Here is a 57,194-nt window from a genome sequence, read left to right as displayed (position 1 = left end):
GCGCCGGCGCAAGCCAGCGCGCACCCGCCGCCAACGCCGCGCGGCGAACGATGTCGTCCAGCGCACGGCGCGGCAAGACGGCCAGCGTGGCCGGCACGTCGACCCTGCCGCCGCGCGGACCGAAGCAGCCGACATGGCTTGCACCGGCGGCCTGCGCCTTCACTTCGTCGAGCACGCCGAGCCGCGCGAGTGCCCGGTGTGCATCGGGAATCAGCGCGTCGCCGCAGACCTTGTCGCGCGGGAAGTCGTGACGGTCGCACAGCACGACATCGAAGCCGGCGCGCGCCAGCATCTGCGCGCAGGCGCTGCCGGCTGGCCCGGCGCCGACCACGAGCACATCGCACGAGACAGGGACAGAATGCGGCGTTGTCATCGCATGCGGTAGATGGGACGTTCATTCTGGCAGCCCTGAACCTTGCCCGCCCGGAGTTCAATGATGCAAAGCGCAACGCGTCGCCGGTGGAAACGCTGGGTGGGCGCGGCCCTCGTGGCGGCCGCGCTGATCGCTGCAATGTTCGTGCCCCTGGATGCCGGCGTCACGCGGATCGTCTCCGTGGTCGACATCGCCCGGCCGCCGCAGGATGTCTATGCGTACGTCACGACGCCGGCCAACTGGCCGCGCTGGCACCCGTCCTCGCTCGCGGTCAGCGGCGATGCGGACCATTCGCTGAATGTCGGCGAGACGGTCGTCGAGGATTTCCATGTCGCGGGGCGACGCGGGCGCGCGACCTGGCGCGTCACGCTGCGCGAACCCGCCCAGCGCTGGCGCATCGCCGGCCAGATCAACGGCCAGGACGCCGGCATCGTGACCTATGCGGTCGCACCCATCGAGGGCGGTACGCATTTCCAGCGCGAGCTCGAGTACGGCGCGCACAGCCTGCTGTTCGCGTTCCTCAATGCGGTGACCTTGCGCCGGCAGATCGAAGAGGAATCCGCGCAGGCGATGCGGCAACTCAAGGCAAATCTCGAAAGCGGGCGTTGACGCCCGACGGCCCCGTTCGAACGAGGCGACAGATACCGGCCGAAGGGCTTGCGGCCGCCGGTCTCGGGGCTGTCGATGCGAAGGTGATTGCGGATCAGCAGGGGACCGCGGTCTTTTACGAACGGGTGGGGTTGATCAAGCAGCACCTTGATGTGCGTGGAACGTTTTGCTGACCCTGATCGTTCGCGGCACGGACAACCTTCAGGAGGTCTACGCTGAAATCATGCGGCTTGCCGGGCCGGACACGCAATCGCGTCCGGTCAGCCTGGAAAACCTGCGGGTCAGCTGGACGCCGACAGGCTTCATGCTGGAGGCTCGGGCACGGCGACGTGGCGGGTCGCTGGTGGCGTGTGTCGCACGCGTTCTCGCAGAGACGCTGGTGGCCCGGATCGCCCTGGCGCGCAGCAAGCCCAGCGGCAACTTCGATCCGAAGCGCTATCGAAGCGAGATGACGACCAACACCGACTTCTGCAAGCATGACGACACGTTCTGCTTCGTCATCGACTGCCCGATATCCGCAGTTGACGCGATCAAGCGCTATCTGGCCGAGACCGCGCCTTCACGAGGATTGCGCTACGGGATTCACGTCTCGGATACCGCGCTGATGACCTGCCTGGTCACGTCCCCGTCCGACAGCCTCCACGTGCATTTCGTGGATGGCGGCGGGGGCGGCTATACCAGTGCATCGAGGGGCCTGAAGGGGCTGAGTCGCCCCTGACCCCATCGGCATAGATGTCGGGTTCATCAGGAATCAACGAATCGTTCGTTCCCGAAATGAGGCGTGCCCGACACAATCGCGCCCTATGAATTTCCAACAACTTCGCTCGGTGCGAGAGGCCGTGCGAAGCGGCTTCAACCTGACCGAAGCCGCGCAGGCGGTGGCGTCAACTCGCGCCGGCGTATTCCGCGCGCAGCACCTTGGCCGCCTCGACCATGGCCCGAAGCTTGCCGATCGCGGTTTCGCGCGCGAGGTACTTCATGCCGCAGTCGGGCGCGAGGATGACGTTGGATGGTGCGACGTAGGGCAGTGCCCGCTTGATCCGTTCGACGATCGTCTCGACGGATTCCACCTCGGGGTCCGCGAGGTCGATGCAGCCGACCATCACCTTCTTTCCACTGAGCGCGCTCAGCGCCGAGCAGTCCAGATGCGACTGGGCCGTTTCCACGGAGACTTGCGCGCAGGTGCATTGCGCGAGTTCGGGCAGGAACGAATAGCCTGTCGGCCGCTCGTGAATGATGGCCGCGTAGCCAAAGCAGATGTGAACGGCGGTCGTGCCCTTGATGCCCTCCAGTGCGCGATTCAACGCCTTGAGCCCGTAGAGCCGTGCCTTCTCGGGCCGCGCCTGCATGTACGGTTCATCGATCTGCACGACGTCGGCGCCAGCGGCGAAGAGATCGCGGATCTCCTGGTTCACCGCGTCGGCATAGTCCATCGCGGCCTCTTCCTCGGTCTTGTAGAAATCGTTCTGCGCCTGCTGCAGCATCGTGAACGGGCCGGGCACCGTGATCTTCACCTGGCGATGGGTGTTGGCTCGCAGGAACTTCAGGTCCTCGACTTCGACCGCATGCAACCGCCGGATCCTGCCGACGATGCGCGGCACCGGGTTCGGATGGCCGGAACGATCCAGCGCGGTGCCGGGGTTGTCGAGATCCACGCCGTCGAGCGCCGTGGCAAACCGGTTCGAGTAGCTCTCCCGGCGGATCTCGCCGTCCGTCACGATGTCCAGCCCGGCGTCCTCCTGCGCGCGAATCGCGATCAGGGTCGCATCTTCCTGCGCTGCGTTGAGGTATTGCGGCGGAATGCGCCAAAGCTCGTGTGCCCGCACACGCGGCGGAAAGCGTCCCGCCAGCCTGGCCCGGTCGATGAGCCAGTCGGGCTGCGGAAAGCTTCCGACGATCGTCGTGGGGAACAGCATGTCGATTCCTTCTCTCGGCGTGTGCCTGGATCTTCCCTGCGCCTGCCGGACTCAGTCAAATTGCACCGTGGTGCTGCTCCGGCTGGCGATCGGCCCGGTACAACCGACGAAGACCGGATAGTTCGCGCCCGACTCGATCCTCGCGGGCGCCTTGAAATCGCACTCGACAAAGCTCAGCAGGTTGTCGGCCCGGGCCATCTGGAAGTCCAGGCTCGCCCGCGTGTTGTCGAACACGCAGCGATACGTCAACACCTTGTCCATGTAGGCGAGCGACTTGTGATCGCCCTCGCGCCGGATCGCGTCCTGGACCCAGCCCGCGGGCCCATCGAACGTGCAGTGGTCGATCAACCCCTGGTCGAACGCATACGCCTGCTTGTCGAGCAAGATTCCCGCCTCGCGCTGGTCCTGGAAGAGCACATTGGCCCAGGTAAATCCGGAGAGCTGAAGATCCGGCTGGTTGTGATAGACGCCGACCCGGCCGCCGACCAGCGCGAGATCGAGCATGTCGAAAGGGATCGTCAGCCGCTCGGCGATGGCGGCGCTGAAGTCGACCTGCAAGACCGGCCGCGACGGATCAAGCTGCACGATCGCATGGCCATTGCCGACGATGATCACAGGCCGCCGCACACGCAACGGCGTGCGCAGGCTTACGTCGCGATCGAGCTGGATCACCCGCGGGCCGTCGTCCAGCATGCGCTGCAGGGCGCCGTCGTCCTCCCTCGCCTGGCTGATGTCGACGCGCGGCAAGCGCACCAAAGGCCGGCGGCGCTGCCACCGGGGCCAATCCGGGGGCTTCTCGCGAAGGAACGGCCGCCCGTTGTCGAAGATGTTTTCCCGGCCGGTCTGCAGTCCCGAGCGCCAGTAGTAGGTCCTGGCCGCGTCGCTGTCGATTCCCTGCGCCTCGTGCGCGAACCCGCCGACGCCGGCAAGGAGCACATCGCCGCTCTTGCGGATCTTGATGACCGGCGCCTCGACCTTGCGCTTCTTGTAGCTCTCTTCGTCCAGGCCGAAGACGCTGAAGTTCTTCTGTCCTTCGATCCACAACGCGCCGTTGCGGGGTTCGAGCGCATTCAATGCCGCGATCGCATTGCCCTCGCCCTGCCCGGTCAGGATCAATGCCGGCAGGTCGTTGTTCCAGCCGCCGTCATGCGTTTGCGGGCGCACCCAGCGCACGTTCCGGGTCTTCGTGTTGCGGAAGTCCTGCTGCGATTCAAACAACGACACGAGGTCGATATCGTTCAATTCGGCGCCGCTGGCATGGACCATCGCGCGCAAGTCGCGAAACACGCCCGGCCCGGTCGGCTGGCCGGCCTCGATGCGCAGCCCCTCCGTGACCTGAACGCCGCGAATCTCGAAGTCCCTCGCGCCCTTTTGCAACGTGACGCGCGCAAGCTTCGTGTGGCCGCCAGGCAAGCCCACCAGCGTGTGGCCGCTGCGGATGATGACGTTGCCGTAGTTGCCGGCACCGAGCCGCACGGACTTGTTCTGATCCAGCATTCGCTGCAGGTCCACACCAGGCGGGTCGACGCGCACCGCATCGGGCGGGAAGTAGCGAGCGCCGGGCGCAGCGGGCCCCGCGGCTGCCGCCCGTGAATGCGCGGCCGCTGCCAGCGCAGCACCCAGGGCGATGCGGCAGAACTCTCGCCTGCCGTGCGTCGGTGTCGTCATGGACGAAGTTCCTCTTTTTTTTTCCGGCTAGAACGGTACGTCGCCTTCGACGGTGGTGCGATACAGCTTGCGGCGCAATTCGTCCGGCGTGCCGGCAGCCAGGTGCATGACGGACCGGTTGTCCCAGAACACGAGGTCGTGCGGCTTCCATCGATGCCGGTAGACGAATTCCGGCTTCACGCTGTGCGCGAACAGTTCGGCCAGCAAGGCGTCGCCCTCGTCCTTGGGCATGCCGACGATGCCGGTCGTGAAATGCTCGCTGACGAACAGCGCCTTGCGCCCGGTTTCGGGATGCGTGCGCACCACGGGCTGCACGGCCGGCGCAACCGCGTCGATCTGCTGCTGCGACAGCTTGGGTCGCCAAGGGTTCTTCGAGCGCAGCTCTTCGTACTTGGCAAGGTAGCTGTGCTCGGCCTTCAGCGGCAGCAGGCGCTGCTGCATCGCCGGGCTCAGCGCATCCCACGCGCGGTGCTGGTCGGCGAAGAGCGTGTCGCCGCCTTCGCTCGGCAACTCCTGCGCGTGCAGCAGCGAACCCAGGCTCGGCTTCGGCTTGTACGAGATGTCGGAATGCCAGTACGCGCCCGCATCGCCGAGTCCGATGGGCGCGCCGTTCTCCTTGATGTTCGAGACGATCAGGATCTCGGGGTGGCCCTTCAGGTGGTACTGGTGCAGCACATGGATCTCGAGCGGGCCGAAGCGGCGGCTGAAGGCGATGTGCGCGTCGGGTGACACGTCCTGGTCGCGGAACACCACGACATGGTGGTCGAGGTGCGCGCGATGGATGCGGGCGAAATCGGTGTCGTTGATGGGCTTCGATATGTCGAGGCCGATGATTTCGGCGCCCAGAGGCGCGTCGAAAGGGCGCACTTCGAAGTGCTGGGCGGCAATCGTGGCGACAGTCATGCGGCAAAGTCTACGGCGGCGGCACGCAAGCTGCCGGGCCGCGCGGAAAATCGCCTACGCGATGGCGGTGAGAAAGCTCGCGATCAGCGCTGCGGCAGCCACGACCAGGATGCTGACCGCCAGGTCGCGCAGCGCAGTGCCGAACGAATGGCTGTCTTGCGGATCGGCGGCGAAGTCTTCAGTGCGTACGGGCGAAAGCATGGGCAGATTCTGCGGACCGCGGCAACGGACGCAAACGAACAAATCGTCAGTTGCTTATGCCGGGAATCAACCGTGGCAATCGCCGCAGGACTTTCGCAAACCCTTTTTCGCAAGCTGCTCCGTACAAGCTCCACGGTCAATGTCGACCGGCATGCGAGGAGCTTTCATGTCCCATCATCCTGTCGCCGCCCCGCCGTCCCGCGCGGGCAGCTTGAACCGTCGGTTGTTGCTCGGCCTGCCCGCGGCGGGTCTGCTGGGCGCATGCGCCATGCCGGCCTGGCCACGCCCGCAGGTCTCTACAGGCTCGCTCCGCGTCGACGTGCAGGATCGCGACAGCGGCGAGACGCTGCCCGTCTACACCGGCGGCGACGGCCAGATGTACGTCGCCGGCCGGCCCGGAGCGCGCTACGGCGTCACGCTGCACAACCTGCGCAGCGAGCGCATCCTGGTCGTGATGTCGGTGGACGGCATCAACGTGCTGAACGGCAAGACCGCGGGATGGGATCAGGACGGCTATGTGCTGGGTGCACGCGCCTCCGACCAGATTGCGGGCTGGCGCAAGAGCGATCGCGAGGTCGCGGCATTCGAGTTCACCGCCCCCGGCGACTCGTATGCATCGCGCACCGGGCGCCCGCTCGACCTGGGCGTGATCGGCTTCGCGGTGTTCAGCGAGCGACGGCCCGAGCCGCGACCGGTGCCAAGGCCACCGATGATTCCGGCTCCGATGCAAAAGGACGGCAGCGCCGCAAGCGAGGCCGCGCCGGCCGCAAAGGCCGAAGCGCCCGCTGCATCGCAGCCATCGGGCGCCGGCGCCGCCAACGACGCTGCAGCGCCCTCATCGCTGGCCCGCCGCGAGCGCTCGGCCATCGAGGAGCAGAAGCTGGGCACCGGCCATGGCCAGCGCGAGGAATCCATCGTCACGCACACGCGTTTCGTGCGCGCGCGCAGCACGCCCGACGAGGTGATCGCACTGCGCTACGACAGCCGCGCCAACCTGATCCGCATGGGCATCATTCCCGGCCCGGACGACCGCTACGCACGCCCGCGACCTTTCCCGCAAGCGCCGCAGGTCGGCTACGTGCCGGACCCGCCAATGCGCTAGGGTGAAACACCCTCGAAGCGCCTGCCGCGGGTGCCCACGAACAGACCTCGCAGACCTCGCAGACCTCGCAGACTCGCAGACTCGCAGTACTCGCAGACCTCGCAGTACTCGCACCGGTTTCATGCGCCGCGCAATTCGCTCCAGCGTCGGCACTGACATCGCGCTCAGCGTCGCGCCGAGCGGTAGAGGCCTTCCACTTTTGGAACATTGGCTTCGAGGATCTTGATGCGGTCGGTGCCGCTCGGGTGTGTCGACAGGAAGCTCAGGCCGCCCGACTTGCTGGCCTGCGCCATCTTCGTCCACAACGTGATCGACGCATTCGGGTCGTAGCCCGCACGCGCCGCGAGTTCAAGCCCCACCAGGTCGGCATCGGTCTCGTCGCTGCGGCTGAACTTGAGGGTGATGAGTTGCGTCGCGCCGCGCGCCGCCAAGTCGCCCATCTGGCCCCAGCCCAGCAATTGCGCGCCGATCGACAGCGCCGCGCCGGTGCCGGCGTTCTTGGCCATCCGCGCACGCGCATGCTCGCGCAGGGCATGCGCCATTTCGTGGCCCATGACCATCGCGATCTCGTCGTCGGTGAGCTTCAACTGGTCGAGGATGCCCGTGAAGAAGGCAATCTTGCCGCCGGGCATGCAAAAGGCGTTGATCTGCTTGCTGCCGATGAGGTTGACCTCCCACTTCCACTGTTTGGCGCGCGGGTTCCACTGGCCGACAAACGGAATAAGCCGCGCGGCAATGGCCCGCAGGCGTTGCAGTTGCGGGTTGCCGTCGCCGGCCAGCGCGCCCTTGGCACGGGCTTGCACCAGCAACTGGCTGTATTGCTGCGTGCCTGCCTGCTCGATCTGGTCCGCCGGCACGAGATTCCGCGCCACCGAAGGCTCGCCGACATCGACCTGTGCGAGCGCCGGCCCCGCGACCGAAGCACCCGCCGCGAGCAGGAAAGCGCGGCGCGCGAACAAGGAACCGGCGGACTGGAAATTGCAGCATGAACACATGCGGGAATAATAGCCAGCACCCGCTGCCTGCCATTCATGTCCCCACCTTCCGCCGACCAAGCCCTTCCCGCTCCCGAAGAACGCAAGCTCCCCTGGCGCGAATCGCTCGAGGTCTATCTCGAGCCGGCCACGCTGCGCATGCTGGCGCTGGGCTTTTCCGCCGGACTGCCGCTGCTGCTGGTGCTCGGCACGCTGAGCTTCCGGCTGCGCGAGGCGGGCATCGATCGCGCCACCATCGGTTTCCTGAGCTGGGTCGGGCTGGCCTATGCCTTCAAGTGGGTTTGGGCGCCGCTGGTCGACCGGCTGCCGCTGCCACCGCTGACCACGCTGCTCGGAAGACGCCGCGGCTGGCTTCTGTTCGCGCAGGGGCTGGTGATCACAGGGCTGGCGGGCATGGCGCTGAGCGACCCGCGCGACGGATTGCATCCGCTCGTGTGGTGCGCCTTGCTGGCGGCGTTCGGCTCGGCCACGCAGGACATCGCCCTCGACGCCTTTCGCATCGAATCGGCCGAGACGCGCAAGCAGGCCGCCCTCGCGGCGGCCTATCAAACCGGCTATCGCCTCGCGATGATCTGGGCTGGTGCGGGCGTGCTGTGGGTGGCGGCCTGGGCCGAGGCGAGCGACGCTGGCGGCTACCAGAACGCAGCGTGGCGCACGGCCTACCTGGTGATGGCCGCATCGATGTCCGTCGGCGTGCTCACGGTGCTGCTGTCCCCCGAGCCCGTGCGCCGTCCGCTGGCCGCGCCGAAGAACGCCATGGCGTGGCTGGAAAGCGTGCTGATCGAGCCGTTCGCCGACTTCATCCGACGCTACAAATGGCAGGCCGCGCTGATCTTGTCGCTGATCGCCATCTACCGTATCAGCGACGTGGTGATGGGCATCATGGCGAATCCGTTCTATGTCGACATGGGCTTCACCAAGGACGAGGTGGCCACGGTCAGCAAGATCTTCGGCGTGATCATGACGCTGGTCGGCGCCTTCGTCGGCGGCATCCTGTCGATGCGTTTCGGCGTGATGCGCGTGCTGATGCTCGGCGCCGTGCTCAGCGCGGCCAGCAACCTGCTCTTCGCCTGGCTGGCCACGCGCGGGCACGACCTCACCGCGCTGGTGGCGGTGGTGTCTGCCGACAACCTCGCGGGCGGCATCGCGTCGGCCGCGTTCATCGCCTATCTGTCGAGCCTGACCAACATCAACTACTCGGCCACGCAGTACGCGCTGTTCAGCTCGATGATGTTGCTGTTGCCCAAGTTCATCGCCGGGTATTCGGGCGTGTTCGTGGACCGCTACGGCTACATCAACTTCTTCACCGCCACCGCGCTGCTCGGCGTGCCGGTGCTGGTGCTGGTGGCGCTGGCTGCCAGGGCCGGGAATACGTCCGGCGACGCGTAGTCGGCTCGTCCAGTCGAGGCGCACTGCCAGGCAAAGGTGTCGCAAAACTCTCACGCGGGAATGGTTTGTGAACTGGTAGGCTTTCGGGTTCCCTCCCTTCGGCTTTCCCCTCTCTCCCAACGTCGTGCCTACCAGGATTCCGCCCCTTCGCATCAGCGCATTCACCGCCACGTCGGCGCTCGGCGTCGGCAAGGCGCCAACGCTCGCCGCACTCGAACAAGAGCGCAGCGGCCTGCGCGCCAATGACTTCGGCGATGCCCCGCTGCCCACGTGGATCGGCCGCGTCGAAGGCGTCGAGGACATCCGGCTACCCGAGCCGCTCGCAACCTGGGACTGCCGCAACAACCGGCTGGCCTGGCTCGGCCTGCATGCCGATGGCTTCATGGAAGCCGTGGCGGCGGCCCGCGCGCGTCATGGCGCGGCGCGCATCGCGCTGATCCTCGGCACCTCGACCTCCAGCATCGGCGAAACCGAATTCGCCTACACGCAACTGACCGCGGACGGCAAGTTCACGCCCGAACAAAGACGCCCCGCCCTGCACACGCCGCATTCGCTGGCGATGTTCGTGCAACACGTGCTGCAACTCGAAGGACCGTGCGAAACCATCTCGACCGCATGCTCCTCCAGCGCCAAGGTGTTCGCCTCGGCGGAGCGGCTGATTCGCCTGGGCCTGGTCGATGCGGCCGTGGTCGGCGGTGTCGACACGCTCTGCGGCAGCGTGCTGTACGGTTTCAACTCGCTCGAACTCGTGTCGCCTCAGCCGTGCCGCCCGTTCGATGCCAGACGCAACGGCATCAGCCTGGGCGAAGGCGCAGGCTTCGCGCTGCTGGAGCGCGGGCCGGGCGCGCTCGAATTGCGCGGGTATGGCGAATCGAGCGATGCGCATCACATGTCGACCCCGCATCCCGAAGGCCTCGGCGCCGAACACGCGCTGGATGACGCACTGGCACGCGCCGGCCTCGGCACCGACGCGATCGACTACATCAACATGCACGGCACGGCCAGCATGAAGAACGACGAGGTGGAAGGCGGGCTGGTGTCGCGGCGCTTTCCGGCGACCACGCATGCCAGCTCGACCAAGGGCTTCACCGGTCACACGCTCGGCGCGGCCGGCATCGTGGAAGCCGTGATCAGCCTGCTGGCCATCCAGACCGGCCTGAAGCCCGGCACCGCCAACTGCGTGGAACTCGGCGCGGGCTTCGGCCCGCAGATCAAGCGCAGCCCGGCGCGCGGCGAGGTGCGATATGCGCTCTCCAATTCGTTCGGCTTCGGCGGCAACAACTGCGCGCTGATCTTCGGCAAGGGAGCATCGGCGTGAGCGGCCAGGTGATGCCCCCGACCCTCTATATCGAAGGCCCGGCGTTCTGGGCGCCCACCCTGCCCGGCTGGGAGCTGGCCCGTGCCGCCTTTCGCGGCGAGGGCGAGCTGGCCGAACCGCCCGCCAAGCGGCCCTCGCCGCAACTGCTGGCACCGGCCGAACGCCGCCGCGCGCCTGACACCGTGGCGCTCGCGCTCGAAGTGGCGAGCGCGGCAGTCGCCGCCTCCGGCCGCAACGCAAAGGACCTGCCCTGCGTGTTCGCTTCCGCGCACGGCGACCTCGGCATCAACGACTACATGTGCAGCACGCTCGCCAGCGATCCGTCGCTGCTGTCGCCGACCAAGTTCCACAACTCGGTGCACAACGCAGCGGTCGGCTACTGGAGCATCGGCACGGGCTGCATGGCGGCCAGCAATTCGGTCAGCGCGTTCGAAACCAGCTTCGCCGCCGCCCTGCTGGAGGCTGCGACGCAATGCGCCGCGGACCAGCAAGCCATCCTGCTGGTCGGATACGACGTGCCGGCCGTCGGCCCGCTGGCCTCGGTGACCACCAGCCGCGGCCTGATGGCGGCGGCATTCGTGGTGTCGCCGGTGCGCACCGAGCGCGCGGTGGCGTCGTTCGACTGGGCGCTGGAGTCCGGCCCCTCGCAGGCGCCCGTGCTGCATTCGCTGGCTGCCAACGCCCTGAACACCAACTCCATCGCGGACGCGTTGCCGGTGTTCGAGGCGCTGGCCTGCGGCAACGGCCTGCCGTTGAAAATGCCACTGGCGCCAACGATGTCTCTGCGCCTTTTGCTCCACTCGCTGCCAGACTGAGACCCCATGACCGGAGCCGCCCCCCCAGTACACGACGTCGTGATCATGGGTGGCGGTCTGGCCGGCCTCACGCTGGCCTTGCAGCTCAAGAACCGCTTCGAGGACATCGACGTGCTGGTGCTGGAGCGGCGCGGCCATCCGGTTCCGCTCGCGGCGCACAAGGTGGGCGAATCGTCGGTCGAGATCGGCGCGCACTACTTCGACACGGTGCTGGGCCTCAAGTCCCACATGCAGCAGGTGCAGTTGCGCAAGTTCGGTTTCCGATTCTTCTTCAGCGAGGGCCGCCGCGACATCGACTGTGTGACCGAGATCGGCGCCAGCCGCTATCTCTCGGTGCCGAGCTACCAGATCGACCGCGGCATCTTCGAGAACTACCTGGGCGAAGAGGCCGCGCGGCGCGGCGTGCGCTTTATCGACAGCGCGATGGTCGGCGGCGTCGACCTGAGCGACAGCGCCGATGCGCCGCATCGCCTGCGCTGGACCGTCGATGGCGTGACCTACGTCGCGCGCACGCGCTGGCTGGTCGACGCCTGCGGGCGTGCCGGCCTGCTCAAGCGCAAGCTCGGCCTGGCCCGGCCCAACGCGCACGACGCCAACGCCGTGTGGTTCCGCATCGGCGAGCGCATCGTCATCGACGACTGGAGCGACGACCCCGAGTGGCGCGCGCGCTGCGACCCGCAAGCGCGGTGGCTGTCGACCAACCACCTGGTGGGCGCGGGCTATTGGGTCTGGCTGATTCCGCTGGCCTCCGGCTCGCACTCGGTCGGCATCGTGGCCGACCCGAAGCTGCATCCGCTCGACACGATGAACACCTTCGACAAGGCGATGGACTGGTTCAGGACCTGGCAGCCGCGCCTGTACGACGCGCTCGACGGCAAGCGCGACAAGCTGCAGGACTTCATGTTCCTGCGCAAGTTCTCGTACGGCTGCAAGCAGGTGTTTTCCGCGCGGCGCTGGGCGCTGACCGGCGAGGCCGGCCTGTTTCTCGACCCGTTCTACTCGCCGGGCAGCGACTTCATCGCGATCAGCAACACCTACATCGCCGACCTCATCGCGCGCGACCGCGCCGGCCTGGGACTGGAGGCGCGGGCGCAGGTCTACGACCAGATCTACCACTCGTTCTACGAAAGCACGCTGGCGCTCTACCAGGACCAGTACCCGCTGTTCGGCGACCCCGAGGTGTTGCCGGTCAAGGTGATCTGGGACTACACCTACTACTGGGGCGTGCTGTCGCAGATGTTCTTCCAGCAGAAGCTGACGCACCTCGCCCTGCTCGGCGAGCTTCGGGAAGACCTGGTGCACTGCCAGCGGCTCAACGTCGCCATGCAGGCCTTCATGCGGAGCTGGTCGGCCGTGAGCGAGAAGCGCAACCCGGCCGTGATGCTCGACCAGGCCGCCCTGCCCTGGTTTGCCGGACTCAACCGCAGCCTGAACGACAAGCTCGACGACGACGGCTTCCGCCAGCGCGTGCGCGCCTCGGCGGCGCTGCTGGACGAGTTGGCACGCGAGATCGTCGAGCGCGCCAACCGTGCGCATCCCGGCCTCGGCAGCGGCACGCTCGGCGCCTTGCTGGACCAAAGAATGGCCGGCCTGGCGGCGCGAGAACCCCGGGAGGCGCAGCCCGCCATGCTGTTCCTCCAGGCATCGGCGATAGGTTAGTCTCGCTTTCCGTTTACGCAACTTTACGCGGCGTTCAACCCGGCTTGGCGGGCCGGGACGACGATCCTTCAATGAGCAATCCGCAACTCCTGATGATCGAAGACGACGCGCGGCTGGCGCAGATGGTGAGCGAATACCTCACCCAGTCCGGCTTCGGCGTCGAACATGCGCTGGATGGCAACACCGGCATGGACCTGCTGCAAGAGCATGCGCCCGATCTCGTCATCCTGGACCTGATGCTGCCCGACGTCGACGGCCTCGAGGTGTGCCGCCGCATCCGCGCCTTGCCTGGTCCGCTGTCGAAGGTGGCCGTGCTGATGCTCACCGCCAAGGGCGACCCGATGGACCGCATCGTCGGCCTTGAAATCGGTGCCGACGACTACCTGCCCAAGCCCTTCGAGCCGCGCGAGCTGCTCGCCCGCATCCGTGCCGTGCTGCGCCGCCGCAGCGAGCCCAGCGCCGCCCTTGGGGCCGCCATGCTGATGCGCTTCGGCACGCTCGAGATCGATCGCAACGCGCGCACCGTCACCGTCGGCGGCGCGCTGGCCGATCTCACCTCCTATCAATTCGACCTGCTGGCCGCGATGGCCGAGCGCGCCGGCCGCGTGCTGACGCGGGACCAGATCATGGAAGCCGTGCGCGGCCGCGAACTCGAAGCTTTCGACCGTTCCATCGACGTGCACATGGGCCGCATCCGCGCGGCCATCGAAGCCGATGCGAAGAACCCGAAGCGCATCCTCACCGTGCGCGGCGTCGGCTACGTCTTCGCCAAGCAGCAGGACTAGATGCTGAACCTCTACTCCCGCCACCTGTACGTCCGCATCTGGCTGGCGGTGGTTGCGGGCGTGGTCGTCCTGACGCTGACCGCCGGCTGGGTGGTGCGCTGGGCGACCGACAACGAGCGCGACCGCATCTCGGTGCTTCCGCGCACGGTGATCGTGCGCGACGCCGAAGATCGCATCATCGGCACTGGCCAGGCCACGCGCGTGCGCGGCCAGGGCTTTGAATTCGACCTGACCTTGAGCGATGGCCGCGCGCTAACGCTGCAGATGCCGCCGCGCGACCAGGCTCTTGGCCCGGCTGGCCGACCACCGCCACCGCCCTGGCGCACGCCGTTCGGCTTCACCTGGATGATCGTGGTGGTGGGGCTCGCGGTGGCCCTGGGCGTCTACCCGATCGTGCGGCGCCTGACGCAACGGCTCGAAGCGCTGCAGCGCGGCGTGCAGCGCTGGGGCGAAGGCGACCTGTCGGCGCGCGTGCCGGAGCAGGGGCAGGACGAGGTGGCCGATTTGTCGAAGCGCTTCAACGCAGCCGCCGCGCGCATCGAGACGCTGGTGAGCTCGCACAAGTCATTGCTGGCCAATGCCTCGCACGAGTTGCGCTCGCCGCTCACGCGCATTCGCATGGGGCTCGAATTGATCGGCAATGACAGGGGGCCGGCACTTGGCGCGCCCACGGCCGCAGCCAAGGCCGAGATCTCGCGCAACATCGGCGAACTCGACCAGCTCATCGACGAGATCCTGCTCGCCAGCCGGCTCGATGCGCACGAGGCGGACATAGGCACGATCGAGACGGTCGACCTCACCGGCCTGGCCGCCGAGGAATGCGCGCGTGTCGGCGCCGAACTCGACCTGGCCGACGGCACCTCGAGCAACAGCCTCAACGTGCCCGGCGTGCCGCGCCTGCTGCGCCGCGCCGTGCGCAACCTGCTGGAGAACGCGCGCCGATATGGCGCCGGCGAGATCAGCGTCGAACTGAAGACCGATCCGCGCAACGCCGAGGTCCGCGTCAGCGACCGCGGCCCGGGCGTGCCGGCGGCCCTGCGCGAGCGCATCTTCGAGCCCTTCTACCGGTTGCCCGGCGCGAGCGAGCGCGAGGGCGGCGTCGGGCTCGGCCTCGCGCTGGTGAAGTCGATCGCGGAGCGGCACGGCGGCAGCGTGCGTTGCGAATCGCGCACCGGCGGCGGCGCCAGCTTCGTGATCGCACTGCCGCGCTGAGCCGCGCAAGTCGCGCCTAGCGGCAAGCGGCCGCGCACCTAAAATCGCGCCCCATGCTCAGAACAAGACTCGTCCGCTACACAGCGGCCTTCTGGGGTTTTGTGGTCTACATGCCGGTCGGCATGAACTACGGCGCCGCGCTTTTCCTCCTCATCGCCATGCTCGTCGCCGGCGGCTGGCACGAGCGCGGGGCCAGGATGCGTGCCAGTCCGATGTGGTGGCCGATCGTCATCTACCTGGCATGGACGCTGGTCGTGCTCGCCATCGGCCAACACTATCCCGAGACGGCGGAGAACCTGTTCCACGGCATCCGCATTGCCTCCACGATGCTCCTGGCGACGGCGCTTTCGCGCGAGGAGGCGGTGTGGGCGCTGCGCGGATTCCTGGTCGTGTCGGTAATCAACTTCTTGCTGATCGCGCTCCATGAGGCCGGCGTCCTGCCCGATACCCAGATCTGGCATGCCGTCACCATCATGAAGGGCAACAAGTCGATCAACAATGCGCTGCTGTTCACGGTGCTGGGCACCTCGGCCGCCGTGCTGGGACTCGCGCACCTGAGCGACACGCGGCGGTGGCACTGGGCCGGGCCTGCGTTCGTTTTCACGGTGCTGATGGCACTCCTCGTCACGCTGATCCTGCCTTCGCGCACCTCGCTCGTCGCGATGCTGGTGTGCATGGTCGCCGCCTGCGTGCACCAATGGCGCAGTCATCCGCGCGTGCTGGCTGCCGCGCTGGTGGCCGTATTCGCGGTGTCGGGCCTGCTGGTCTGGCAGGCGCCGGCCTCGATGAAGCAGAAATTCGAACTCGGGCTGCAGGAACTCGAGCAGGCGGAGGCCGGTGAAGTCTCCGAGGCCAGCATGATCACGCGCTACCTGATGTACCGCGAGACCACCGCGATGATGATGGAAAAGCCGCTCACCGGCCTGGGCATCGGTGCCTGGACGAGCGAGTGGAAGAAGCGCGGCCCGAAGGTGCTCGACTACAAGAACATGCCGCACAACGACTACCTGTGGATGGGCTCGCAGGGCGGCATCCCGGGGCTGTTGTCGCTGCTCTTCATCATGGTCGCCGGCGTGTGGGTCGGCTGGCGGCGTGCCGACCTGACCGGGCGCCTGGGCTTCGTCACGATGCTGACGATGCTGATCGCCGCAAGCCTCAATTCCGCGATGCGCGACGCGCAGATCGGCCTGAGCCTGCTGTGGATCTCGTTCCTCTACCTGCGGCTGGTCGAGGAAAGCTGCAGCCCCTGGCGCGAGGTGCTGCCGCAGCGCCTGTCAGGCGTCTTCCTCAGTGCCGATGGCCGGCCGACTCACCCGCTTTGAGGCGGTAGACGGTGCCGCAATAGGGACACTTGGCCTCGCCGGTGCGGGCCACGTCGAGGTAGACCTTCGGGTGGTTGTTCCACAGCGGCATGTCAGCCTTGGGGTTGGGGCAGTACACGCCGCCCTGTTGGTTCAGTTCCTTGCCGAGTAGTTCGACGACAGCATCGGTGGCCATAGCGGTTCAGACCTTGGTGAGCCAGTGGGCGTATTTGGGATTGCGGCCGTTCACGATTTCGAAGAACGCATTCTGGATCTTCTCGGTGACGGGGCCGCGCGAGCCGGCGCCGATCTCGACGCGGTCGAGTTCGCGGATCGGCGTGACCTCGGCGGCGGTGCCGGTGAAGAACGCCTCGTCGGCGATGTAGATCTCGTCGCGCGTGATGCGCTTCTGGATCACCTCGATGCCGAGGTCCTTGGCGATGTGCAGGATGGTGTTGCGCGTGATGCCGTTGAGCGCGCCGGCCGACAGGTCGGGCGTGTAGACCACGCCGTCCTTGACCACGAAGATGTTCTCGCCCGCCCCCTCGGAGACGAAGCCGCTCGCATCGAGCAGCAGCGCCTCTTCGTAGCCATCGTCCAGCGCCTCCATGTTGGCGAGGATCGAGTTGCTGTAGTTGCTGACCGCCTTGGCCTGCGTCATCGTGATGTTGACGTGGTGGCGCGTGTAGCTCGAGGTCTTGACGCGAATGCCGCGCTTCATGCCTTCCTCGCCGAGGTACGCACCCCAGGCCCAGGCGGCGACCATCAAGTGGATCTGGTTGCCCTTGGGGCTGACGCCGAGCTTCTGCGAGCCGATCCAGGTGAGCGGGCGCAGGTAGCAGCTTTCGAGCTTGTTCTCGCGCACCACGGTCTTTTGCGCCTCGTTGACCTCGTCCTTCGTGAACGGGATCTTCATGCGCAGGATCTTGGCGCTGTTGAAGAGGCGGTCGGTGTGCTCCTCGAGCCGGAAGATCGCTGTGCCGTTGACCGTGTCGTAGGCGCGCACGCCCTCGAATGCGCCGCAGCCGTAGTGCAGCGTGTGGGTCAGCACGTGGATCTTGGCATCGCGCCAGTCGACCAGCTGGCCGTCCATCCAGATCTTGCCGTCACGGTCGGCCATCGAAGGCGCGGGGGGAACGAGGGCGCTCATTTGTTGTGTCCTTGGGAGGGGGTCGGGGAGCCGGCGATTTTAGGCGACGCCGGCCCTTTGCCGCGGTCGCGTGCCATCCGGGGAAATTCGTCGTGTGGCACCGGGCAGTGGCCGGTTCGGCTTCATCGCGCGGGCGGCGACAATGCGCGGCTTTCGTCAAAACGCTTCTGCACAACGCTTCAGGAAAGAGTGCCAGTGTCCTTCTTCAAGAACGTCATCGTCTACCGCATCGAATCTTCATGGTCTGCCACGCTGGAGCAGGCCGAACAGGCGCTCGACGCCCACCGTTTCATCCCCTGCGGCGCCACGCAGGAAAAGTCCGCCGGCTGGATCGAGCCGCGCGGCCAGGCGAATGGCGCGCTGGTCGAATCGATCGGCGGCCAGTGGCTGCTTGAATTCATGATCGAGGCCAAGGCGGTTCCGGCCTCGGTCGTCCGCCGCAAGGTCGACGAGCGCTGCGCGCAGATCGAGGCCACCACCGGCCGCAAGCCCGGCAAGAAGGAAAAGCGGGACCTCAAGGAAGATATCGCGCATGAACTGCTGCCGATGGCCTTCACGCGCCAGGCCAAGGTCACGGTCTGGATCGACCCGGCCGAGCGTCGGTTGGTGGTCAACAGCTCCAATGTGACACGCGCCGACGAGGTCGTGACCGCGCTGGTGACGGCCCTCCAAGGCTTCGGCGTGGCGCAGTTGTCGACCACGATCGAGCCGGCCGCGGCGATGTCGAATTGGCTGTCGACGCAGGAGCCGCCCGCCGGATTCACCATCGACCGCGAGTGCGAACTCAAGGCCAGCGACGAATCGAAGTCGGTGGTGCGCTATGCCAAGCACCCGCTCGACATCGAGGAGGTGCGCCAGCACATCGCCGACGGCAAGCGCCCGACGCGCCTGGCCATGACCTGGGACGACCGCGTGTCCTTCGAGCTGACCGAAGGCATGCAGTTGCGCAAGATCGTGTTCCTCGAAGGCACGGAAGGCACCAGCGCGATCAAGGACGGCAAGGAAGACAACTTCGACGCCGACGCGGCGATTGCCACCGGCGAACTCGGCCAACTGGTGCCCGACCTGCTGGAAGCGCTCGGCGGCGAGATGGCGCTGGGTGTTGCGGCGCCAGTCGAGAAGGTCCAGGCGCCCGTCGATGCGGAGACTGAAGACGCGCCGTTTTGAAGTTAAACGACCCTGAAGCGCATGCGGCGCCTCCCCCTCCAGGGCCTCCAGGGGGCGCACCCGGCGGCCCGGCAAAGCCGGTTCCGTGGGTGCCCACGAACAGACTTCGCCGTGCTCGTCCTGGTTTCATGCGTCCCGGTCACGCGATGGCGTGGCGGCAACCTGATAGGAGACTCAAGTCGCGGGCGGCTGCGCCGGCGGCTTGGCTTGCTCAGCCGCCGGGTCGGGACGCGTCAAGGACCATTTGCGCAGCTTGCCGTCCAGGAATTCGAGGTCGACCCACGAGCCGCCGCCGTCGGTCCAGCGATAGAGCTCCGGCTGCGTGTCTTTCGGCGTGCGCAGTTCGCCGAGCGAGCGCGTGAGCGCCATCACATGCATCAGCGCGACGCCGGGCTTGAGCTTGGCATTGAGCATCACCGCGCTGTCGACATAGCCGATCGGCCGGTTGGCCGCGCGCCGCAGTACCGCCATCGCGCGATTGAAGTGCAGCAGCAGGAACATCACGATCGCGCCCGACACCACGGCCACGCCCGGCCAGCCGTATTCGGCCCATGCAAATGCGAGCAATAAGACACCGAAAACCGGCACCAGGTATTTGCGGAAATTCATCAACGGATTGTCGCCGGTAGTCAACCCGTGCTACTGCGCGGTGCAGGTGGCGAAACTTCGCACGGAAGGCGGCAGCGTTCACCCGGCAAGCCGGTTCCCAGCGAGGCCTGTCCGGACTTGGTCCGGGCGTTTTCCTGAAGACCTGTCGCTACTGAAGCTGACGAACGACGTCCATCGCTTCCTCGATGCGTTCCACCGGGTGGATCGTGAGGCCTTCGATTTCCTTCGCGCCCCTCTTGGGCGCGTTGGCTTTGGGAACGACTGCGATGCTGAAGCCGAGCTTGGCGGCTTCGCGCAGGCGCTCCTGGCCGCGCGGCGCGGGGCGCACCTCGCCGGCCAGCCCCACTTCGCCGAACGCGATGAAGCCCTTGGGCAGCGGCTTGCCGCGCAGGCTCGACGTGATGGCCAGCATCACCGCCAGGTCGGCCGCCGGCTCGCTGATACGCACGCCGCCCACTGCATTCACGAACACGTCCTGGTCCATGCAGGCCACGCCCGCGTGGCGGTGCAGCACGGCCAGCAGCATGGCCAGGCGGTCGCGGTCGAGGCCCACGCTCAGGCGCCTCGGGCTCGGGCCGCCGTTGTCGACCAGCGCCTGGATTTCCACCAGCATCGGCCGCGTGCCTTCCAGAGTGACCAGCACCACGCTGCCCGGTACCGGCTCGGCGTGTTGGCTCAGGAAAATGGCGCTCGGGTTGGTCACACCCTTCAGGCCGCGCTCGGTCATCGCGAACACGCCGATCTCGTTGACTGCGCCGAAGCGGTTCTTGATGGCGCGCACAAGGCGGAAGCTCGAATGCGTGTCGCCTTCGAAGTACAGCACCGTGTCGACCATGTGTTCCAGCACGCGCGGGCCGGCCAATGCACCCTCCTTCGTGACGTGGCCGACCAGCACCACGGCGGTGCCGCTGGTCTTGGCGAAGCGCGTCAGGTGCGCGGCACATTCGCGCACCTGCGCGACGGAGCCTGGCGCTGAGCTGAGCTGGTCCGAATAGACGGTCTGGATCGAGTCGATCACCGCGATCGCCGGGCGATTCGCATCCAGCGTCGCGATGATCTTCTCGAGTTGGATTTCGGCCAGCACCTGCACCTGCGAATGCTCCAGCCCGAGCCGTCGTGAGCGCAGCGCGACCTGGGCGCCGCTTTCCTCGCCGGTCACGTAGAGCGCATTTTGCCCCGCACGCTGCAGCGCATCGACGGCCTGCAGCAGCAGCGTCGACTTGCCGATGCCGGGGTCCCCGCCGATCAGCGTGACGCCGCCGGCCACGATGCCGCCGCCGAGCACCCGGTCGAGCTCGTCGATGCCGGTCGGCGTGCGCGCCACATCATTGGCCTCGATCTCCGACAGCGTCGCGAGTTCGGAGGTGCCGCCCAGGGCCGTATACGGCGCGCTGAAGCGGTTGTTGCCCGCGCCGCCCCCTTGCGCTGCAACCTGCTCGACCAATGTGTTCCATGCACCGCAGCTCGGGCACTTGCCCAGCCACTTGAAGCTGACGCCGCCGCATTCGCTGCAGACGTAGTTTGTTTTTTCCTTTGCCATCGACCGAGTGTAGGGAGCGCCCGGCTGCTTCTGCGCCGAGATCTGCGGGTAAACCCGTGCGCATGTCATCGTCGCGCCACTTGCATTTTATTTAACATGTTAAATAATGGCGCCTCCCATGAACACACCATTCGTCCACCGCAACCTCCCGCGCCTGCTGCTGCAGGCACGCGAATCCGTGATGGCCCACACGCGCCCGAGCCTGCGCGAGCACGACCTGTCAGACCAGCAATGGCGCGTGCTGCGGGTGCTGGGCGAGCATGGCGCGGTCGAAACCGGCCGTGTGGCGCGCGAGGCCTTCATCCTCGGCCCGAGCCTCACCGGCATGCTCGCGCGCATGGAGCGCGACGGCCTGGTCCGGCGCAGCCGCGATCCGGAAGACCAGCGCCGCACGGTCATCGAGGCCACGGCGCAGGGCAAGAAACTGGCGCGACGCCTGTCGAGCACCATCGAGGCCCACTACGCATGGCTCGAGCAGTCGCTGGGCAAGGCCAAGCTCGAGCAGTTGTATGCCCTGCTCGACGAGCTGATCACGTTGGAGCAGCCTTCGTGAGCGTCGCCCCGTCCACCCGAAGGCGCTCGCACCGCAGTGCGACGCACGGAAGTTGCCCGATGAGCGCCGCGCCGGGCCGCCCCAAGCAAGCTCGCACCGCAGTGCGCAGCGCGGAGGTTATTGAATGAGCACCATGCCGCACTACCTTCCCACCGGCACCGTGTACGGCACGCTGCTCAACTTCCGCGCCGAGGTCGAGGCGCTCGCGCCGCAGATGACGCAACCGCCCTACAAGGCGCCTGCGAAGGCACCGGTGCTTTACGTGAAGACCGCGAACACCTGGAGCCCGCATGGCAGCGCCATCGCCGTGCCCGCGCAGGTGCCGGAAGTGGAGGTTGGCGCAAGCATCGGCATGGTGATCGGCGACGAAGGCGTCGCGGGCTTCGTGCTGATGAACGACCTGTCGATTCCGCATGCCAGCTTCTTCCGTCCACCGGTGAAGTACAAGTGCGTCGACGGCTTCCTCGGCATCGGCCCGATGCTGCGCGATGCGCAGGAAGCGGTCGACCCCGCAAGCTTCCGCATCGAAGTGCGCATCGACGGCGAGCTTCGGCAATCAATCGACTTCTCTCACCTCGTGCGCCCGGCGCAGCAATTGCTCGCCGATGTCGCCGAGTTCATGACGCTCGCGCGTGGCGACGTGCTGATGCTCGGTTGCGACGCCGGCCGACCGCTGGCCCGTGCGGGCCATCACATCGAGATTTCCGCACCGGGCTTCGAGACATTGAGCAACACGCTGAGACAGGAAGCGGCATGAAGCACGCACGCGTCATCTACGAGGGCCGCGAACACACCGGCACCGCCCACGAATTCGGCGGACTGCCCGACGCGGCCGTGCGACTCGACGACGGCCGAGTGGTGTTCCAGGACCTGCTCACCTGGCTGCCCCCGCTGGCACCCACACCGCGCCCGCGCACCATCCTCGCGCTCGGCCTCAACTATGCCGACCATGCGAAGGAACTCGAATTCAAGGCGCCCGAAGAGCCGCTGGTTTTCGTCAAGGGCGAGGGCACGCTGACAGGCCACCGCCAGGCCACGCGGCGCCCGCGCGGCGTGCAGTTCATGCACTACGAATGCGAACTCGTGATCGTCGTGGGGCGCACCGCCAAGAAGGTGCGGCGCGACGACGCCTACGACTTCATCGGCGGCTACACGGTCGCCAACGACTACGCGATCCGCGACTACCTGGAGAACTGGTACCGCCCCAACCTGCGCGTGAAGAACCGCGACACCTGCACGCCGATCGGCCCCTGGCTCGTCGATGCGAAGGACGTGGCCGACCCGATGGCGCTCGCGCTGCGGACCACGGTCAACGGCAAGGTCACGCAGTCGGGCAACACGCGCGACATGATCTTCGACGCGCCCTTTCTCATCGAATATTTCAGCAGCTTCATGACGCTGTCGCCGGGCGACCTGATCCTCACGGGCACGCCCGACGGCGTGGTCGATTGCCAGCCGGGCGACGTGGTCGTGACGGAGATCGAGGGCATCGGCGCGCTGGTCAACACCATCGCGGCAGCCTGAGCCGGCGCGCCCTTGCGGCGCATTTTTTCCAGCCCTACCCACAACCGCATCAGCGGAGACGACACGACATGATCACCGGCAAGAAGTTCATCCAGTTCACCGCGGCCGCATTGGCATTGCTGGCCGCATCGACCACCGCGCTCGCGGAGACCGCCTACCCCACCAAGCCCGTGCGCTGGGTGGTCGGCTATCCGGCCGGCGGCGGCACCGACTTTCTTGCACGCACCGTGGGCGCACAGGTGTCGCAGCAATGGAGCCAGCCCGTGGTGGTCGACAACAGGCCCGGCGCGGGCGCGATCATCGCGTCGGAAAACGTGGCGCGTTCGGCCGGCGATGGCTACACGGTGTTCTCGGCCGACAACGGCGTGCTGGTCTACAACCCCGCGCTCTACAAGAAGCTGCCCTACGACGCGGAGAAAGACTTCGCGCTGATCGGCATGATGGGCCGTTCGCCGCTCATCATCACGGCCGCGCCCAACGCCGGCATCGCCGACGCCCAGGCGCTGATCGCCGCGCTCAAGGCGTCGCCCGGCAAATACACCATCGCGACGCCGGGCACCGGCAGCCCGCACCACCTCGCGCTCGAACTGTTCCAGCGCGAGGCCGGCGTGTCGATGCTGCACGTACCCTACAAGGGCGGCGCGCCCGCGCTGCAGGACCTGATGGGCGGCCAGGTCACGCTGATGATGCTCGATCTGCCCAGCGGCGTGAGCGCCGTCAAGGCCGGCAAGGTGGTGCCGCTGCTCGCCATGTCGGCCGAGCGCGTGCCGCAATTGCCCAACACCCCCACCGCCAAGGAACTCGGCTTCGCCAACGTCGAGGCCTACACCTGGCAGGGCCTCGTCGCGCCCGCGGCCACGCCGAAAGAAATGCAGGCCAAGCTGGGCAGCGAGCTGCAGAAGGCCATGGCCGATGCCGGCGTGCGCCAGAAGCTCTACGACGCGGGCTGGGAAGCACGCCCCGCCGACGCCGCCGAAATGACGCGCTACACCGACGCGGAGCGCAAGAAATGGCACGCCTTGATCAAGGCACGCGACATCAAACTCGATTGAACCGGACTCTTTCCATGCAACAGATCAACCATCTCATCGGCGGCAAGTCCGTCACGGGCAGGGACTACTTCGAAACGGTCAACCCCGCCACGCAGGAGGTGCTGGCCGAGGTGGCCTCGGGCGGCGAAGCCGAAGTCAACGCCGCCGTGGCCGCAGCCAAGGAAGCCTTTCCGAAGTGGGCCGGCATGCCGGCACCGCAACGCGCGAAGCTGATCCGCAAGCTCGGCGACCTGATCGCGGCCCACGTGCCCGCCATCGCGCAGACCGAGACCAACGATTGCGGACAGGTCATCGCGCAGACCGGCAAGCAGCTCGTGCCGCGCGCGGCCGACAACTTCTACTACTTCGCCGAGATGTGCACGCGCGTCGATGGCCACACCTATCCGACCGAAACGCATCTGAACTACACGCTATTCCACCCGGTCGGCGTGTGCGCGCTGATCTCGCCGTGGAACGTGCCGTTCATGACAGCCACGTGGAAGGTCGCGCCCTGCCTCGCGTTCGGCAACACCGCGGTGCTGAAGATGAGCGAGCTGTCGCCGCTGACGGCGGCGCGGCTCGGCGAACTGGCGCTCGAAGCCGGCATTCCGGCCGGCGTGCTGAACCTCGTGCACGGCTACGGCAAGGAGGCGGGCGAGCCGCTGGTCTCACACGCCGACGTGCGCGCGATTTCGTTCACCGGATCGACGGCCACGGGCAACCGCATCGTGCAGAGCGCAGGCCTCAAGAAGTTCAGCATGGAGCTCGGCGGCAAAAGCCCCTTCGTGATCTTCGACGACGCGAACCTCGACCGCGCGCTCGATGCCGCGATCTTCATGATCTTCAGCAACAACGGCGAACGCTGCACGGCCGGCTCGCGCATCCTGGTGCAGCGCTCGATCTATGCGGACTTTGCGGCGAAGTTCGCAGCGCGCGCCAAGCGCATCGTCGTCGGCGATCCGCTCGACGAGAAAACCATCGTCGGCCCGATGATTTCGCAGGCACACCTGGCCAAGGTGCGCAGCTACATCGAGCTGGGTCCGAAGGAAGGCGCGACGCTGCTGTGCGGCGGCCTAGGCGCGCCCGACCTTCCGGAACGCGTGCGAAAGGGCAACTACGTGCTGCCCACCGTCTTCGCCGATGTCGACAACCGCATGAAGATCGCGCAGGACGAAATCTTCGGACCCGTCGCTTGCCTGATTCCGTTCGACGACGAGGCCGATGCGATCCGCCTGGCCAACGACATTCCCTACGGCCTCAGCAGCTATGTCTGGACCGAGAACATCGGTCGCGCGCACCGCGTGGCGGCCGCGGTCGAGGCCGGCATGTGCTTCGTCAACAGCCAGAACGTGCGCGACCTGCGCCAGCCCTTCGGTGGCACCAAGGCCTCGGGCACGGGGCGCGAAGGCGGCACCTGGAGCTACGAGGTGTTCTGCGAGCCGAAGAACGTCGCCGTGTCGATGGGCTCGCACCACATTCCCCACTGGGGAACGGCATGAAGTCGTTCCGCTTCGAGGCGCACCGGGCGCCCTCCACCCCGATCCTCCCCTCGAGGGAAGAGCCGCGAAACCGGGAGAACGTTCATGGGTAGGCTAGCACTCGCCGCCAAGATCACGCACGTGCCGTCGATGTACCTGTCGGAATTCCCCGGCCCGAACTTCGGCTGCCGCGATGCCGCGATCAACGGCCACAAGGAAATCGACCGCCGCTGCCGCGCGCTCGGCGTGGACACCATCGTGGTGTTCGACGTGCACTGGCAGGTCAACAGCGAATACCACATCAACTGCGGCCCGGCGTTCAGCGGCACCTACACCAGCAATGAGCTGCCGCACTTCATCAAGAACATGCCCTATGCCTATCCGGGCAACCCGGTGCTGGGCCACCTGATCGGCGACATGGCCAACGAGATGGGCGTGAAGAGCCGCGCCCACAGCGACACCACGCTGGGACTCGAATACGGCACGCTCGTGCCCATGCGCTACATGAACGCCGACCAACACTACAAGGTGATCAGCATCAGCGGCTGGTGCGACTGGCACGACCTGCGCGAGTCGGGCCGCTTCGGCCTGGCGGTGCGCCGCGCGATCGAGGAGCGCTACGACGGCACCGTGGCCGTGTTCGCGAGCGGATCGCTGTCGCACCACTTCGCAGACAACGGCCGCGCGCCCGAGTTCATGCACAAGGTTTACGATCCCTTCCTCGAGCAGGTCGACCGTCGCGTGGTCGAGCTGTGGAAGGCCGGCGACTGGAAGACCTTCATCGGCATGCTGCCGATGTATGCCGACAAGTGCTGGGGCGAAGGCGACATGCACGACACCGCGATGCTGCTGGGCCTGCTGGGCTGGGACCGCTACGAGGCGCCGGTGGACATCGTCACCCCGTACTTCGGCAGTTCCGGCACGGGCCAGATCAACGCCGTCTTTCCGGTCACGCCGCTGCCTGCCGATGCCATTGCCTGAGGAGTCCCCATGCCGCACCTCGTCATCCTCTACACACCGAACATCGAAGCGCAGACCGACATGCCGGCGCTGTGCCGCACGCTGGCCGACACCATGCTCGCGCAGCGCGACGAGGCCGGCAAGCAAGTGTTTCCGACCGGCGGAACGCGCGTGCTGGCCTACCCGGCCGCGCACTATGCCGTGGCCGACGGGCGCGACGACTATGCCTTCGTGTACTTGAACCTGCGCATGGCTGGCGGCCGGACCGGCGCGGTGAAGAAGGCCACCGGCGATGCGCTGCTGGCCAGTGTCAAGTCGCACTTCGATCCGATCTTCTCCAAGCGCCATCTCGGAATCACGCTGCAGATCGACGAAGGCGCCGGCCAGGTCTACGACGGCAAGCACAGCAACCTGCATCCCCTGTTCAACAAGTAGCGCCCATGCTCGACGACAACGTGATCCGGCAACTCGCGCACGAACTGCACCAGAGCGAAAAGTCGCGCGTGCAGGTCGAGCATTTCTCGAAGCGCTTCCCGCAGATGACCGTCGAGGACGGTTACGCCATCTCGCGCGAATGGATGAAGACCAAGCTGGCGGAAGGGCGCACGGTGAAAGGCCACAAGATCGGCCTGACCTCGCGCGCAATGCAGCAGGCCAGCCAGATCACCGAGCCCGACTACGGCACGCTGCTCGACGACATGTTCTTCGAGCAGGGCGGCGACATCCCGTTCACGCGCTTCATCGCGCCGCGCATCGAGGTCGAGCTCGCGTTCGTGCTCGGCAGGAAGCTCGAAGGCCCCAACGTCACGATCTTCGACGTGCTTGCCGCGACCGACTACGTGGTGCCGGCCATCGAGATCATCGACGCGCGCATCGAGCAGTTCGACCGCCACACCCGGCAGATGCGCAAGGTGTTCGACACCATCGCCGACAACGCGGCCAACGCCGGCATCGTGACCGGCGGCCGGCCGGTCAAGCCGGATGCGGTCGACCTGCGCTGGGTGAGCGCGCTGCTGTTCAAGAACGGCGTGATCGAGGAATCGGGCGTGGCCGCCGCCGTGCTCAACCATCCGGCGGCCGGCGTCGCCTGGCTGGCCAACAAGCTGGCGCCCTGGGGCGAAAGCCTGCAAGCCGGCGAGGTAGTGCTGGGGGGCTCGTTCACGCGGCCCACGACCGGCGCACCGGGCGATACATTCCATGCCGACTACGGGCCGCTCGGCTCCATTTCATTCAGATTCGCCTGAAGGAAGGACTTTTTCATGCAGACACCTCTCAACCCATTCAAGCAAGCCCTGATCGAGAAGCGCGCGCAGATCGGCCTGTGGCTCGGACTCGCCGATGGCTACAGCGCGGAGATCTGCGCGGGCGCCGGCTTCGACTGGCTGTTGATCGACGGCGAGCATTCGCCCAACGGCCTGCAGAGCATCCTGCAGCAGGCGCAGGCCATCGCGGCCTATCCGGGCGCCCATGCCATCGCGCGCGTGCCGCTCGGCCACGGGGACGCAGGCACCGCGATGATCAAGCAATACCTCGACCTCGGTTTGCAGACACTCCTGGTGCCGATGGTCGACACGCCCGCGCAGGCCAGCGCCATCGTTCGCGCGATGCGCTACCCGCCGCACGGCATCCGCGGCATGGGTGGCGCACGGGCCTCGCAATGGGGCCGCTATGGCAACTATGCGAAAGAGGCGAACGACCGGGTCTGCCTGCTGGTGCAGGCCGAGTCGCGCGAGGCGCTCGACAACCTCGATGCCATCGCGGCAATCGATGGCGTGGACGGCGTCTTCATCGGACCGGCCGACCTGTCGGCTTCGCTCGGGCATCTGGGCAACGCGGGCCATCCGGAGGTTCAGGCGGCCATCGAGGACGCGATCCGGCGCATCATTCGCGCAGGCAAGGCAGCCGGCATCCTGACGCCGGACGAAGCGCTTTCGAAGCGCTACCTGGAACTCGGCGCGACCTTCGTCGCCGTCGGGCTCGACACCAACCTGCTGGTGCGGCACACCACCGCATTGGCGGCACGCTTCAAGGCCGGCGTCACCTCGGCGCCGGCCAGCAAGACCTACTGACTCGCGCAGGGCGCTGGAGGACTGACCATGAACACCCGTCTCGACGCACCGGATGCCTCGTTGATGCATCCCGACGAGCGCGCCGCGCGCTTGCAACTGGCCGCCTGCTACCGCGTCTTCGCGATGCTGGGCTGGACCGAGATGATCTACAACCACATCACGGTGCGCCTGCCCGAGAGCGTGACGGGAGGCGAGAAGCAGTTCCTCATCAATCCCTTCGGCCTGCACTACACCGAAGTCACGGCGAGCAACCTGCTGAAGATCGACCTGCAGGGCAAGGTGCTCTGCGGCGGCACGTACCCGGTCAACCCGGCCGGCTTCACCGTGCACGCGACCATCCACGACCACATGCCCGAGGCGCACTGCGTGATGCACACGCACACCACCGCCGGGGTGGCGGTCGCCTGCCTGCAAGGCGGCTTGCAGCAGACCAACTTCTACACCGCGCAGCTGTACGACATGGTCGCGTACCACGACTTCGAGGGCATCACGATCCATGCCGACGAAGGGCCGCGACTGCTCAAGAGCATCGGCAACCGCCCGGCCGTGATCCTGCGCAACCATGGCTTGCTGGCCTGGGGCCGGACCCTGCCGCAGACCTTCGCGATTCTCTGGACCTTGCAGCGCGCCTGTGAAATACAGATGGCGACGTTCTCCATGGGCGCGGCCATTCCGGTGAGCGAAGATATTGCGCGCCGCTGCACGCGCGACGCGCTGCAGTTCAACCCCGACCACGGCGCCGGCCGCGACATGTTCGACGCGCTGGTGCGGCAGGTCGATCGCATCGACGACAGCTACAGGAAATGAAACACCCCCGAAGCGCCTGCGGCGCCTCCCCCTCGAGGGGCCTCGAGGGGGCGCACCCGGCGGCCCGGCAAAGCCGGTTCCGCGGGTGCCCACGAACAGACTTCGCTGTGCTCGTCCTGGGTTCATGCGTCGCGGATCACGCGATAGCGTGATGGAGCACTGACATGAAGATCTGCATCTACGGTGCCGGCGCCATCGGCGGCTGGATCGGCGCGGCGCTGTCGCAGGCCGGCGAGCGCATCAACGTGGTGGCGCGCGGCGCGACGCTCGAAGCATTGCAGCGCGACGGCCTGTCGCTGATGCGCGGCGACGTGCGCACGCGCGTACCAGTGAACGCCGTCGCCGACCCGGCCGATCTGGGCGAGCAGGACCTCGTCGTCGTGGCGGTGAAGGCACCTTCGCTGGCCGGCGTGGCCACGCACATCGCGCCGCTGCTGGGGCCCGACACCATCGTGCTGGTCGCGATGAACGGCGTGCCATGGTGGTTCCTGCAAGGCGGCTTCGGCGGCGCGCTGGCCGGCACGCGGCTCGCGGCGGTCGACCCGGACGGCGCCATCGCCGCCGCGATACCCGAGCGGCATGTGATCGGCGGCGTGGTGCATTGCAGTTGCTCGGTCGATGCGCCGGGCGTGGTGCGGCATCACTTCGGCAACGGGCTCATCATCGGCGAGCCGTCGGGCGAGGCCACGCCGCGCGCCCGCGCGCTGCTGGACTTGCTGACCCGCGCCGGCATCGACGCCAAGCTGTCGTCGCAGATCCAGAAGGACGTGTGGTTCAAGCTGTGGGGCAACATGACGGTGAATCCGATCAGCGCCCTGACCCGCGCAACCACCGACCTGATCCTTGGCGATGATCTGGTGCTCGGCTTCATCTCGGCCGTGATGCTGGAGGCCAAGGCGATCGGCGCGCACATCGGCATCCCGATCGCCGATACGCCGGAAGACCGCCACGTCGTTACGCGGCGGCTCGGCGCCTTCAAGACATCGATGCTGCAGGACGTGGAAGCCGGCCGCGCGGTCGAACTCGATGCGCTGGTGAGCGCGGTGCGCGAATTGGGCCAGTTGACGAAAGTCCCGACGCCATTCACCGATGCGCTGCTGGGCCTGTCGCGGCTGCAGGCGCGTCAACTCGGCTTGTACTGAACCTCACATCAGTGCACCAGGACGCTTCTGCGACCGGCGACCCACGAGACCAGGACGAGCACGGCGATGTCTGTTCGTGGGCACCTGCGGAACCGGCTTTGCCGGGCCGCCGGGTGCGCCCCCTTGAGGGGGAAGCGCCGCAGGCGCTTCGGGGGTGCTCTATTTCCCCCCGAGCATGATGCGCACCGCCTGCGGCAGCGTCGTCGCGGCCGGCAGGAAAACGTCGATCGCCGCGCCCAGCACGATGGCGCAGACCACCGCGCCGAGCAGCGGCTTCCAGGTCAGCTTCACCGCGGCCGACAGCCAACCGGCGCGCGCGAGGCGCAAGGTGGCGCGCGCGGCCACGTAGGAAAAAGCGACTTCGAGCGTGACGGCCAGCAGCACGTCGGAGCTGAAGAACAGCATCACGAGCCAGCCGGCACCCAGCACCACCGCGATGCCGATCAGGAAGATCGCTATGACCGGCACCACGATGAGGGTGCCGTCGTCGGCGGTTGCGAAGTCGAGCGAGCCGCCCGGCAGGTCGCCGAGCCCGGTGCCGTCGGCGCGCGCCAGCGAGGCATAGCTGGTGTCGGTGTCGAGACCGGTGCCGGCGTCCGGCAGGTCGACGTTCAGGACGGTGCGGTCGTCCACCAGGCGCTGCGCCCACCAGCGCAGGATCAGCAGGTACGCGACGTAGCCGACGCCCAGCGTGAAGGCGTAGCGCACCGCCAGCGAATGCGTGCCGAGGTGCCGTACCAATTCCGCAACGCCCCACATCAACAGCAGCGTGACGATGCCGATCGCGATGCCGTAGGCGCGCAGGCTGTGGCGGCGACGGAGATCGCGTTCGTAGACGCTTTCCCAAAGCCTGACGGAGCGCCAGTTGGAGAGGACTTTCATGCGCTGGCGAACAAGGCCGTCATGCAACGATCGTAGGCACCCGCAGGGCCAGCGCGCACATGAGTTCGTAACCGACCGTACCGGCAGCGCGTGCTACGTCGTCGATGGGCAACACGGTGCCGTTGACGGCCGAGCGGCCCCACAGCACGACCTCGCTGCCGAACGCCGCGTCCGGCACGGGCGTCAGGTCGACCGTGATCATGTCCATGCTCACCCGCCCGACCATGCGCGTGCGCACGCCGTTCACCAGCACCGGCGCGCCCGTGTGCGCATGGCGCGGGTAGCCGTCCGCATAGCCGACCGCGGCGACGCCGATGCGCATCGGCTGCTCGGCGGCAAAGCTGGAGCCGTAGCCCACCAATGCGCCCGGCGCCAGTTCCTGGATGCCGATGAGCCGCGTGGCCAAGGTCATGGTCGGTTGCAACTGCCAGTGCGCCGCATCGTGATCGGGAAAGTCGGGCGCGCTGCCGTACAGCAGGATGCCGGGGCGCACCCAGTCGGCGCGCGTGTCCTCGGAGTGTCTCAACAATGCGGCACTGTTGGCGATGGAGCGCTCGCCGGGCAGGTCTTCGGTCGCGCGGCGGAATGCTTTCACCTGCGCTTCGATGCCGCGTGGGCCGTCGGCGTCGCTGAAATGCGTGACCAGCGAGATCTCGTCGACCTGGGGCAGCGCGTTCAGGCGCGTCCACGCGGCGCGGTAGCGTTCGGGGGTGAAGCCGAGCCGGTTCATGCCCGAGTTCATCTTGAGGAACACGCGCTGCGGTTGCTGCGTCTTGTGCGCCGCGAGCATGTCGATCTGCTCGTCGCAATGCACCGTGTGCCAAAGGTCGAGGCGCGAACAGAGTTCGAGGTCGCGCGCGTCGAATACGCCTTCCAGCAGCAACACCGGACCGCGCCAGCCTAGTGCGCGCACACGTTCGGCTTCGCCCAGGTCGAGCAGTGCAAATCCGTCGGCGCCGCGCAGGCCTTCGTAGACACGCTCGATGCCGTGTCCGTAGGCGTTGGCCTTGACGACGGCCCACACGCGCGAGTCGAGCGCGGCGCGGCGCGCGCGATTCAGGTTGTGACGCAAGGCGTCGGCATGGATCGTGGCGAGGATGGGGCGCGGCATCGGATGGCGTGGACGTGGAGAATGGCGGAGGCACCGGCGCGCAAAACAGCACGGTCTGAGCGCGGGTGAACCCGTGGGAACCTCCCCTGATTCTGGCATTGGACCCCATGCTATAACCGCCTGTCCGCCCCGGCGGCGGAGACCTTTCCCCACTATTGCCAGCGGCCCTTTTTCCACTGGCCAGCATGCCCATCGATGAAGCGCGGTTTTTACACCATCATGTCGGCCCAGTTCTTCTCGTCCGTGGCCGACAATGCGCTTTTCGTCGCCGCCATCGAACTGTTGAGAAGCACTGGCGCCGCCGAATGGCAACGCGCCGCGCTGGTCCCGATCTTTGCCATTTTCTATGTGGTGCTGGCGCCGCTGCTGGGCGCCTTTTCCGACGCCTTGCCCAAGGGCAAGGTCATGTTCATCAGCAACGCGATCAAGGTGCTGGGCTGCATGATGATGCTGTTCGGCTCGCATCCGCTGGTGTCCTACGCGATCGTGGGGTTGGGCGCCGCGGCCTACTCGCCGGCCAAGTACGGCATCCTCACCGAACTGCTGCCGGCCTCGCAACTGGTCAAGGCCAACGGCTGGATCGAGGGGCTCACCATCGCGTCGATCATCCTGGGCATCCTGCTCGGCGGGCAACTGGTCGGCCACGCGGTGTCGCACTTCCTGCTGCAGTTCGACATGCCGTTCATCAACACCGGGATCGAGTCCGCGCCCGAAGCCGCCATCAGCGTGCTGATCTTCGTGTACCTGATCGCCGCCTGGTTCAACACGCGCATTCCGCACACCGGGGTCGAGATGCGGCCACTGCGGTCCAATCCGCGCAAGAGTTTCTTCGGCAACCTGGTGGCGCTGCTGCCTGATTTCTGGCATTGCAATTCGCGGCTCTGGCGCGATCGGCTCGGACAGATTTCGCTGGCAACCACCACGCTGTTCTGGGGCGCCAGCGGCAGCCTCAAGTACATCGTGCTGGCATGGGGCACGCTGGCATTGGGCTACAGCACGGCGCAGGCCACCGCGCTCACCGGGGTGGTGGTGGTGGGCACCGCCGTCGGCGCGGTGGTGGCATCGATGCGCATGCGGCTGGACATGGCCACGCGGGTGATCCCGATGGGTATCGGCATGGGCCTGCTGGTGATCTCGCTGAACTTCATCACCAACCTGTGGGTGGCGGTGCCGTTCCTGGTGTTGCTGGGCGGGCTGGGGGGCTTTCTGGTGGTGCCGATGAACGCGCTGCTGCAGCACCGCGGCCATAACCTGATGGGCGCGGGCCGTTCCATCGCCGTGCAGAACTTCAACGAGCAGGCCTGCATCCTGGTGCTCGGCGTGTTCTACAGCGCCTGCACCGGCGCGGGCCTGTCGGTGTACACGGCCATCGGGGCCTTCGGCGGCCTGGTCGCCGGCGTCATGTGGATCATCCAGCGCTGGTACGACTACAACTGCAAGAAGTACCCCGAGGAAATCGAGCATCTGCTGCAGATTGCGCGCAGCGACAAGCATCACTGACTCGAATCACTGGCTCGCCCCCAGGCTCCGCGCACTTCGTGCGCTCCTCCCACCCCCTGCCGGGGGCAACACCTGCGGCCCGGCAAAGCCGGTTCCGCGGTGTTTCACGAACACGCCGGGGCGTTGGGCGGGTGGAATGCCTGTGACTGACATGCTTGGCGGGCCGGACTAGGATGTTTGCCTTTACCCACTGCAAGGAATGGCGATGGCGAGTATTTATGACTTCAAGGCCACCAGCATCGACGGCAAGCCGATCGCGCTCAAGAACTTTCGCGGCAAGGTCTTGCTGATCGTCAACACGGCGAGCAAATGTGGCTTCACGCCGCAGTTCGAGGGGCTCGAGGCGCTGCACGAAAAGTATTCCGGCGAAGGCCTCACGATCCTGGGTTTTCCGTCGAACCAGTTCGGCGCGCAAGACCCGGGCACCAACGAGGAGATCGGCGCCTTCTGCACCAAGAACTACGGCGTGAGCTTTCCGATGATGGAAAAGATCGACGTCAACGGCAGCAACGCAGCGCCGCTCTACCAGTGGCTCACCAAGGAAAAGCCGGGGCTGCTCGGGATGACCGCGATCAAGTGGAATTTCACCAAGTTCCTGGTCGGGCGCGACGGCAAGGTGCTCAAGCGCTATGCGCCGCTCGACACGCCGGCCTCGATGACGCGCGATATCGAAAAAGCCTTGAAGAGCGCCTGAAAGAATCGCGCAACAAAGCGAGGAGACTGGATGACAGCATCGCCCCTCAGGACAGACGCCGTGCGCACGCCGGAAGAACGCTTCGCCGACTTGCCCGGCTATCCGTGGGCGCCGCACTACATGTCGGATCTGCCATCTCTCGCGGGCCTGCGACTGCACTACCTCGACGAAGGGCCACGCGACGCGGCACAGACTTGGCTGTGCCTGCACGGCAACCCGTCCTGGAGCTACCTCTATCGCAAGATGATCCCGATCTTCCTGGCGGCCGGGCATCGCGTGGTGGCGCCGGACCTGATCGGCTTCGGCAAGAGCGACAAGCCGAAGGACGACAGCGCCCACAGCTTCACCTGGCATCGGCAGGTGCTGCTCGAATTCGTCGAAAAGCTGGACCTGAACAACATCGTGCTGGTAGTACAGGACTGGGGCGGCCTGCTCGGCCTGACCTTGCCGATGGCAGCGCCTGCGCGTTACCGTGACCTGCTCGTCATGAACACGGCTTTTGGCACGGGCGACGCACCGCTCGGCGCCGGCTTCCTGGCGTGGCGCGAGATGTGCGCGAAGAATCCGGGGTTCGATGTGGGCCGACTCTTCGGGCGCGGCAATCCGCAGATGAGCGCTGGCGAATGCGCGGCGTACAACGCGCCGTTTCCGGATGCCACTTATCGCGCGGCATTGCGTGCCTTTCCGCCGATGGTGCCGGAGTTCGTCGATTCCGATGGCGCAGCCGTGTCGCGCGAAGCCCGCGCATTCTTCGGCTCGCAATGGCAGGGCCGCACGGTCATGGCTGTCGGCGCGCTCGACCCGGTGATGGGGGTGCCTGCGATGCAGGCGATGCAGAAACTCATCCGCAACTGCCCGGAACCCCTGGTGATCGAAAAAGGCGGGCACTTCGTGCAGGAGCATGGCGAGCACGCCGCGCACGCTGCCGTCGAAACATTTAGATGAAATGCCCTGAAGCCCTGCGGCGCCCCCCTCGCGGGGGCGTACCCGGCGGCCCGGCAGAGCCGGTTCCGCGGGGGGAGTGAAGCACCCCCGAAGCGCCTGCGGCGGCTCACCCTCCAGGGGGCGCACTCGGTGGCCCGGCAAAGCCGGTTACGCGGGCGCCCACGAACAGACTTCGCCGTGCTCGTCCTGGTTGCTTGCGTTGCGGAAGACGCCCTGCGTCGTGGAGCACTCTGAGAGCCTGTTTTCGGCTCCCGATGGGCGCTTGCTAGAAGCGGAAGTCCACCGTCTTCGGCCCGCTGGCGATCGTCACCGCCTGGTTCTTCGTCACGCCGCCGCTAGTCGCCTGCACCATGTAGGACCCGGTGGGCAAATCCACCAGGCACACGGGGCCGCGTGCGCGGAACACCAGGGCCGGGGCGGCGGTCGTCGCGTCCTGGATCGTGACGTCGACATCGGCCAGGTAGGCGCCGTCGGGCCGTGCGAACAGCAAGGACAGCGGGTGGTCCTTCATCTGAGCACGCATCGCCACCGACTCATCCGACCCGATGCCGCCGCACACGTGTGCGGGTGAATCGGATTGCGCCCAGGCGCCGCATGCCGCCATGGCGCATGCGCCAGCCACGATGCCGCTGCGCAAGTACTGAAGGGAAGCTGGGGAAACCATATCGAACTCCTTCCTGAATGTCAGGATGAGTTCATGATGCGGCGCAGCACGTTCAGGCTGGGTCGGACCCGTCCTGCAATCCGTGTGCGATCAAGCCGATGTGGCGGACGGCACAAGCGCCGCGTCGAGCAGTTCCACCCAATGCCGCACCGGCGTTTCGCTGCCGCTTTGCAGGTGCGTGATGCAGCCGATGTTGGCCGACACGATGGTGGTCGGTTGCAGCTGGTTCAGGTGGCCCAGCTTGCGGTCGCGCAGCGGATAGGCCAGTTCGGGCTGCAACACGGAATAGGTGCCGGCCGAGCCGCAACAAAGGTGCGATTCATTGCGCGCGACCTGCACGTCGAAACCGAGCGCCCGCAGGTTCACCTCGACGCCGCCGCGCAGCTTTTGGCCGTGCTGCAGTGTGCAGGGCGGGTGGTAGGCGACGACGCCGGCCGGCGCCTTCACGCGCGGCTTGAGCGAATTCACCAGGTCCGGCAGCAGCTCGCTGAGGTCCCGGGTCAGCGCACTGATGCGCGCGGCCTTGGCCGCATAGGCTGCATCGTCTTTCAGCATGTGGCCGTATTCGCGCACCGTCACGCCACAGCCCGATGCGTTCATGACGATCGCCTCGACGGCGCCGCTGTCGACCTGCGGCCACCACGCGTCGATGTTGGCGCGCATCTGCGCCTTGCCGCCTTCATGGTCGTTGAGGTGGAACTTGACGGCACCGCAGCAGCCCGCCTCCTTCGCGATGACGGTTTCTATGCCGGCCGCGTCGAGCACGCGCGCGGTCGCGCTGTTGATGTTGGGCATCATCGACGGCTGCACGCAGCCGGCGAGCATCAGCACCTTGCGCGGGTGCGTGCGCGTCGGCCACTTGCCGGCCTCCTGCTTTGCCGGCACCTTGGCCTTGAGCTTTTCGGGCAGCAGGCCGCGCACGCTCTGCCCGAGTTTCATGGCCGGGCCGAACACGGGCGACGGAAGCGTCTCCTTCAGCAGCCAGCGGGTGGCCGATTCCATCGCCGGACGCGGCACTTTCTCATCGACGATCTTGCGGCCGATGTCGACAAGGTGGCCATACTGCACGCCGCTCGGGCAAGTGCTTTCGCAGTTGCGGCAGGTGAGGCATCGGTCCAGGTGCATCTGCGTACTGCGCGTTGGCGCCTTGCCTTCGAGCACCTGCTTGATCAGGTAGATGCGTCCGCGCGGGCCGTCGAGTTCGTCGCCGAGCAATTGGTAGGTCGGGCAGGTCGCGGTACAGAAGCCGCAGTGCACGCACTTGCGCAGGATGGCTTCGGCTTCGCGGCCATCGGGGGTGTTCTGGAATTCGGGGGCGAGTTCTGTTTGCATGGCGGGTCAGGCTTCGCTGGCCAGGCGGCCACGGTTGAAGATGCGATGCGGATCGAACTCGTGCATCAGGTTGCGCTGGACGCGCGCCAGGGCGGGTGACAGCGCGTCGAATCGTGCGTCGCCTCGAAGCCGCGTCGCGTCGCGCGTCTTGAAGAGCGTTGCATGGCCTCCCACGGCCTTCGCCGCCGCACGGATCGCGGCGCCCTGCTCCGACTCGGCACGGTACCAGCGCTGTGCGCCATGCCATTCGATCAACGGCGGCTCGCCGTCGATGGACAGCGCCGTTGCGGTCTGCGGAACCGAGACGCGCCACAGGTCCTGCGTGGGTGCAATGTCCGCGAACCACGGCAAGGTCTGGTCGCGGCAGGCATCCCAATCGGCGGCGACCTGCGCGTTGTCCAGCCGCACGCCGCCGAGGTGCTTGCATGCCGACTCGACCGCAGCCACCGCGCCGCGCAGCCGGAGGTACAACACCGGCTGTCCGGCGTCTTCGACCCAGCAACTGGCATTGAGTGGAAGCGGCTGGCCGCCCCAGGCGTTCAGCAGGCGCAGTGCATCGGCCTGGCTGCAATCGAAGCGCAGCGTGGCTTGCGCGGGTGCGATCGGCAGAACCTTGAGGCTGACTTCGGTGATGAGGCCGAGCGTGCCCAGTGAACCGGCCAGCACGCGCGAAACGTCATAGCCCGCCACGTTCTTCATGACAGTGCCGCCGAAGCGCAGCAGCTCGGCCTTGCCGTTGAGCAACTCCGCACCGAGCACATGGTCGCGCACCGAGCCGACACTGGCACGCGAAGGCCCGCTCAGCCCCGCCGCGACCATGCCGCCGACGGTGCCGTTCGCCGCAAAGCGCGGCGGCTCGAAGGCGAGGCACTGGCCTTCGGCGCTCAACAGCGCCTCGAGTTCCGCCAACGGCAGGCCGGTGCGCACGGTGACGACCAGTTCGGTCGGTTCGTAGCTCACGACCCCGGCGAGCGATGCGGTATCGAGCGCCTCGCCATCGATGGCCTCGCCGTAGAAGTCCTTGGTGCCGCCACCGCGGATGCGCAGCGGGGTCGCGTTCGCAGCCGCGGCGCGCACGCGCTCGACCATCGCTTGCAAAGTGGAGTCCATGGCAGTCATCAGAAACGCGGCAAGTCCGAGAAGGGCTGCGCCTTGCCCGCACGGAACACCTGCTTGCCGTATTCGGCGCAGCGCTGCAGCGTCGGGATCACCTTGCCGGGGTTCAGCATGCCGGACGGATCGAAGGCGCGCTTCACGCCGAACATCTGCTCGTTCTCCTCGGCCGTGAACTGCACGCACATGCTGTTGAGCTTCTCCACGCCCACGCCGTGCTCGCCCGACACGGTGCCTCCCATCGCGACGCTGGTCTCCAGGATGTCGGCGCCGAACAGCTCGCAGCGATGCAGTTCGTCGGGGTCGTTGGCATCGAACAGCACCAGCGGATGCAGGTTGCCGTCGCCCGCATGGAACACGTTGCAGCAGCGCAGCTTGTATTTCTTCTCCATCTCCTGGATGGCCAGCAGGATGTCGGCCAGGCGCTTGCGCGGAATGGTCGAGTCCAGGCACATGTAGTCGGGGCTGATGCGGCCCGACGCGGGGAAGGCATTCTTGCGGCCGCTCCAGAACTTGAGGCGCTCTTCCTCGTTCTCGCTCACCGCGATGGCGGTCGCGCCGCAGCGACGCAGCACCTCGCTCATGCGGCCGATTTCTTCCTCGACCTCTTCGGGCGTGCCGTCCGATTCGCACAGCAGGATGGCCGCGGCCGTGAGGTCATAGCCCGCACGCACGAAGTCTTCGACCGCGGCGGTCATCGGCTTGTCCATCATTTCCAGCCCGGCCGGGATGATGCCCGCGGCGATCACGGCGGCCACCGCATCGCCGGCTTTGCGCACGTCGTCGAAGCTGGCCATGATGCAGCGCGCGAGTTGCGGCTTGGGCACCAGCTTGACCAGCACTTCCGTCGTCACGGCGAGCATGCCTTCGCTGCCGACCACCAGTGCCAGCAGGTCGAGCCCGGCAGCGTCGAGCGCCGCACTGCCGAATTCGACCGGTTCGCCATCGGCCATGAAGCCGCGCACGCGCAGCACGTTATGCAAGGTCAGGCCGTACTTGAGGCAATGGACGCCGCCCGAGTTCTCCGCCACATTGCCGCCGATGGTGCAGGCGATCTGGCTCGATGGGTCGGGCGCGTAGTAGAGGCCATAGGGCGCGGCCGCCTCGCTGATCGCCAGGTTGCGCACGCCGCACTGCACGCTGGCCGTGCGCGCGACCGGATCGATTTCGAGGATGTTGTTGAACTTGGCCAGCGACAGGGTCACGCCCATCGCGTCGGGCATCGCGCCGCCCGAAAGTCCGGTGCCGGCGCCGCGCGCGACCACGGGCACGGAAAGCGCGTGGCAGGCCTTGAGCACGGCCTGCACCTGCGCCGCGGTTTCGGGCAAGGCCACGACCAGCGGCCGCGCGCGATAGGCGGTGAGCCCGTCGCATTCGTAGGGCGTGGTGTCTTCGGCTTGCCAGATCAGCGCATGCGCGGGCAGATGGGCCTTCAACGCCTGCACGACCTGCGCCTGGCGTTCTGTCTTCGACAGCAGTTCTTGCTGCGTGGGCGTCGCGGGGGCATTCATGGGAGCATTCTCAATGGACGACCATCAACGTGAATGGCCACACATAGGCCTGCATCGTCACATACAGGCCGACCAGCGCAGCCAGCGCGATCGAGTGGAAGAACACGTAGCGCAGGATGTCGCCTTCGTGATTGAACCACCGCGTCGCGGTGGAAGCCACCACGATCGATTGCGCGTCGATCATCTTGCCCATGACGCCGCCGGAACTGTTGGCCGCGCCCATGAGGTTGGGCGACAGGCCAAGCTGTTCGGCCGCCACCTTCTGCATGCCGCCGAAGAGGACGTTCGATGCGGTGTCGGAGCCGGTCATCGCGACGCCGAGCCAGCCCATCAGCGTGCCGAAGAAGGGATAGAGCACGCCCGTGTTGGCGAAGGCCAGGCCGAGCGTGGTGTCGGTGCCCGAATAGCGCGTGAGCGTGCCGAGCGCGAGCATCAGCACGATGGTGACGAGCGAGTAGCGCAGAAGCCACAAGGTGCGGAAGAAGGTGCGCACGATCTCGACCGGGCTGTATTTCATGAACAGCGCGCTCACGACCGCCGAGAACAGGATGCCGGTGCCGGTGGCCGACAGCAGGCTCAGCACGTACACGGCGCCTTCCTTGGTGGGCGCAGTGACCACCGGTGGCATCTTCTCGACCAGGTTGTGCAGGCCGCCCATCGGGAACGAGGGCGCGAAGATGCCGTTGAGGGCGGCCTTGACCTGCGGCAAGCCCCACACGAAGACGAATACCGACAGGATCAGCCACGGCGTCCAGGCACGGACCAGCGCCTCGCGGCTGTGGACCACGATCTGCGCCGGCGGCTTGGCTTCGTGCGCGCTCACATCCTTGCCGCGCAGCGAGGGCGAATGCCAGATTTTCCTGGGCTGCCAGACACGCAGGAACAGCACCAGGCTCACCATCGAGACGATGGCCGCGATGATGTCCACCAGTTCCGGCCCGATGAAGTTGGAGACCAGGTATTGCGGCAGCGCGAACGACACGCCCGTCACCAGGATCGCGGGCCAGATTTCCATCATCGCCTTGCGGCCGGCAAAGGCCCAGATCAGCCAGAACGGCACCAGCAGCGAGAAGAACGGCAGTTGCCGGCCGATCATCGCGGTGACTTCCATCAGGTCGTAGCCGTGCACCTTGGCCAGCGTGATGACCGGCGTGCCCAGCGCACCAAAGGCCACCGGCGCGGTATTGGCGATCAGGCTCAGGCCCGAGGCGGCCAGCGGCGAGAAGCCGAGCCCGATCAGGATGCCTGCCGTCACCGCCACCGGCGTGCCGAATCCGGCCGCGCCTTCGAAGAACGCGCCGAAGCAGAACGAGATCAGCAGCAATTGGATGCGCCGGTCCTCGGTGATGCCCGAGAGCGAATCCTGCAGCACCTTGAAGCTGCCGTTCTGCTCGGCCAGTTGCTGCAGGAAGATGATGTTGAGCACGATCCACCCGATCGGCAGCAAGCCCGTGAAGCCGCCGAACAGGGCTGCGCGCCCGGCCATGTCGGCCGGCATGCCATAGGCGAACACTGCGACCGCCAGCGCCGCGAGCAGCCCCAGTCCGGCCGCGATGTGCGCCTTGATGTGGAAGAAGCCGAGGCATGCGAGCATCACCACCACTGGAATCGCGGCGAGCGCGGTGGAAATGATCATGTTGCCGAACGGGTCGTAGATCTGCTGCCAGGTCATGCGTTGTGTCTCCGGATGTTGTGTCCGTGACTCTAGGCAAGGGCGCCCCATCGCGGGTTGATCGTTTTTTGCCCGGCACTTGAGGAAATTTTGCGGACCCCGATCCGGCGCGGCCCGGATCCGGTCAGCGCAGCGTGCGCACCATCCAGTCGACGAAGGCCGCGCACTGCCACCGCTCCAGCGCGCCGGGCTGCCAGCAGATGTAGTGCCGGTGCGGCGATGGCACCGGCTGGTCCGACAGCGGCACCAGCCTCCCCGATTCGAGCCACGCCGCGCCCAGTTTCAACCGCACCAGCGCCACGCCGAAGCCACTCGCGGCCGCGTCGTAGAACAGGCCCAGGTCGTTGAACTGCGAACCGACGTTCGGCTCCGGATTGTCGACGCCACAGTTGGTGAACCAGGTGCTCCAGGGTTCCAGCGGACTGCGGATCAGGCGCGCACCGGCGATCTCCGCGCGCGTGCGGAATCCGTCGAAGGGGCCGAACTCGTTGAGATAGCTGTGGCTGCAGGCAGGCACCACCTGCTCTTCCATCAGCAGGCGGTGCTCGCAGTCGGCGTAGGCGCCCGTGCCGTAGCGCACTTCCAGGTCGGCCTCCTCCGCGGTCACGTCGAGCAACGGGATCGACACCTGCATTACCAGGTCGACATCGGGATAGAGGTTGCGGAACAGTTCGAGCCGCGGCATCAGGAACTGGCGGCTGAACGTGGGCGTGACCGCCACGCGCAGGCGCGTCCTGCGCTGCTCCGCCTTGCTGCCCGGCACGGCCTGCAGGGCGGCGAGCCCGGTGCGCACGTTGGCCAGGTAGGCGGCACCGTCGGAGGTGAGGTTGAAGTCGCTGCGGCCGAACAGCTTGAAACCCACGTGCGATTCGAGTTGCCGGATGCGGTGGCTGACCGCGCTGGCGGTCACGCAGAGTTCGTCGGCCGCGCGGCCCGCGTGCCGCAACCGCGCCACGGCCTCGAAGGTCAGCAGGCACTGGATCGGCGGGATGTGCTGGAGGGACATGGGATCAATCGTCGAAGAAGCTGACCGGCAGTCCTTGCGCCTCCATGCGCCGCATGAGTACCGAGCCCGATGCCGGCAGGCGCTCCAACTCGGCCGCGGGCCGGCCCTTGCGCCCGCTGGTGACGAACAGCGTGCGCAAGTCGTCACCGCCGAAGCAGGGCATGGTCGGACATTGCACCGGCAAGGCAACGGCCTCGCGCTGTTCGCCGTGCGGCGTGAGTCGCAACAGTTGCGCGCCTTCGAACATGGCGGCCCAGTAGTCGCCCGCCGCGTCGACGGTCGCACCGTCGGGTCTGCCCTGGTAGGCCACGCCGCTGCCCGACGTCCACCCGTCGGGCTTCAGGTCGAACTGGCGGAACACGCGTTCGCGCGAGAGCGTGTTGACCTCGGCAGCCCAGTCCCACGCGCGAACGACATGCGCCCCCGTATCGGACCAATAGAGCGTGCCGCCGTCCGGCGCAAAGCCGAGCCCGTTGGCGGTGAGGGCCTCGTTGGCCTTCTTCGTCACGACAGGCGTGCGCCCACCGCGCGCGTCGAGGCAGTAGAGCGTGGCATTGCGTTGCGTCTTCGGCTCGTTCAAAGTGCCCGCCCAGAACCGCCCCAGCGCATCGCATTTGCCGTCGTTGAAGCGCATCGTCGCCGTGTCGTAGTCGGCCGCCACCATCGATTGCAGCGCCCCGCCCCATTCCTTGGCACGGTAGATGCCGCTGCGCAGCGCCATCACCAGCCCGCCGCGCTTCGCAGGCGCGATGCACCCCGGTTCTTCCGCCAGCGCCCAGCGCTCGACGGCGACATCGACGCCAATGTCACCACGCGTACGCAGCACCGCACGCCCCGGAATATCGACCCAATAGAGTGATCGTTCCGCCGGGTGCCAGAACGGCGATTCACCCAGCTCGCACTGTGAGTTGGAAAGCGTTTGCCACATGATCCCGGCATTGTGCGGGCAAGAACCCCCGCCCCCACGATGTAGTCGCCTTCAAAAGCAAAAGCCACCCAAAGGTGGCTTGCAGCTCGTTCGTGAAACACCGCGGAACCGGCTTCGCCGGCCCGCTGGTGTTGCCCCCGGCAGGGCGGAGGGAGGAGCGGCACGCAGTGCCGCGGAGCCTGGGGGATTACCTGTTATATGCGGTCTCGCCGTGCGAAGTGATGTCGAGGCCTTCGCGCTCTTCCTCTTCCGTCACGCGCAGCCCGATCGTCAGGTCGGCGATCTTGTACGCGATGAACGAGACCACGCCCGACCACACGATGGTCAACACCACCGCCTTGAGCTGGATCCAGACCTGCGGACCGATCTCGCCGGCCACGGTGGTCGCCGTGACCCAGTCGCCGACGAAGCCGGGGCCGCCGAGGGCTTGCGTATTGAACACGCCGGTGAGCAGCGCGCCGGTGATACCACCCACGCCGTGCACGCCGAACACGTCGAGCGAGTCGTCCGCCTTCAGCAACTTCTTGAGGCCATGCACGCCCCAGAGGCAGGCGAAGCCGGCAACGAAGCCCACCACGAGTGCCCCCATCAGGCCGACGTTGCCGGCGGCCGGCGTGATCGCCACGAGGCCGGCGACGGCACCCGACGCGGCACCCAGCATCGAGGCCTTGCCCTTCATCAGCGCTTCACCGAGGGACCATGCCAGTACGGCGGCAGCCGTGGCGGAGAAGGTGTTCATGAAGGCGAGCACCGCACTGGTACCGGCTTCGAGCGCCGAACCTGCGTTGAAGCCGAACCAGCCCACCCACAGCAGCGATGCACCAACCATGGTCAGCGTCAGCGAATGCGGCGTGAAGGCTTCCTTGCCATAGCCGACGCGCTTGCCGACCAGGACTGCACCGACCAGGCCGGCAACGGCCGCGTTGATGTGCACCACGGTGCCGCCGGCGAAGTCGAGCGCGCCCCATTGCCAGATCAGGCCGGCCTTGGCGTTCGTCGCATCGACCACCGCCGCGCTGGTGTAGGCGTCCGGACCCATCCAGAACCAGACCATGTGCGCGATCGGCGCATAGCTGAAGGTGAACCAGATGACCATGAACAGCAGCACGGCCGAGAACTTGGCACGCTCTGCAAAGGCACCCACGATCAGCGTGCAGGTGATGCCGGCGAAGGTGGCCTGGAAGGCGGCGAACAGCAGTTCGGGGATGTAGACGCCCTTGCTGAAAGTCGCGCCCGGCGCAAAGACGCCCGTGGCCGGATCGAAGATCCCCTTCATGAAGAGCCGGTCGAACCCGCCTATGAATGCGTTGCCTTCCGTAAACGCAAGGCTGTAGCCGTAGATCAGCCAGATCACCACGATCAGCGAAAACGTGACCATGACCTGCATCAGGATCGACAGCATGTTCTTGCTGCGGACCAGGCCGCCGTAGAACAGGGCCAGGCCGGGCACGGTCATCATGATGACCAGCAGCGTGGCGACGATCATCCAGGCAGTGTCGCCCTTGTTGAAGGTCGGAGCGGCCGCCGGTGCCGCAGCGGCGTCGGCGGGTGCGGCACCGGCGGCCGCGGCGGGGGCTGCAGGCGTGGCCGCGGCAGGGGCCGGCGCCGCGGCGGGGGCTGCGGGGGTAGCGGGTGCCGTGGCTTCGGCGGCTGGCGCTGCTGGGGCGGGCTGTTGGGCATAGCCCGACAGGCTGGCGGTCAATACGCCCACGCCGAGCGCGAGTGAGACGAGCAACTTTTTCATTTGGGGTTCTTTCGTGCCTTGAAGTGCTGGAAATCAGAGGGCTTCACGGCCGGTTTCGCCGGTACGGATACGAACAACCTGCTCCAGGTTGTAGACAAAGATCTTGCCGTCGCCGATCTTGCCGGTGCGGGCTGCGCCCTCCACGGCTTCGATGACGCGCTCGACGAGGTCGTCGGAGACCGCCGCTTCGATCTTGACCTTGGGGAGGAAGTCGACCACGTATTCCGCGCCGCGGTACAGCTCGGTGTGGCCCTTCTGCCGGCCGAAGCCTTTGACCTCTGTCACGGTGATGCCCTGGACGCCAATCGCCGAGAGCGCTTCGCGCACCTCGTCCAGCTTGAAGGGTTTGATGATGGCTGTGACCAGCTTCATGGTTCTGTTACTCCTCAGGAAGATTCGGGTGGCTCGACCCCTGCAAGGGCCGGGCCTGCTTTCGTTTAATTTAGAGCGTCTTCGTCAGGGTGACGATGAAGCGCGCCTTGTTGGGGGAGTAGGTCGATGCGCCGATCGGGCCGAAACCGAGGTCGAAGCCAGGGTGGTTCGGCACCGCGTAGGCGCTCTGCTGGTTGGCGCCCTGCACCGAGCCGGCCAGTGCCAGGCCACCGCCGAAGTCCCAGCTGGCGCCCACGTTGTAGTCCAGGTAGTTCTTGAAGCCGAGGCTGCGGATGTCCGCCGACATGAAGGTGTAGCCGACGGCCGCCTTCAGCGTGAGGCTGGTCAGCACTGTCTTGCTGTACGACAGGTTCAGGTAGCCCGTGTTGGTGCCCTTCAGGCCCGAACCGGCCTTGGCGCCGGCGTAGTTGAAGTAGTCCTTCGACACGGTGGTCGAGTACTTCGCGGTGAACCCGCCGATGGCCTCATCGGACCAGGTGGCCGAGCCGTAGAGTTCGGTCGTGTTGCCGGCGGTATTGCCCGAGTAGTAGTACTGCAGCACGCCGAAATCGAGGTCGACCGGGCCCGCCTTGAACTTGTAGCCGCCGTAGAAGTCGCTCTCGATGCTGTTGCCCGGCAGCCAGTTGACGCTGGAGTTCCAGTTGCCAACGTAGAAGCCGCTTTCATGCGCGTAATCGAAGCCACCCTGGATCGCCGGCTTGAACCAGCTCGTCTTGACCGGGCTGTTGAAACCGCTGCCGATCATGTCCTGATCCTGGCCGCGAAACTTGTAGTTGGTGGTCAACGAGACGTTCGCCGTGATTGGCGAAACAACCGGCGCCGGGGCAGCAGGCGCAGCGGCAGCCGAATCTGCCGCTGGGGTGCTCTGCGCGAAGGCGGCGCTCGACGCAGCGAGCGTCGCGGCCAGTGCAACCAAAGCCTTGGCAGTGTTACGGTGCATCATCAAGAAAACTCCTGCGTATATTTGAAAGGGTTAGAACCCCTTCAAAGCAGGGAGCGTGCCAAAGTGCCGATCGGGGTGCTGGATAACCCTCAGGGTCGTTCACAAACGTTCACAAATGGCCGGGCGATTCTTATGGAAGTGTTTCGCGGATGAACCCGTTGAACTGAAAAGAAAACAAGAATGCACCATCGGGTGTTGGGTGCACCATTTTGGTGAGGGAGTGAATATGAGTCTGTCTTTGGTGCAAAGCCGCGCTTTGCTAGGCCTGGAAGCGGCAAGTGTCACGGTCGAGGTGCATCTGGCCAATGGTTTGCCCAGCTTCACGCTGGTCGGGCTGGCCGATGTGGAAGTGAAGGAGGCGCGCGAGCGCGTGCGCTCGGCCATCCAGAACGCCGGGCTGGACTTTCCGAACAACAAGAAGATCGTGGTGAACCTGGCGCCTGCCGACTTGCCGAAGGACTCCGGCCGCTTCGATCTGCCGATCGCGCTGGGCATCCTCGCCGCCAGCGGCCAGGTCGATGCGGCGCAGCTCGCGGGCCATGAGTTTGCGGGCGAACTGTCGCTGTCAGGCCATCTGCGACCGGTGCGTGGCGCCTTGGCGATGGCGCTGGCCCTGCACAGCCGGGACATCGCCACCAGGCTGGCGCTGCCGACCGAGAGCGCGCGCGAGGCGGCGCTGGTCCCGAGCTCGGAGGTGTACGGCGCGCGCCACCTGCTCGACGTGGTCCGGCGCTTCTGGCCGGCAGGCGCCGCCGAGCCACCGGAAGGCGAACCTGGCGAAGACGGGTGGGCGCTGCTCAAACCAGAAGCCTGCGCTCACATTCAAAAATATCCCGACCTGGCGGACGTGAAGGGGCAAAGCGCCGCCAAGCGCGCACTCGAGATCGCAGCCGCGGGCGGCCACAGCCTGCTGATGGTCGGGCCGCCGGGCTCCGGCAAGTCGATGCTGGCGCAGCGCTTCGCCGGACTGCTTCCGCCGATGACGGTCGACGAGGCGCTGGAGAGCGCGGCAGTGTCGAGCCTGGCGGGGTGCTTCGGCGTCGAGAAATGGGGCGTGCGGCCGACTTGCGCGCCGCATCACTCGGCCAGCGCAGTCGCGCTGGTCGGTGGGGGATCGCCGCCACGGCCCGGAGAAATCTCGCTGGCGCACCACGGCGTGCTGTTCCTCGATGAGTTCCCGGAATTCCAGCGGGCGGCGCTGGAAGCGCTTCGCGAGCCGCTGGAGACTGGCACGATCACCATCTCGCGGGCTGCAAGGCGTTCGGAGTTCCCGGCGCGCTTCCAGTTGATCGCGGCCATGAACCCCTGCCCCTGCGGCTTTGCGGGCTCGCCGCTCAAGGCCTGCCGCTGCACGCCGGACCAGATCGCGCGCTACCAGGGCAGGCTCAGCGGCCCGTTGCTGGACCGCATCGACCTGCACGTCGAGGTGCCGGCCATCCCGGCCCACGAGTTGCTCACCGCGCCACCCGGCGAAGGCACGCCCGGCATCCGGAAGCGCGCCGAGGCGGCCCGCGAGCGCGCCATCGCACGGCAAGGCCAGCCGAACCAGGCGCTGCACGGGACGCAGATCGATTTGCATGCGGGCCTCGACGACGCCGGCAGGCGCTTCATGCAGACGGCCGCGACCAAGCTCGGCTGGAGCGCGCGCTCGACGCACCGCGCCCTCAAGGTTGCGCGCACGATCGCCGACCTGGCCGGCTCGCCGCAGGTCCTGGCGGCGCATGTGGCGGAGGCGGTGCAGTACCGGCGCGCGTTACACAATGCGGCATGACCGCGGGGCGCGCCGCATGAACAAGTCGCACGCAAAGGTCGCACGCATAGGTCGCACGCATAGGTCGCACACAAAGGTCGCACGCACAAGTCGCACGCATAAGTCGCTTGAATAAATCGCTCGAGCAAGTCGCATTGAATAGGTCGCAGAGACAAGTCGCATGGATGAGCCCTCCTTTCGCGAGGACCGCCGCACCGGGCCGCTGGTGGGAGGTTGGTATGGCGACACCCAGGGCGCGCGGCTGGGAGGCGAGCATTGACCTATGACCGCCGCATGGTGGGCTGGCTGTCGGTCGGTCAGCTCGTCACCTGGGGCAGCGTGTTCTATGCGTTTGCGCTGCTGATGGAGCCGGTCGAGCAGTCGCTGGGCCTGAGCCGCGCGCAATCGTCGCTCGCCTTCAGCCTCGGCCTGCTGGCCGAGGGCGCGATGGCCTGGCCGATCGGCCGCTGGATCGACCGTGGGCACGAGCGCGCCGTGATGACCGTCGGGTCACTCGTGCTGGCGCTCGGCCTGTTCGCACACAGCTTCGTAGAGGGCGCGGCCGGTTTCTATGCGGTGTGGCTGGTGCTCGGCGCGGCGCTCGCGGCCACCCTGTACAGCCCGGCCTTCGCGATCGTGACGCGCCGCTTTCCGCACGACTTCCGCCGCGCGATCATCACGCTGACCTTCCTGGGCGGACTGGCCAGCACGGTGTTCATTCCGCTGGTCGCATGGCTGGTGAACGCGCTCGGCTGGCGGCATGCGCTGTGGGTGCTGGCGGCGATCCACCTGCTGGTGTGCGTGCCGCTGCATGCCACGGTGCTGCGCGGCGCGCCACGCCCGTCGGCGCGGTCACAGCCCGGCGCCGCGCGGACGCCGCTGCCTGCGTCCCACTACATGCGCAGCAAGCCCTTCCTGCTGATCGGCGTGTTCAGCGTGCTGCTGATGGCGGTGACCGCCGCACTGCCGCCGCACATGGTGAGCCTGCTGCGCGGCAGCGGCCTGCCGGAGGCTTGGGCCATCGCTGTGCCGGCGACCATCGGCATCGTGCAGGTGTTCGGCCGCGCACTGCTCTATTTCTTCGAGCACCGCTTCGACCTGCACCTGGCCAACCGGCTGATACCCTGCCTGATCCCGCTGGGCCTCGCGGCGCTGCTGGCCGGCAGCGGCCATGCGGGCGCGGCATTGCTGTTCGTCGGGCTCTACGGCATGGGCAACGGCATGCTCACCATCGTCAAGGGCACGGCCATCGCGCAATACGTGAACCGCGACCACGTGGCCACGCTGAACGGTGCGCTGGGCCTGCCGATGGCCATCGCCCGCGCCATCGCGCCGCTGATGCTCGGCCTGTTGTGGACGCCGGCCCAAGGATATACGGCCGGGCTGTGGGTCTTGCTGGCGGCCAGCCTGGTGGCGGAGCTGGCGCTGGTCGGCGCGCAGCGCGCGCGGGCACGCTGACGGCGCCGTCTCCGCTCCGCTCCGCTGTGCATCTGCATCTGCATCTGCCTCTGCCTCTGCCTCTGCATCTGCCCCTGCCCCTGCCCCTGCCCCTGCCCCTGCCCGCTACATCTTCTGCGCGTCCAGCGCCTACAAAAGTCCGCGGCCGGCGAGGTTGCGCATCAGCGCACCGATGCCGAAGGTCCAGCGCGCGGCATCTTGCGAATGCGTCACGCGGTTCACCAGCGCGCCGAGTTCCGGCGCGGAGATGATCACGCGATCGCCCACCACGTGCGTGAAGCCCTGGCCGGGGCCGTGCCGGTCCTGGGTCGGCGCGAACATGGTGCCGAGGAACAGCATCAGGCCGTCGGGATAGTCGTGGTGGCGGCCGATGGCCTGGCCCACCAGGTCGAGCGGATCGCGGCTGATCTTCGAGAGCGAGCTGGAGCCTTCCATCTGGAAGCCTTCCGGCCCGATGACCTGCAGGCCGACGGTGATGCGGCGCACGTCCTCGATGCCGAAATGCGCGTCGAAGAGACGGATGAAGGGACCGATGGCGCACGAGGCGTTGTTGTCCTTGGCCTTGCCGAGCAGCAGTGCGCTTCGGCCTTCGAAATCGCGCAAGTTGACGTCGTTGCCCAGCGCGGCGCCAAGTGTTTCGCCGCGGCTGTCGACGGCCAGCACGACCTCGGGCTCGGGGTTGTTCCACACCGAGCCCGCATGAATCCCCACGTCGGCACCCAAGCCAACGGCGGAGAGCACCGGCGCCTTGCTGAAGATCTCGGCGTCGGGGCCGATGCCGACCTCCAGGTACTGCGACCACACGCCTTGCGCGATCAGCACCTCCTTGACCTTCGCGGCCTGCGCCGAGCCGGGCACGATGCCGGCCAGGTTGTCGCCGAGCACGTCGCTGAGCCCCGCGCGGATCGACTCGGCCTTGGCCGCGTCGCCACGCGCCTGCTCCTCGATGACGCGCTCGAGCAGGCTCGCGACAAAGGTCACGCCGCTGGCCTTCACGGCCTGCAGGTCGCAGGGCGCGAGCAGCCACGGCTTTGAAGGATCGCGGCTGGCTTCGTCGCTGTTGGCCAGAACGGCGTCGAGCGCAGCGATGCGCGGCGCCTGCCCGCCGTCCAATGCAGCGCGAACGCGGGCGGCGACATCGCGGAATTCCAGCAGTTGGCTGACGGTCGGTGCGATGCGCGAAAGATCGTGCAGGCCACCCTGGTTCACCGCCACCGGTGTCGGCCCGACATCGGGTTGCCAGATTCGGCCGATGAGCGTTGCGCGATCGGCGTCGCGCGGGAGGGTTTGTGCGGGCGAGAGTGTCGCGTTCATTGAGGACTCCGTAGGATGCGCGCATGCAAAAAAAAGCGGCGCCGCCAGCATTGCTGGTGGCGCCGCCTGGCGCGATCCTACGGGATGCACAGGCAAAGCCGTGCCCCCTGTCCCGGCCACTGTTGCGAGATCAAGGTATCAGATCGGTCGCGTTCACTTTGACATTGACGTCCGCAATCACGGTCCCGGCAGCACCTGTCTGCCTGAGCGCGTCCAGTGCGTTTTCGGCCTCGTCGGGTCCCTGGAGCGACCTCCCATCACCGGGATAGCGGTGATGTCTGGCGCGCTCCAAGGAACCAACTCAACTACCCGATAACAAGCTGGTGGTTGGCCAACAACGTCGCCAGATCGACATTCACGCCGTTGAACTGGGCCAGAGCGACGGCCGTGTAATTGCTGCCCGCTCCGTCACGGTCGATCATCAGCGTGTTGCCATTCATGCTCAGATAGTCGCCGATGGTCTCGCCGGCATCGATCGTGGCCACGCCATTGACGTAATGCGCCGCACCTTCCGCGCTGGCGGTGTAACCCACCAGCAACTCGTGGATATCGATGCGGTCGGCATTCGGCGCAGCCTCGTAGGCGCCAACGGAGAAGCCGTTGACGATATCGGTGCCGTTTCCACCCGTGGCGTTGTCGCTGTTCAACTTGAAGGCGATGGTGGAATGCCCGCCACTTCCCAGGTTGTAGGTGTCATTGCCACCGCGGCCATCGAAGTAGTTGTTGCCTCCGTTGCCCGTGAACATGTCATCTCCCGAACCGCCGGCGATGCCTTCGATATCCTTGAGCGTCACCGTATTCCAACCCGTGTTCTGCGCCTCGATGTTGCTCAGGTCCACTGTCAGTGCAGTCGAATCGGCCAGCTTGAAGTCGAGGACGTGCTGCCCATCGGCATCGGTCCAGACATCGACGCCAGGACCGTATTCCGTTCCGGCAGCGCCGGTGGTCGGGTCCGCGGCCAACGCGAAGGCAAGCGCTGGCGCTGCTGCCGCATTGGCATCCCGCACGGTCAGCCCGTCCTGGACCATCAGTTGCACGGTCGGGTCCGCCGCGGCGGTGTAGACGTGGTACGTCACCCCGTTTTCCACGATGGTCGCGGGATTCGCAGTCCATGCCGATAGATTGACCTCCACGATGTCCCGGGCGCCAGTGGCGGCATCGCCCGCATCGCCCGTCACGTGCAGCACGTGCTTGCCGCTGGCATCCACACCGGTCACGGCCAACACATCGCTCGGCGTCAGCGAGAGCTTCTGCGCCACGTTGTTGCCCAAGTGGATGACCTCGATATCGCTGACCTTGCCGGTCATCGATCGCAGGTTCAGGTCGTTGTTCGAATCCCAGACCAGGGTGTCGGTGCCAGCACCGCCCTTGACGCTGGCGAAGCCGATGCCGTTGACGAACATGGTGTCGTCTCCGGCACCGCCGTCCACCGTGGTCGAACCACGGCCGTCGAGCACGTCGTGGCCCGCGCTGCCGACCACATTGGGTACCGGCACGGCCGGGACGTAAGTGACCTCGGTCAGGCCCTCGCCGGGCGGGTCGAGCGGCTTCAGCCCCAGCGTCGTGTCCAGATCGATCAAGCGGCCCTTGATGGCCGAGCCGTTGCCATCGCCCGCACCGTAGTCGGTCCAGGTGACGTAGAGCTTGCCGCTGTCCAGGAAGGTGGCATTGACCTCCTTCTGGTCTCCGACGACCAGTTGGTTGATTTGCAACTGCTGGCCGACCTTCTTGCCGGTGTTGTCGAAGTACTGGGCATAGATGCCAAAGGTACCGGCACCCGGCGCTGTATCCGAGGCCGACAGGAACACCGAAACGAAGCCGCCGTCAGGGCGCGCGACCACCATCGCCTGCTGCTGATCGCCGGGGGTCGACGTATTCACCATGAATTCGTTGGAGACGGCCTTGCCCGCCGGATCGAAGATCCGGCCCCAGACGCTCCCACCCGACTGGTCCAGCCCGGTGTTGTCGTACGAGTCCCAGGTCACGATGAAATTGCCATTCGACAGGGCGGCAACCGTGGGTGTTCCTTGCGTGCTGGCCGTGGTCTGGTTGGCCAGGAACTCCGCCTTCATGATATGGGTGGTCGGATCGTAGATCCGAACATAGGAGTCCACGCCAGCGGAGCCGCCTGCATTCTTTTCATAAGTGAAGACCACTTGCCCATCGGCGAGCGTGGTGAGGCCGGCCTTGGGTGGTACCCAGCTTTCATTCACCTTGGCGACCAGCAATTCTCCCGTTACCGGGATGCCCTTGTTGTCGTACTGGCGCGCATAGACTTCCCAGTTGCCGTCCTTGCTGTTCGAGATCCAGTCGACCATGTAGCCACCGTCCTTGAGCGCGGTGATGCTGGCCTCGCGTTGGTCCTTGTTGTCGTCCAGGTTGACCATGAACTCGGTGCCCACGGGCGCCAGCCCGTTCACATGGCTCGTCGCGTCATAGCTGTAGGTGTACTGCTGCGATCGGATGCTGTAGCCGCCACCTGACGCCCAGTTACTCCATACCACCTGGATGCTGCCATCCTTGAGCACATCGACGTCGGGATAGCCCTGGTAGTCGAAGGTCGTGGTGTTGACCAGGAACTCGTTGCCGACCGGCATGCCCGCGGCATCGAACAGCTGCCCCTTGACGCTCTTGTTGTTGCCGTCGCCCGTGTCGGATTGCCACACGGTCACGAAGCCGCCATTGGGCAGGTGCGTGGTGGCCGCATATTTCTGCTCGCCGCCGATCGCCTTGTTGACGATGAATTCCGAGTAGTAGCCGGTGTCGATGTCCAGCGTCGTACCCTCGACCGCAAAACCGCTGCCGTCGAGCTTGTCCGTCTGCCAGGTGACGTAGATGTTGCCGTCGGCCATCAGCGTCGCATCGAAGACATGCTGCAGGTCGACGTTGTCCCAGCCCGCGCCCTGGTTGCCGTCGGTCGTGGGATTGACCAGGAACTCGTGGCCCAGCTTGTTGTCGCGGGCATCGTAGCGCTGCGCATAGATTGCCGAGCCGCTGCCGTCGCCGCCGTCCGAGCCCCAGATCAACATGTAGCCTCCGTCATTCAGCGCTACGGGCACGGGCTTGTATTGCTTGCCCTGCACGTAGGTGTTGACCAGGAAGTCGGCGGAGCCCGTGAGTTTCACGGCGCCCGTCGCGCTGTCGAAGGTGTAGTGCGCAGCACGCACGTCCGAACCGACGCTGCCAGTGGCGTCGGTGTCCCAGACGGCCAGGAAACTGCCGTCCTTGAGCGTGATCACGTCGGGGTAGTTCTGGGAGTTGCTGGTCGTGGTGTTGACCTGGAACGTCGCGCCCAGCGGCGTGCCGTCCGCCTTGTGCAGCTGCCCGATGACACCGGAATAGCTGTTGTCGGCCGGGCCTTGGCTGCCCGTCCACACTGTCACGTACATGCCGGCGTGCGCAGCGTCGGTAAAGATCGCCATTTCCGGAGCGCCCTCGTCGCCGTTGGACGTCGACCCCGCGCTCACCACGGTTTCGGAGCCAACCTTCTGGTTGTTCGCGTTGTAGGTTTGCTGGAGGATGGGGTCGTTGAACGACGCATCCGGGTCGCTGAACCAGGAGATGACGTAGCCACCATCGGGGAGTGCCATCACGCTGGGCTGGCGCTGGGCGCCTGCCGTGCTGGTGTTGACACCGAATTCGTCGGTCACGGCCACGCCCGCCGCGTTGTAGCGGCGCGCCATGATGCCGTCGCCATTGGTGTCAGGTCCGGCCGCGTACGACTCCCAGACCACGATGTAGCCGCCATCGGCCAACGCGGTGACCTGCGGGCTGTCCTGGTTTCCGCTGCTGCGCTGGTTGACCAGTTTTTCGCCGCCGATCCTTTGGATGCCCGTCGGGTCGTACAACTGCATGAAGACATCGGCTGTGTCTCCGCTCTGCCACGTGAAGACCAGGGTGCCGTCCTTGAGCGTGGTCACGCTCGGATTGGCCTGGTCTTTTACGGTTGTCGTGTTGATCTGCTCGGAGTGCTGGATCAACTGGTAGTTGCCCAGCGCCTTGCCCTGGATCAGGATGTCCGCGCTGCGATTGCCCGCCGGATCGGTCACCGACAGCTTGCCCTCTTCCTGGTTGGCCAGGGGATTGGGGGCAAGACTCCAGATGCCGTTCTGGTCCGCAACCGTGGAGAAGACGGTCCCGGCCTTGTTGGTGACGGTGACGGTGGCGCCCGCCTCCGTCTCGCCGCCCAGGCCGACGATCGTGTTGGTGGACAGGCCCACGTTGGGGGCCACGGTGTCGACCAGGAAATCCCAAGGCTGGCTGGCCGCACTGAGGTTGCCGGCCGCGTCGGCGGCAACGACCGTGAAGCTGTGCGCGCCGTCGGTCAACGAAGTGGCCTGCGTGTAGCTCCACTTGCCGTCGGCCTGCACCGTGGTCGATCCAACCTGCTGGCCGTTGTCGTACACCTTGATGGTGTCGCCCACGGTGCCCGTGCCGTTGATGGTCGGTGTCTGGTCGTTGGTCACGCTGCCATGCGCCGGCGTGACGAACGTACGCGTGCCTACGTCGTCCGCAAAGGTCACGATCGTGGGTGCCGTCGGCACCGTGGCGTCGAGCATGGCACTGTCTTGCGCCGGCACCGAGGAATTACCGAACTTGTCCTTGACGCTGGCCGTCATCGTGAGGGTGCCGCCTTCGGCCGGGTTGGCGAAGGTGGTGGTCACGAAGCCCGCGCTCACGTCCGCTGCCGTCAGTGTGAAGGTCTTGCTGGTGATGCCGTCGGACACGGTCACGACGTCGCCTGCCGCCACCTTCTGGAAGTTGATGCGCACGGCCGCCAGCCCACCCACTTCCGCCGCCTTTTCCGCCGCGTTGATGATGCCGTCGTTGTCGGCGTCGGTAGTGATGACCACGGCATTGGCCGGGTCCAGCGTCGAGGTGCCGTTGGCCTGCATCTTGGCGCTGTCGACGGCGTCCGCCGAGGTGTTGCCTGCCGGGTCGGAAATGTGCGCCGTCACGGTGATGGTGGCGCCGTCGGCCGGGTTGGCAAAGCTCGTGGTTACGAAGCCTGCGTCCACGTCCGCGGCCGCCAGCGAGATGGACTTGGTGGTCGTGCCGTCGGTGACGGTGACGACGTCGCCCGCCTCCGCGCCTGAGCCCAGCTTGATCTTGACCGCCACGTCGGCGCCGAGTTCGGTACCGTTGATGATGCCGTCGTTGTCGGCATCGCTGGTGATCTCCACCGCGAGTGCCAGGCTCGGCGCCATCCGGTCAATGGTGATGGAGAAGCCGGGCGAGGCTGTTCCCGAGTTGCCTGCGGCGTCCTCGACGCACGCGGTGTAGACATAGGTCTTGGCGTTGATCAGGCCGCTGTCCGGGAAACTCCAGTTGGTGCCGTCCACGGTCGCGTTGCCGAGCTTGATGCCGTCGCGGTAGATCGCGACCTGTTCGCCAGCACCCAGGGGGCCGGCAATGGTGCCGTTGAGCACCGGCTTGGTGTCGTCGGTCGTGGGGGCCGTACTGGTCGGGCTCGTCACCGAGCCCACATCATCTGCGTAGCTGGTGATGGTCGCAATCGCCGTCGGTGCGGTCGTGTCGACCGTCACGGCGTAGTCAGGGGAGTTGGCGCCGTGGTTGCCCGCCGTATCCACCACCCGTGCGGTATACGTGTAGGTCAGGCCATCGGCCAGGCCGGCGTCGGCATAGGTCCAATCCTTGTCGGTCACCGTCGCAGTGCCGATCACCACGCCATCGCGCAGAACTTCCACGTGCTCGCCGCTGGCCAGCGGCGCCGAGATGGTGCCCGACAGCGACGGGGTCAGGTCGTTGGTGTGGCCGTTATGGGCTACCACACCGATCACTGCCAACTGGTCGTCGTTGACCGCCGTGATCACGGTGGCCTGAGTCGGCGCCGCGGTGTCCACGGTGAAGGTACGCGCCGGGCTCTGTGCACTGACGTTGCCCACGGCGTCCACCGAGGCGGCGGTCACGCTGTGCAGGCCTTGCGCCAGTGGCGAC

50 protein-coding genes and 1 pseudogene (1 of these 51 running past the window's edge) are annotated in these 57,194 nt (G+C 66.6%); 27 read left to right on the top strand and 24 right to left on the bottom strand.

Annotation, left to right across the window (positions count from 1 at the left end):
- Positions 1–373, bottom strand: the beginning of a protein-coding gene (locus WKW80_RS26050) for an NAD(P)/FAD-dependent oxidoreductase (protein ID WP_340366476.1). The gene continues 860 nt to the left of window position 1, outside the view; only the first 373 of its 1,233 coding nucleotides appear in the window; the start codon lies at positions 371–373; its stop codon lies off the left edge, out of view.
- A gap of 99 nt (positions 374–472) precedes the next feature.
- Here WKW80_RS26050 and WKW80_RS26045 point away from each other — a divergent pair, with 99 nt between their 5' ends.
- Positions 473–982, top strand: a complete 510-nt coding sequence (locus WKW80_RS26045; protein WP_340366475.1) for an SRPBCC family protein — start codon at positions 473–475, stop codon at positions 980–982.
- Between the two features lie 166 nt (positions 983–1,148).
- Positions 1,149–1,700 carry a DUF3095 family protein gene (locus tag WKW80_RS26035; protein ID WP_340366474.1) on the top strand — a complete coding sequence of 184 codons (552 nt, stop codon included), beginning with the start codon at positions 1,149–1,151 and terminating at the stop codon, positions 1,698–1,700.
- Between the two features lie 166 nt (positions 1,701–1,866).
- On the opposite strand, the gene WKW80_RS26025 is transcribed toward WKW80_RS26035, so the two are convergent.
- Genes WKW80_RS26025 through WKW80_RS26010 form a run of 4 tightly spaced genes read right to left on the bottom strand, consistent with a single transcriptional unit; the run spans position 1,867 to position 5,670 of the window.
- A complete protein-coding gene (locus WKW80_RS26025) occupies positions 1,867–2,898 on the bottom strand; it encodes a uroporphyrinogen decarboxylase family protein (protein WP_340366473.1) in 1,032 nt (343 codons plus the stop codon).
- A gap of 51 nt (positions 2,899–2,949) precedes the next feature.
- Positions 2,950–4,566, bottom strand: a complete 1,617-nt coding sequence (locus WKW80_RS26020) for a hypothetical protein (RefSeq protein WP_340366472.1) — start codon at positions 4,564–4,566, stop codon at positions 2,950–2,952.
- A gap of 27 nt (positions 4,567–4,593) precedes the next feature.
- Positions 4,594–5,469 carry a TauD/TfdA dioxygenase family protein gene (locus tag WKW80_RS26015; protein ID WP_340366471.1) on the bottom strand — a complete coding sequence of 292 codons (876 nt, stop codon included), beginning with the start codon at positions 5,467–5,469 and terminating at the stop codon, positions 4,594–4,596.
- Between the two features lie 54 nt (positions 5,470–5,523).
- Complete coding sequence (locus WKW80_RS26010; protein ID WP_340366470.1) at positions 5,524–5,670, bottom strand: hypothetical protein; 147 nt, start codon at positions 5,668–5,670, stop codon at positions 5,524–5,526.
- Between the two features lie 166 nt (positions 5,671–5,836).
- Between WKW80_RS26010 and WKW80_RS26005 the strand changes: the two genes are divergently transcribed.
- Positions 5,837–6,772 (top strand): hypothetical protein, encoded by a 936-nt coding sequence (locus WKW80_RS26005; protein WP_340366469.1) that lies wholly within the window; start codon positions 5,837–5,839, stop codon positions 6,770–6,772.
- Between the two features lie 164 nt (positions 6,773–6,936).
- On the opposite strand, the gene WKW80_RS26000 is transcribed toward WKW80_RS26005, so the two are convergent.
- Positions 6,937–7,767 carry a M48 family metallopeptidase gene (locus WKW80_RS26000; RefSeq protein WP_340366468.1) on the bottom strand — a complete coding sequence of 277 codons (831 nt, stop codon included), beginning with the start codon at positions 7,765–7,767 and terminating at the stop codon, positions 6,937–6,939.
- A gap of 36 nt (positions 7,768–7,803) precedes the next feature.
- Between WKW80_RS26000 and WKW80_RS25995 the strand changes: the two genes are divergently transcribed.
- The 7 genes from WKW80_RS25995 to WKW80_RS25965 all read left to right on the top strand — a co-directional run bounded on the left by WKW80_RS25995 (position 7,804) and on the right by WKW80_RS25965 (position 16,267).
- Positions 7,804–9,156 (top strand): AmpG family muropeptide MFS transporter, encoded by a 1,353-nt coding sequence (locus tag WKW80_RS25995; RefSeq protein ID WP_340366467.1) that lies wholly within the window; start codon positions 7,804–7,806, stop codon positions 9,154–9,156.
- Between the two features lie 124 nt (positions 9,157–9,280).
- Entirely contained in the window at positions 9,281–10,474 is a 1,194-nt protein-coding gene (locus WKW80_RS25990; protein WP_340366466.1) for a beta-ketoacyl-[acyl-carrier-protein] synthase family protein, read from the top strand.
- Positions 10,471–11,289, top strand: coding sequence for a beta-ketoacyl synthase chain length factor (locus WKW80_RS25985; RefSeq protein WP_340366465.1), 819 nt, complete (start codon positions 10,471–10,473; stop codon positions 11,287–11,289). The genes WKW80_RS25990 and WKW80_RS25985 overlap by 4 nt, the downstream gene beginning before the upstream one ends.
- Before the next feature lie 6 nt (positions 11,290–11,295).
- The gene (locus tag WKW80_RS25980; protein WP_340366464.1) at positions 11,296–12,948 is read left to right on the top strand and encodes an NAD(P)/FAD-dependent oxidoreductase; all 1,653 of its coding nucleotides are present in this window, start codon (positions 11,296–11,298) and stop codon (positions 12,946–12,948) included.
- Between the two features lie 71 nt (positions 12,949–13,019).
- Positions 13,020–13,733: a response regulator gene (locus tag WKW80_RS25975; RefSeq protein ID WP_340366463.1), complete on the top strand. Its 714-nt coding sequence runs from the start codon at positions 13,020–13,022 to the stop codon at positions 13,731–13,733.
- Positions 13,734–14,945: an ATP-binding protein gene (locus tag WKW80_RS25970; RefSeq protein WP_340366462.1), complete on the top strand. Its 1,212-nt coding sequence runs from the start codon at positions 13,734–13,736 to the stop codon at positions 14,943–14,945.
- Between the two features lie 53 nt (positions 14,946–14,998).
- A complete protein-coding gene (locus WKW80_RS25965) occupies positions 14,999–16,267 on the top strand; it encodes an O-antigen ligase family protein (RefSeq protein WP_340366461.1) in 1,269 nt (422 codons plus the stop codon).
- On the opposite strand, the gene WKW80_RS25960 is transcribed toward WKW80_RS25965, so the two are convergent.
- Positions 16,233–16,442 carry a zinc-finger domain-containing protein gene (locus WKW80_RS25960; RefSeq protein ID WP_340366460.1) on the bottom strand — a complete coding sequence of 70 codons (210 nt, stop codon included), beginning with the start codon at positions 16,440–16,442 and terminating at the stop codon, positions 16,233–16,235. The two genes, WKW80_RS25965 and WKW80_RS25960, sit on opposite strands and share 35 nt — an antisense overlap.
- A 6-nt stretch (positions 16,443–16,448) precedes the next feature.
- Positions 16,449–17,396, bottom strand: coding sequence for a branched-chain amino acid transaminase (locus WKW80_RS25955; protein WP_340366459.1), 948 nt, complete (start codon positions 17,394–17,396; stop codon positions 16,449–16,451).
- Positions 17,397–17,591: 195 nt separating this feature from the next.
- Here WKW80_RS25955 and WKW80_RS25950 point away from each other — a divergent pair, with 195 nt between their 5' ends.
- Positions 17,592–18,563, top strand: coding sequence for a recombination-associated protein RdgC (locus tag WKW80_RS25950; protein ID WP_340366458.1), 972 nt, complete (start codon positions 17,592–17,594; stop codon positions 18,561–18,563).
- A gap of 174 nt (positions 18,564–18,737) precedes the next feature.
- Here the strand turns inward: WKW80_RS25950 and WKW80_RS25945 are convergent, their stop codons facing one another.
- Together WKW80_RS25945 and radA are read right to left on the bottom strand one after the other, a co-directional pair.
- Positions 18,738–19,172, bottom strand: coding sequence for a glycerate kinase (locus WKW80_RS25945; protein ID WP_340366457.1), 435 nt, complete (start codon positions 19,170–19,172; stop codon positions 18,738–18,740).
- A gap of 148 nt (positions 19,173–19,320) precedes the next feature.
- Positions 19,321–20,712 (bottom strand): DNA repair protein RadA, encoded by a 1,392-nt coding sequence (gene radA, locus WKW80_RS25940; protein ID WP_340366456.1) that lies wholly within the window; start codon positions 20,710–20,712, stop codon positions 19,321–19,323.
- A gap of 118 nt (positions 20,713–20,830) precedes the next feature.
- Here radA and hpaR point away from each other — a divergent pair, with 118 nt between their 5' ends.
- From hpaR to WKW80_RS25885, 11 genes are all read left to right on the top strand, one after another.
- Complete coding sequence (gene hpaR / locus WKW80_RS25935; RefSeq protein ID WP_340366455.1) at positions 20,831–21,265, top strand: homoprotocatechuate degradation operon regulator HpaR; 435 nt, start codon at positions 20,831–20,833, stop codon at positions 21,263–21,265.
- A 124-nt stretch (positions 21,266–21,389) separates the two neighbouring features.
- Positions 21,390–22,022, top strand: a complete 633-nt coding sequence (locus tag WKW80_RS25930; protein ID WP_340366454.1) for a fumarylacetoacetate hydrolase family protein — start codon at positions 21,390–21,392, stop codon at positions 22,020–22,022.
- A complete protein-coding gene (locus WKW80_RS25925; RefSeq protein WP_340366453.1) occupies positions 22,019–22,789 on the top strand; it encodes a fumarylacetoacetate hydrolase family protein in 771 nt (256 codons plus the stop codon). The genes WKW80_RS25930 and WKW80_RS25925 overlap by 4 nt, the downstream gene beginning before the upstream one ends.
- Before the next feature lie 68 nt (positions 22,790–22,857).
- Complete coding sequence (locus WKW80_RS25920; RefSeq protein ID WP_340366452.1) at positions 22,858–23,841, top strand: Bug family tripartite tricarboxylate transporter substrate binding protein; 984 nt, start codon at positions 22,858–22,860, stop codon at positions 23,839–23,841.
- 14 nt (positions 23,842–23,855) lie between these two features.
- The gene (gene hpaE, locus WKW80_RS25915) at positions 23,856–25,319 is read left to right on the top strand and encodes a 5-carboxymethyl-2-hydroxymuconate semialdehyde dehydrogenase (RefSeq protein WP_340366451.1); all 1,464 of its coding nucleotides are present in this window, start codon (positions 23,856–23,858) and stop codon (positions 25,317–25,319) included.
- A gap of 84 nt (positions 25,320–25,403) precedes the next feature.
- Positions 25,404–26,279: a 3,4-dihydroxyphenylacetate 2,3-dioxygenase gene (hpaD, locus tag WKW80_RS25910; RefSeq protein ID WP_340366450.1), complete on the top strand. Its 876-nt coding sequence runs from the start codon at positions 25,404–25,406 to the stop codon at positions 26,277–26,279.
- Between the two features lie 9 nt (positions 26,280–26,288).
- Entirely contained in the window at positions 26,289–26,693 is a 405-nt protein-coding gene (locus WKW80_RS25905) for a 5-carboxymethyl-2-hydroxymuconate Delta-isomerase (RefSeq protein WP_340366449.1), read from the top strand.
- A 5-nt stretch (positions 26,694–26,698) separates the two neighbouring features.
- Positions 26,699–27,502: a 2-oxo-hept-4-ene-1,7-dioate hydratase gene (gene hpaH / locus WKW80_RS25900; protein WP_340366448.1), complete on the top strand. Its 804-nt coding sequence runs from the start codon at positions 26,699–26,701 to the stop codon at positions 27,500–27,502.
- 15 nt (positions 27,503–27,517) lie between these two features.
- Entirely contained in the window at positions 27,518–28,327 is an 810-nt protein-coding gene (locus tag WKW80_RS25895) for an aldolase/citrate lyase family protein (RefSeq protein WP_340366447.1), read from the top strand.
- Between the two features lie 27 nt (positions 28,328–28,354).
- Positions 28,355–29,134 (top strand): class II aldolase/adducin family protein, encoded by a 780-nt coding sequence (locus tag WKW80_RS25890; protein ID WP_340366446.1) that lies wholly within the window; start codon positions 28,355–28,357, stop codon positions 29,132–29,134.
- Between the two features lie 164 nt (positions 29,135–29,298).
- Entirely contained in the window at positions 29,299–30,276 is a 978-nt protein-coding gene (locus WKW80_RS25885) for a 2-dehydropantoate 2-reductase (protein ID WP_340366445.1), read from the top strand.
- A 159-nt stretch (positions 30,277–30,435) separates the two neighbouring features.
- Here WKW80_RS25885 and WKW80_RS25880 read toward each other — a convergent pair whose 3' ends face one another.
- Complete coding sequence (locus tag WKW80_RS25880) at positions 30,436–31,158, bottom strand: hypothetical protein (protein WP_340366444.1); 723 nt, start codon at positions 31,156–31,158, stop codon at positions 30,436–30,438.
- A 19-nt stretch (positions 31,159–31,177) separates the two neighbouring features.
- A complete protein-coding gene (gene alr, locus WKW80_RS25875) occupies positions 31,178–32,269 on the bottom strand; it encodes an alanine racemase (RefSeq protein ID WP_340366443.1) in 1,092 nt (363 codons plus the stop codon).
- 195 nt (positions 32,270–32,464) lie between these two features.
- On the opposite strand from alr, the gene lplT reads away from it, so the two are divergent.
- From lplT to WKW80_RS25860, 3 genes and pseudogenes are all read left to right on the top strand, one after another.
- Positions 32,465–33,769 (top strand): lysophospholipid transporter LplT, encoded by a 1,305-nt coding sequence (gene lplT, locus WKW80_RS25870; protein ID WP_340366442.1) that lies wholly within the window; start codon positions 32,465–32,467, stop codon positions 33,767–33,769.
- Positions 33,770–33,974: 205 nt separating this feature from the next.
- Positions 33,975–34,463 carry a glutathione peroxidase gene (locus WKW80_RS25865; protein ID WP_340366440.1) on the top strand — a complete coding sequence of 163 codons (489 nt, stop codon included), beginning with the start codon at positions 33,975–33,977 and terminating at the stop codon, positions 34,461–34,463.
- A 39-nt stretch (positions 34,464–34,502) separates the two neighbouring features.
- Positions 34,503–35,408, top strand: a pseudogene (locus tag WKW80_RS25860) (haloalkane dehalogenase); the annotation flags it as partial.
- 265 nt (positions 35,409–35,673) lie between these two features.
- Here the strand turns inward: WKW80_RS25860 and WKW80_RS25855 are convergent.
- The 10 genes from WKW80_RS25855 to WKW80_RS25810 all read right to left on the bottom strand — a co-directional run bounded on the left by WKW80_RS25855 (position 35,674) and on the right by WKW80_RS25810 (position 46,714).
- A complete protein-coding gene (locus WKW80_RS25855) occupies positions 35,674–36,072 on the bottom strand; it encodes a carboxypeptidase regulatory-like domain-containing protein (RefSeq protein ID WP_340366439.1) in 399 nt (132 codons plus the stop codon).
- 90 nt (positions 36,073–36,162) lie between these two features.
- The gene (gene glcF, locus WKW80_RS25850; RefSeq protein WP_340366438.1) at positions 36,163–37,404 is read right to left on the bottom strand and encodes a glycolate oxidase subunit GlcF; all 1,242 of its coding nucleotides are present in this window, start codon (positions 37,402–37,404) and stop codon (positions 36,163–36,165) included.
- A 6-nt stretch (positions 37,405–37,410) separates the two neighbouring features.
- Positions 37,411–38,523 (bottom strand): glycolate oxidase subunit GlcE, encoded by a 1,113-nt coding sequence (gene glcE, locus WKW80_RS25845; protein WP_340366437.1) that lies wholly within the window; start codon positions 38,521–38,523, stop codon positions 37,411–37,413.
- Entirely contained in the window at positions 38,523–40,028 is a 1,506-nt protein-coding gene (locus tag WKW80_RS25840) for an FAD-linked oxidase C-terminal domain-containing protein (protein WP_340366436.1), read from the bottom strand. The genes glcE and WKW80_RS25840 overlap by 1 nt, the downstream gene beginning before the upstream one ends.
- Before the next feature lie 10 nt (positions 40,029–40,038).
- Positions 40,039–41,700 (bottom strand): L-lactate permease, encoded by a 1,662-nt coding sequence (locus WKW80_RS25835; protein WP_340366435.1) that lies wholly within the window; start codon positions 41,698–41,700, stop codon positions 40,039–40,041.
- Positions 41,701–41,824: 124 nt separating this feature from the next.
- Entirely contained in the window at positions 41,825–42,706 is an 882-nt protein-coding gene (locus WKW80_RS25830; protein WP_340366434.1) for a LysR substrate-binding domain-containing protein, read from the bottom strand.
- Between the two features lie 4 nt (positions 42,707–42,710).
- The gene (locus tag WKW80_RS25825) at positions 42,711–43,634 is read right to left on the bottom strand and encodes an SMP-30/gluconolactonase/LRE family protein (protein WP_340366433.1); all 924 of its coding nucleotides are present in this window, start codon (positions 43,632–43,634) and stop codon (positions 42,711–42,713) included.
- A gap of 187 nt (positions 43,635–43,821) precedes the next feature.
- Positions 43,822–45,378 (bottom strand): ammonium transporter, encoded by a 1,557-nt coding sequence (locus WKW80_RS25820; RefSeq protein WP_340366432.1) that lies wholly within the window; start codon positions 45,376–45,378, stop codon positions 43,822–43,824.
- A gap of 33 nt (positions 45,379–45,411) precedes the next feature.
- Complete coding sequence (glnK, locus tag WKW80_RS25815) at positions 45,412–45,750, bottom strand: P-II family nitrogen regulator (protein ID WP_057597341.1); 339 nt, start codon at positions 45,748–45,750, stop codon at positions 45,412–45,414.
- Positions 45,751–45,820: 70 nt separating this feature from the next.
- Complete coding sequence (locus tag WKW80_RS25810; protein ID WP_340366431.1) at positions 45,821–46,714, bottom strand: TorF family putative porin; 894 nt, start codon at positions 46,712–46,714, stop codon at positions 45,821–45,823.
- Positions 46,715–46,940: 226 nt separating this feature from the next.
- On the opposite strand from WKW80_RS25810, the gene WKW80_RS25805 reads away from it, so the two are divergent.
- Both WKW80_RS25805 and WKW80_RS25800 read left to right on the top strand, forming a co-directional pair.
- Positions 46,941–48,485 carry a YifB family Mg chelatase-like AAA ATPase gene (locus WKW80_RS25805; RefSeq protein ID WP_340366430.1) on the top strand — a complete coding sequence of 515 codons (1,545 nt, stop codon included), beginning with the start codon at positions 46,941–46,943 and terminating at the stop codon, positions 48,483–48,485.
- A 255-nt stretch (positions 48,486–48,740) separates the two neighbouring features.
- Positions 48,741–49,922, top strand: coding sequence for an MFS transporter (locus WKW80_RS25800; protein ID WP_340366429.1), 1,182 nt, complete (start codon positions 48,741–48,743; stop codon positions 49,920–49,922).
- Between the two features lie 129 nt (positions 49,923–50,051).
- Here the strand turns inward: WKW80_RS25800 and WKW80_RS25795 are convergent, their stop codons facing one another.
- Both WKW80_RS25795 and WKW80_RS25790 read right to left on the bottom strand, forming a co-directional pair.
- Complete coding sequence (locus WKW80_RS25795; RefSeq protein ID WP_340366428.1) at positions 50,052–51,236, bottom strand: fumarylacetoacetate hydrolase family protein; 1,185 nt, start codon at positions 51,234–51,236, stop codon at positions 50,052–50,054.
- Between the two features lie 305 nt (positions 51,237–51,541).
- The gene (locus WKW80_RS25790; RefSeq protein ID WP_340366427.1) at positions 51,542–57,166 is read right to left on the bottom strand and encodes an Ig-like domain-containing protein; all 5,625 of its coding nucleotides are present in this window, start codon (positions 57,164–57,166) and stop codon (positions 51,542–51,544) included.
- Between the last annotated feature and the right edge of the window lie 28 nt (positions 57,167–57,194).

It is taken from the genome of Variovorax humicola, assembly GCF_037889915.1.
In the GTDB taxonomy this organism is placed as follows: Bacteria; Pseudomonadota; Gammaproteobacteria; order Burkholderiales; family Burkholderiaceae_C; genus Variovorax; species Variovorax humicola.
This window is presented reverse-complemented; position numbering and strand designations above follow the sequence as displayed.

Excerpts from the sequence above, each read along its gene's own strand:
- WKW80_RS26025 (WP_340366473.1), bottom strand. The coding sequence starts at position 2,898 with ATGCTGTTCCCCACGACGATCGTCGGAAGCTTTCCGCAGCCCGACTGG.
- WKW80_RS26020 (WP_340366472.1), bottom strand. The coding sequence starts at position 4,566 with ATGACGACACCGACGCACGGCAGGCGAGAGTTCTGCCGCATCGCCCTG.
- WKW80_RS26015 (WP_340366471.1), bottom strand. The coding sequence starts at position 5,469 with ATGACTGTCGCCACGATTGCCGCCCAGCACTTCGAAGTGCGCCCTTTC.
- WKW80_RS26010 (WP_340366470.1), bottom strand. The coding sequence starts at position 5,670 with ATGCTTTCGCCCGTACGCACTGAAGACTTCGCCGCCGATCCGCAAGAC.
- WKW80_RS26005 (WP_340366469.1), top strand. The coding sequence starts at position 5,837 with ATGTCCCATCATCCTGTCGCCGCCCCGCCGTCCCGCGCGGGCAGCTTG.
- WKW80_RS26000 (WP_340366468.1), bottom strand. The coding sequence starts at position 7,767 with ATGTGTTCATGCTGCAATTTCCAGTCCGCCGGTTCCTTGTTCGCGCGC.
- WKW80_RS25995 (WP_340366467.1), top strand. The coding sequence starts at position 7,804 with ATGTCCCCACCTTCCGCCGACCAAGCCCTTCCCGCTCCCGAAGAACGC.
- WKW80_RS25980 (WP_340366464.1), top strand. The coding sequence starts at position 11,296 with ATGACCGGAGCCGCCCCCCCAGTACACGACGTCGTGATCATGGGTGGC.
- WKW80_RS25975 (WP_340366463.1), top strand. The coding sequence starts at position 13,020 with ATGAGCAATCCGCAACTCCTGATGATCGAAGACGACGCGCGGCTGGCG.
- WKW80_RS25970 (WP_340366462.1), top strand. The coding sequence starts at position 13,734 with ATGCTGAACCTCTACTCCCGCCACCTGTACGTCCGCATCTGGCTGGCG.
- WKW80_RS25965 (WP_340366461.1), top strand. The coding sequence starts at position 14,999 with ATGCTCAGAACAAGACTCGTCCGCTACACAGCGGCCTTCTGGGGTTTT.
- WKW80_RS25960 (WP_340366460.1), bottom strand. The coding sequence starts at position 16,442 with ATGGCCACCGATGCTGTCGTCGAACTACTCGGCAAGGAACTGAACCAA.
- WKW80_RS25955 (WP_340366459.1), bottom strand. The coding sequence starts at position 17,396 with ATGAGCGCCCTCGTTCCCCCCGCGCCTTCGATGGCCGACCGTGACGGC.
- WKW80_RS25945 (WP_340366457.1), bottom strand. The coding sequence starts at position 19,172 with ATGAATTTCCGCAAATACCTGGTGCCGGTTTTCGGTGTCTTATTGCTC.
- radA (WP_340366456.1), bottom strand. The coding sequence starts at position 20,712 with ATGGCAAAGGAAAAAACAAACTACGTCTGCAGCGAATGCGGCGGCGTC.
- hpaR (WP_340366455.1), top strand. The coding sequence starts at position 20,831 with ATGAACACACCATTCGTCCACCGCAACCTCCCGCGCCTGCTGCTGCAG.
- WKW80_RS25930 (WP_340366454.1), top strand. The coding sequence starts at position 21,390 with ATGAGCACCATGCCGCACTACCTTCCCACCGGCACCGTGTACGGCACG.
- WKW80_RS25925 (WP_340366453.1), top strand. The coding sequence starts at position 22,019 with ATGAAGCACGCACGCGTCATCTACGAGGGCCGCGAACACACCGGCACC.
- WKW80_RS25920 (WP_340366452.1), top strand. The coding sequence starts at position 22,858 with ATGATCACCGGCAAGAAGTTCATCCAGTTCACCGCGGCCGCATTGGCA.
- hpaE (WP_340366451.1), top strand. The coding sequence starts at position 23,856 with ATGCAACAGATCAACCATCTCATCGGCGGCAAGTCCGTCACGGGCAGG.
- hpaD (WP_340366450.1), top strand. The coding sequence starts at position 25,404 with ATGGGTAGGCTAGCACTCGCCGCCAAGATCACGCACGTGCCGTCGATG.
- WKW80_RS25905 (WP_340366449.1), top strand. The coding sequence starts at position 26,289 with ATGCCGCACCTCGTCATCCTCTACACACCGAACATCGAAGCGCAGACC.
- hpaH (WP_340366448.1), top strand. The coding sequence starts at position 26,699 with ATGCTCGACGACAACGTGATCCGGCAACTCGCGCACGAACTGCACCAG.
- WKW80_RS25895 (WP_340366447.1), top strand. The coding sequence starts at position 27,518 with ATGCAGACACCTCTCAACCCATTCAAGCAAGCCCTGATCGAGAAGCGC.
- WKW80_RS25890 (WP_340366446.1), top strand. The coding sequence starts at position 28,355 with ATGAACACCCGTCTCGACGCACCGGATGCCTCGTTGATGCATCCCGAC.
- WKW80_RS25885 (WP_340366445.1), top strand. The coding sequence starts at position 29,299 with ATGAAGATCTGCATCTACGGTGCCGGCGCCATCGGCGGCTGGATCGGC.
- WKW80_RS25880 (WP_340366444.1), bottom strand. The coding sequence starts at position 31,158 with ATGAAAGTCCTCTCCAACTGGCGCTCCGTCAGGCTTTGGGAAAGCGTC.
- alr (WP_340366443.1), bottom strand. The coding sequence starts at position 32,269 with ATGCCGCGCCCCATCCTCGCCACGATCCATGCCGACGCCTTGCGTCAC.
- lplT (WP_340366442.1), top strand. The coding sequence starts at position 32,465 with ATGAAGCGCGGTTTTTACACCATCATGTCGGCCCAGTTCTTCTCGTCC.
- WKW80_RS25865 (WP_340366440.1), top strand. The coding sequence starts at position 33,975 with ATGGCGAGTATTTATGACTTCAAGGCCACCAGCATCGACGGCAAGCCG.
- WKW80_RS25855 (WP_340366439.1), bottom strand. The coding sequence starts at position 36,072 with ATGGTTTCCCCAGCTTCCCTTCAGTACTTGCGCAGCGGCATCGTGGCT.
- glcF (WP_340366438.1), bottom strand. The coding sequence starts at position 37,404 with ATGCAAACAGAACTCGCCCCCGAATTCCAGAACACCCCCGATGGCCGC.
- glcE (WP_340366437.1), bottom strand. The coding sequence starts at position 38,523 with ATGACTGCCATGGACTCCACTTTGCAAGCGATGGTCGAGCGCGTGCGC.
- WKW80_RS25840 (WP_340366436.1), bottom strand. The coding sequence starts at position 40,028 with ATGAATGCCCCCGCGACGCCCACGCAGCAAGAACTGCTGTCGAAGACA.
- WKW80_RS25835 (WP_340366435.1), bottom strand. The coding sequence starts at position 41,700 with ATGACCTGGCAGCAGATCTACGACCCGTTCGGCAACATGATCATTTCC.
- WKW80_RS25830 (WP_340366434.1), bottom strand. The coding sequence starts at position 42,706 with ATGTCCCTCCAGCACATCCCGCCGATCCAGTGCCTGCTGACCTTCGAG.
- WKW80_RS25825 (WP_340366433.1), bottom strand. The coding sequence starts at position 43,634 with ATGTGGCAAACGCTTTCCAACTCACAGTGCGAGCTGGGTGAATCGCCG.
- WKW80_RS25820 (WP_340366432.1), bottom strand. The coding sequence starts at position 45,378 with ATGAAAAAGTTGCTCGTCTCACTCGCGCTCGGCGTGGGCGTATTGACC.
- glnK (WP_057597341.1), bottom strand. The coding sequence starts at position 45,750 with ATGAAGCTGGTCACAGCCATCATCAAACCCTTCAAGCTGGACGAGGTG.
- WKW80_RS25810 (WP_340366431.1), bottom strand. The coding sequence starts at position 46,714 with ATGATGCACCGTAACACTGCCAAGGCTTTGGTTGCACTGGCCGCGACG.
- WKW80_RS25805 (WP_340366430.1), top strand. The coding sequence starts at position 46,941 with ATGAGTCTGTCTTTGGTGCAAAGCCGCGCTTTGCTAGGCCTGGAAGCG.
- WKW80_RS25795 (WP_340366428.1), bottom strand. The coding sequence starts at position 51,236 with ATGAACGCGACACTCTCGCCCGCACAAACCCTCCCGCGCGACGCCGAT.